The following is a 57671-nucleotide window of genomic DNA, read 5'->3' as shown; positions in this document are numbered from 1 at the left end:
GCTGCGTCACCATTGAGCCGACGGCGCCAGCCGCGCCGTGCGCAAGCACGCTCTGACCCGCCTGAAGGCGACCGTGTTGGAACAGTCCCTGCCAGGCGGTCAGGCCCGAGATCGGCAGGCTCGCGCCCACCGTGAAGTCGACGTCGCCCGGCAACGGCGCGAGATTCCGTGCCTCCACCACAACATATTCCGCGAGCGTGCCATCACGATACCAGTCCGTGAGGCCGAGCACCCGCTGCCCCACCGACAGGCCCGTCGTGCCATAGCCGAGAGCGGTGACCACGCCGGCCAGCTCATGCCCGGGGATCACGGGCGTCCGCTCCCGGCCAAGGCGATCGGTCCAGGTCGAGGGCCACGTCAGTTCGGTCGGAACGAACCCCGACGCATGAACCTCAACGATCACGTCGTTGATCGCGGCCTGCGGCTCGGGCCGCTCCACCAGCGTCATCCCGGCCGCTCCCGCAGCCTGATCCGTCACAACAATTGCCTTCATGTGAGTTCTCTCCTCGATCATGTGTCTCTTTGTTGGAAAAGTCGCAGCGATGGAACACCGGGGCGATGGCTAGTCTCCGAAAGCGAAGGTAGAACCGCACGACCTCGCTTCCGTCGCTGTTCGGTGCCGGGTAGGGGCTTGACCAATGAATCATCGGCATCCGCGACGTTCGCGGTCGCGCCTGCTGGAGCCGCTCCGCTCATCTCGGCGACAGCCAGGCCAAGATTCTTCGATGACTTCATAGGGACTCCGTTGCTACCTGCGCGCGGCTCGGCGGGCCGGCGCACCCGCTTCAATTAATTTCAAGGCGGCTGCGGGTTCAGCCAGCTCAGTCGACCTCAGGATCGGACTCGGTCAGCGGAATGAGAAATTCCCTTTGGACATACTTTCGATAGGCGCTGGGTATCGTCGGCCAATAGCGCTGTGTGCTCCCCCGCCGAGGGGATCTTAAGCCGACTCAAGGCTGGTTTGTCACGAAGCCATTACGCAGCATGAGTCCCGCTCAAAGAACAAGTGGGATATTATCGCAGCCAGGCTGTACTGGGTCAGGGACTTGACGGAGAATCGGTGTCAATAGCCACCCTTGTGGGATGCGGTCAAGTTCTAAGAAGCCGGTGATATGCACTGGGGCATCGCAACCTCTATCGTCAGAGACTCTCGACGAATGGGCCTCGCGAAATGCTTAGCTAGTCAGGGAAGCAGATCGTGTAACCGCCGCTGCGCGCGAAGCTCAGGTAGGGCGCTCGCAGCGTGCATGGCCGTCACGACCTCGGACAGAGGATCACGCAATTCGAACGCCTGGAGACGCCGGCTGGCAGTATCGACGATCAAAGTCCGAAAGATGGCGTCTTGCTGAGGCCTCGCTGAACCCGCCGCTACTTCAACGTAGCAAGATAGGCAATGAGGTCCATCCGATCCGTCGGGTCCTTCAGCCCTGCGTAGGGCATCCTGTTTCCGGGAACCACCTTCTGCGGCGACTCCAGGTACGCATCAAGAATCGCCGAATCCCAGACAAGGCCGGACTTCTTCATCGCGCTACTATAGCTGAAGCCGGGAACCGTACCCGCTTTCCGGCCGATGATTCCCCCCATACCCGGCCCGACACGATTGACATTATCTGTCGCATGGCATGCCGCGCAGGCTTTGAAGATGGTCTTTCCATGCTCGGCGTCCTGTGCGTAGCTGGGAGTCACGGTGGCTCCGCCAAGTATCATCACCACGATAGCCGCGATAATCTGTTCTGCGCTTTTCATTGCGAACGTCCTTTCTAAATCGGGATCAGAGGTGGCGTGGCCGCGCAATGTAATCGTTGAGGTCGTCACCAAGCCGGAGCGCGAGTGCCCCTAGCGGTCCTGTTGGGTTGTAGCCTGCATTAAAGGGGTAGACGGAGGCACCGACAACAAACAGGTTTTGCGCGTCCCAGTGCTGGAGGTGAGGGGAGACGACGCTCGTCGCAGGGTCACTTCCCATGATCGTACCACCAGTGACATGGGTGGTTTGATAGACGCGACTATCGTACGGCCCCTTGCGGGGAGCTGTCGGTGGGGCGATGTCGGCACCCGTCGCTTTGGCAATCTCGTCGATCTTTTTCGACAGATAGACGGACATCTTGCGCTCGTTCTCGCGGATGTCCAGCGTCATTCGCAGGAGTGGCTGACCATAGGCATCGACATAGGTCGGGTCGAGGTCGACATAGTTCTCCCGGTGCGGGTACCAGCTCCCGTGGGCGGATATCGTGAAATTGTGGGCATACCAATCGGCGTTGGCCTTCTTCCAAGTGGAGCCCCATCTCGGAGTTCCGGGTGGGACGGCACGGCTCGTAATCGGGCGCCCATTGGTCACGTTAGCGTAGATGTAGCCCCCACCAAAGAAGCCGAGATCAGTGTGGTCGAAATTGTCGCCGTTGAACTCGTCGATAACCGTTTGAGAGGCACCGGACGCCAGGAACGGGTTGATCCAACGATCCTTGAAAAAGACCCGCGTGCCGGACATCGTCTGATGGCAGAAATTCTTACCCACGACTCCCTGACCAGTTTTCGAATTGTAAGGTGCCCCGATTCCTGCCATCAGCAGAAATCTGGTATTCGACATCGTGAAAGAAGAAAGGACAACAACGTCCGCTGGCTGTTCGTACTCCTCGCCTGTTACGCGATCGATGTAGCGAACGCCGGTGACGCGCTTGGCCTTGCGGTCATAAAGAATATCGAGAACATGCGTGTGCAAACGCAATTCGAAGCTGTTGCGCTTTCTCAGCATCGGATAGAGTAGCAATTCCGGACTCGCCTTGGCGTTGGCTTCGCAGATGAAGCGTTCGCAATGGCCGCAAAACTGGCACTGGCCAAGCTGCATCCCATCGGGATTGGTGTAGGCTTCCGGCGAATTTGCCGCCGGCATCGGAAAAGGTTTGTAGCCTAGCTTCTTGGTCGCTTCGCTGAAAATCATGCCCGCTTCAGTGATCGGCAGAGGCTTTTGCGGAAATTCGTTCCGCCGTGGCGCCTCGAATGGATTGCCGCCCTCCTGCAGCGTGCCATTCAGATTCCCTGCCTTGCCGGCGATCCCGAACAGCTTTTCGAACTGATCGTGATAGGATTCCAACTCGGCATAGGTGACACCCCAATCCTGGATCGCCATCTCGGCTGGAACGGCCTTCTTTCCATATCGGTTCTCAAGGTGGGTTCGCAAAACAGGGTCCGATTCGCTCCAACGCCAAGTCTGCCCGTTCCAGTGATTGGCCGCCCCGCCCATTCCCTCGCCGGGCTTGAAGGCCTGGGGACGGCGTATCGGCAAAGCCGTTTCGCCGTCATTATGGCGAAGCGTGTAGGTCTGGACGGACCAATCCTGAAAGAGATCACCATGCACGTCCCAACGCAGTTCGTCGCGTTGTGACGGCAGGCTTGTTGCGGCCGTATGAGTGTGGTCGATTCCCCGTTCAAGGACGACGACGTCGACGCCCTTGGCGGTCAGTTGGCGCGCCGCCAGCGCCGCCGTGAATCCGCCACCAACGAAGACGACGGTGCGATGTTTCAAGCGTGTAGCCATGATACCCTCTTAGGCGAAGTCGGCGATGGATTTCGGATCGGCGGCGCCCGGGAAGGGCTTGCCACGGAAATCGGTCATGTCCTGGGAATGAACCGCGGGGAGACCTGGATAGCCGATCGCCTTCCAGAACACTTTGTCGACATTGCCGCCATAGATGGGGTCGGCAAAGCAGGCCTGCTCGAATAACGGGTAGACGAGTCCGTTGAACCACGAAGCGAGCGGGACGCGCTCGTCCGTTATTTTGCCGTCTGCGATTTCATGGAGGAAACGGTCGGCGTCAGTCCCGTCCAATTCACTAAAGCCCTTGCCATTGCGTTTGTGGCAGGCCGCATCCGCAGCGGCGAGGCCTGCCTTGAAAAACTGTTCGGGTGTGAGCGGCAGCTGGTAGCCGAGTTCAGGCTTACCTTCGCGCCAGGGTCCGCGCATATAAAGGCGTGCGCCCTTGCCGAAGCTACCCGCCAGTTGTCGGTCGATAAAGGCTGCGAGCCCGCAATCAACACCGCCGGGTGTCAGCGCGTCCGCAGGGCACATCACGTTGAGCATTACTTCGACGAAGCCGGCTTCGTCCGGCCCAAATGACAGATAGCCGGGTACTAGTGACGGCAACTTGGCAGGGGTCGAGCTTGTTGAAGCATCCGCAGATTGGGAGAGCGCCGGTTCGGATGCTTCCGCGTGAGCCGCGGTTGTCGGGGCGGTTCCTAGCAGGACACCGGGAGCCAGCGAAGCAGCACCCGCGGCAGCGGCAACGCCGAGCAAGCCTCGACGGCTCGGAGAGAAGGTTTGGTCGCTTTGGTCATTGGTCATCGGAGTTGCAGTCCACTTTCTTTCTGCGACATAATCGCGTGAACGCTCATGTGCGCGGCGGCCCCGTCTGTGCGGCAGAAGCGTCGGTGGCCTCAGGCGAACCTCAGTCCGCCTGACGCGTGGTCACGGTCGAGCCGGCCGGAGCCGCTCCGCTGATTTACACGATCGCCGTCACTGCGACGGCGAACAGCGACGCGGCGACGGAAAAGCGGAGATTCATGGGTGGTTTCATAGCGGCTCCTTTGGTGCCGGCGCGGGCACGGTCTCTCGGCGCAATGGTATCAATCGTTGTCGAGGCGGCTGCGTGTGATCGGCCGGTCGAGCGTGTTCGAAGATCGGATGGAGCGGACGAATTTAGAAATTCCCTTTGGACATGCATTCGATAGGCGTGAGGTATCGTCACCTAGACGCGTTGTGCGCGTGTGTCCCGCGGGTCTGCGATCAAGCATCGGCGAGCGCCGGATATGAGGTGTCGAGCGGCGTAGAAAGACATCAAGGGTGCACATCGGGGTCATCCTTCTTCTACCCCGTCGCAACGCTTCGAAAATGCCATGCGTTGACCGTGATCCTTACCTTGGCCAGACAGGTCTCGCGGCACCTCCGTATTGGGCATGGAGACGCGGCTTTTGGGAGGTGCTCGCGAGCGCACCTTTGGCGGGGCACTTCCAGCCGAATCATTGCCGGATTGTCCTGGATGAGGCCGCGGCAACCGGGACAAGTCGTGTGTCTGGACGAACGGCGACGTATTGTGGATTCGCGGTGCGGTCCGCGGACCTAGTTATCCGGCGGAGGGTGCGGCCCGCGGCACTCCCCTTTTGGACCATTGAAGGAAATACGCGTCCGATGCTTGATATGCCTGCAACCCGGCTCCTTAGCGATCACAACCGCTTTCGCTCCGACGTCGTCGAGGGACTGTCCCGCGATCAAAAGACGATCCCGTGCCGTTGGCTGTATGACGAACGGGGTTCGGACCTGTTCGAGGAGATCACTCGGCTCGAGGATTACTATCCGACCCGCACGGAGACAGCGATCCTGCGGGCGCGGCAACGCGAGCTGCGACAGTTCACCGGCGCAGGGTCTATCCTGATCGAGTACGGCGCGGGCGCGGGAGTGAAGACCGAACTCGTGCTGGACGCGTTGGCAGAGCCGCAGGGCTATGTCCCTATTGATATCGCACACGAGTACCTGTTTCAAACGGCACACCGTATGGAACGCCGCTTTCGCTCTCTGTGGGTGCGTCCTGTCGAACGCGACTTCATGAGTGCATTCGAGATGCCCACGGACATGCCAGCAGGCCGGCGCGTCGGATTCTTCCCCGGTTCGACGATCGGAAACCTCAACGCCGCGGACGCCGAGGGTTTCCTTTCGCAGATGTTGCGCCACGTTGGACCCGATGGCGCCGCGATTGTCGGCGTGGACCTCGTGAAGGAGGTCGAGACGCTGCTCCGCGCCTACGACGACAGCGAAGGGGTCACGGCGCGGTTCAACCTCAACCTGCTGGCCCGGATAAACCACGAACTCGGGGGCGACTTCCGCCTGGATCGCTTCCAGCACGTCGCGAGATGGAACGACGCCGAAAGATCTGTTGAGATGCACCTGCTCAGCCTCACAGACCAGTGGGCCTCAATCGGCCAACGCCGCTTCCACTTCCATGAGGGCGAGACCATCCACACGGAGAGCTCAAGGAAATATGATCGCGAAGGATTCGGCGCGCTCGCGGAGCGCGCGGGCTGGCGCGTGTCGCGCGCGTGGGAGGACAACAAGCGGATGTTTTGCGTGTTCGGGCTCTCACCTCGGGCCAGGCGGGGTTAGGCTGATATGTAATCTTGCGAGGGAGTGCGCGAGCCCCGTCTTGCGGGGCCTACGCGTGCTTCCTACGGAATTGCGAGATGCGCGGATCATTGCTCTGCGCTCCCGGAGGGCTGTTTCGAGCATCGCATCGTTCTTCCGCCAGCGTGCTGAGCGGTAACCCGCTTCTCCAGCCATGGCTGCATGGGCCTCGTCCCTGCAAGTCTGTCTGAAGGGGAGCCTATGCCAGACATTGAAATAACGTCCGCCGAATAAAGCGGTCCACCGCGGCCGATTTCGATTCCACAAGACGCCTTCTCGATCGTTCCGGTACCAAAAGCGGTCCTCTTGTCCGGTGTGCTCGCCCGATCACGCTGAGCGCCTTCGTCCGTTGCCCCAAAGCGGCGGGTGGACCACGCGCAGCGCCATATAGAAATCCTTCTGCGGCAAGACCAAGTATTGGGCGAAGCGGGACCGGGCGTCCTGGACCGAAGGGGCACGATCGTGAACGTCATCCGCTGTCTCACCGGAGCGACGACACGCACCACATCGTCTGCCAAGGCGTACAGCGGATGCGGGTGCTCGATCCGGCCCCAGCACGCCATTCCTGACCGCTCTACGCCTGAAATCGCTTAACCATCGTTCACGGCGGTTCTCCACCGCCTTTACATGCAGTTCGGCTACCCTGGGGCTTCCCATGATGGGAAGGTCAATCTGGTGTCTTCTACGGTAACCAATTCGGCGGGCGCGCAGCTTGCTCACGCCGTCGTGAGGATCCCCCGCTTTCAATTTCGCGCTTCATGTGAGACTTTCGCCGCATGAAGCCGTGGTTCGTCATCACACGTCTGCTCGTGATTCTCGCGATCGTCGGGATCGTGCTTGCCCCGTTCACCGCCCCCGCGGCGGCTGGCGGAAGGGCCGTGCCCATGGCGATGACGGATACCGGGACGAACATGGCGTTCGTGGACGACATGGCGATGGCGGCGATGCCGTGCTGCCCGCCCGCGAAGCCCGCGGTGCCAGATTGCCAGAAGGCCTGTCCTCTCGCGACCCTGTGCCTGGCCAAGTTCGTCCAAGGCATCCTGCCCGTCGGTGCGGTGTCCGCCCGCCTCAGCATCGCCGTAGCACTGCTCCCGGGCAACGACGCGGCCCCGGACACGCTGGCACCCCTGCCGCCGCCCCGACCACCACGAGTCTGAGATCGACACCGGTCCCCAGGACCGGCTGACACCGCGTGGCTTTTGCCACGCGGTCGACAGGTCGCATCCCGCGACCACCGTTGATCTCAGGAGAACAATAACAATGAAGTCGTTTACGCTTTCGCGCGCCGTCGGGGCCGCGCTGCTCGGCTTTGCCCTCATCGGACCTGCCAAGGCCGACCCCAAGGACTACGAATTCCAACTCGTGCAGAAGGACATGAAGGTAGGGGAGGCTGTCGTCGCGGCCCGCCTCGTCGACAAGCGCTCCGGCAAGCCCGTGCCGGACGCGGTCATCTTCGCCAAGCACATCGACATGGCTCCGGACGGAATGGCGATGATGGATTCGCCCATCGAGCAGGCGCCGTCCACCGAACCCGGCGTCTATCAGTTCAAGACCCGGCTGACGATGGCCGGTAACTGGCAGCTTTCGCTCGGGGCCAAGGTCCAGGGTGAGGAGGGCACGGTTGATACCAAGCTGGTCCTCAAGGCCATGAAATGAGCCGGGCCGCATGGATTGCCGGAACCCTCGCCGCCCTCGCGGCGGGGGGAGGCGGCTATTGGGTGGGCCGGGACGGCCTCAGGCTGCCGGACATCGACATGCGGGCGCTGATGTCGACGGTCCAGACGCAACTGGGTCTGGAGCAGTCGGCGGCTGCCCGGAAGCTCAAACCTGCGCCTGCTTCAACCAGTCCCGAGATCTACTACCGCGATCCGGACGGGAAGCCGTTCTACTCGCTCCAACCGAAGAAGACTGCGGAGGGGCGGGACTACCGTCCGGTCCGGGCCAGCGAGGACGTGAGCTTCGATGACAGCCCGGCGCCCGTTGCGGACGCCACCCAGGACGCGGCCCCGGCGGGCGAGAAGCGCATCCTGTACTACCGCAACCCGATGGGCCTGCCGGACACCTCGCCTGTGCCAAAGAGGGACTCGATGGGGATGGACTACATCCCAGTCTACGAGGGCGAGGATGACGGATCCATGGTCACCGTCTCGCCGGGCAAGCTCCAGCGGACCGGGGTTCGGTCTGAGCCGGTCGAACGGCGGACCCTGACCACGCCGGTGCGGGGCCCGGGAAGCCTGGATGAGGATGAACGCCGGATCTCGGTCGTGTCCGTTCGCTCGGAGTCCTTCATCGAGGCCGTCGAGAACGTGACGACGGGCGACCACGTCCACAAGGGACAGCCCCTGTTCCGGCTCTACTCGCCCGACATCGCTGCCGCGGCGGCGCAATACCTCACCGCGGTCGGTTTCGAAGGGGCCCGGCGTCGTCTCGAGAACCTCGCCGTTCCGGCCGACGTCATCAACGAGATCGAGCGCACCCGCAAGGTGCCTCTGACCATCACCTGGGCGGCTCCGCGCGCCGGAATCGTCTTTGAGCGGAACGTCAGCGACGGCATGCGAGCCATACCTGGCGATGTGCTCTTCCGCATCGTCGACCATTCGGCAATCTGGGTGCTTGCGGACGTCACCGAGCGCGACCTGGCCGGGATCAGGGAAGGCCAGTCCGCCACCGTGCGGGTCCGGGGCTATCCCGGCCGCACGTTCACTGGGACTGTCACGCGAATCTACCCGCACCTGTCCATGGAGACCCGCACGGCCCGCGTCCGCATCGAGCTCGCCAACCCGGAAGGGATCCTGCGCCCGGCCATGTACGCCGACGTGGAGTTCGCGACGGGATCGCAGGCGCCCGTGGTGGCGGTGCCGGACAGCGCCGTGATCGACACCGGCACCCGGCAGGTCGTGATCCTCGACAGGGGCGAGGGCAGGTTCGAGCCGCGCGAGGTCAAGGTGGGCGTGAGGGGATCCGGCTTCACCGAAATCCGGGACGGCATCGCCGAAGGTGACAAGGTGGTGGTGGCGGCCAACTTCCTCATCGATGCCGAGAGCAATTTGAAGGCCGCCCTCCAGGGCATGGCCACCCCGGAGGCGACGCCATGATCGCCCATCTCATTGCCTGGTCAGCCCGCAACCTGCTGCTGGTTCTCATCGGGGCAGCGTTCGCCGTGGCGGTGGGCGTCTACGCCCTGCGCACCCTGCCGTTGGATGCCATCCCCGACCTCTCGGACGTGCAGGTCATCGTCTACACCGACTACCCGGGACAGGCGCCACAGGTCGTCGAGGATCAGGTCACCTATCCGCTGACCACGTCGATGCTGACCGTGCCGAAGTCCAAGGTGATCCGCGGGTTCTCGTTCTTCGGCGTGTCCTTCGTCTACGTGATCTTCGAGGACGGCACGGACCCGTACTGGGCCCGTAGTCGGGTGCTCGAATACCTGAATGCCGCCTCCCGGCGCCTCCCGGCGGGCGTGACCCCGAGCCTGGGGCCGGACGCGACTGGGGTGGGCTGGGTCTACCAGTACGCCGTGGTCGCCAAGGAGATGACCCTGGCGGAGCTTCGCTCGCTCCAAGACTGGGTCGTGCGCTACGCCGCCTCCAAGGCCGAGGGCGTCGCCGAGGTCGCCAGCGTCGGTGGCTTCGTCAAGCAGTACAACGTGGTCGTCGATCCCCGCCGCCTGCGGGCGCAGGGCATTCCGCTCCAGAAGCTCCGCGACGCCATCCGCACCAGCAACATGGACGTCGGCGGACGCACGGTCGAGCTGTCAGAGTTCGAGTTCATGGTCCGCGGCCGCGGCTACCTGAAGAGCATCCAGGACATCGAGGCGATTGTCCTCAAGACCGAGGCGGGCGTTCCCATCCGCGTCGGCGACGTCGCGCGGGTCGAGCTCGGACCCGACGAGCGCCGCGGCATCACCGAGATGAACGGCGAGGGCGAGGTCGCGAGCGGCATCATCCTGCAACGGTTTGGGGCCAACGCCCTCAACGTGATCGACAGCGCCAAGGCGCGCCTGGCGGAGATCGCCTCCAGCCTGCCCAACGGGGCCGAGGTCGTCCCGGTCTACGACCGTTCGCAACTGATCAACGACGCCATCGCCACCCTCAGGCACACGCTGGTCGAGGAGAGCATCGTCGTCGCGCTCGTGTGCATCGTCTTCCTCCTGCACGTCCGGAGCGCGCTCGTCGCGATCCTGATGCTGCCCGTGGGCATCCTGATGGCGTTCGGTGCCATGAGGCTGATGGGGCTCGGCTCCAACATCATGAGCCTGGGCGGCATCGCGATTGCCATCGGGGCAATGATCGACGCCGCCATCGTGATGATCGAGAACGCCCACAAGCACCTGGAACGGGCGCCCAAGGACAAGCTGCGGATCGAGATCCTGATCAAGGCAGCGAGCGAGGTCGGGCCGGCGCTGTTCTTCAGCCTGCTGATCATCACGGTGTCGTTCCTGCCGATCTTTACCCTGGAGAGCCAGGAGGGGCGGCTCTTCGGCCCGCTCGCCTTCACGAAGACGTTCGCCATGGCGGCCGCGGCCCTGCTCTCCGTGACGCTGGTCCCGGCCCTGATGGTGATCTTCGTGCGCGGGCGGATCGTCCCGGAGCACCGCAATCCCATCAACCGTCTGCTGATCTGGATCTACCGACCCGTGATCTGGTGTGTACTCAGGGCCAAGACGCTGACCATCCTGGTCGCCCTCGTGGCCCTGGCGGCCACCGTCTGGCCGGCGCGCCAGCTCGGGTCCGAGTTCATGCCCGATCTCGACGAAGGCACGCTGATGTACATGCCGACGACCCTGCCCGGGCTGTCGGTGACCAAGGCGGCAGAGCTCCTCCAGACACAGGACCGGATCATCAAGTCCTTCCCGGAGGTCGCCTCCGTCTACGGCAAGGCGGGACGGGCGGCGACCGCGACGGACCCCGCACCGACGGAGATGTTCGAGACAATCATCAACCTGAAGCCGAAGAGCGAGTGGCGACCGGGTGTGACGCTGGCAAGCCTCAAGGCCGAAATGGACCAGGCCCTCCAGTTCCCGGGCGTCTCCAATGCCTGGACGATGCCGATCCGGGCTCGCATCGACATGCTCTCGACCGGGATCCGCACGCCGGTCGGCATCAAGGTGTTCGGCACCGACTTGGCCGAGATGGAGAAGGCGGCCCGCCAGGTCGAGGCTGTCGTGAAGGCGGTCCCTGGCACCACGAGTGCCTATGCCGAGCGGGTGATCGGCGGCTACTATCTCGACGTCGTGCCCGACCGGATCGCGCTCGGACGCTACGGCCTGACCATCGGCGACGTGCAGGACGTGATCGCGACCGCCATGGGCGGCGAGGTGGTCACGACCACGGTCGAGGGACGGGAGCGCTATGGGGTCACGATCCGCTACCCGCGCGACCTGCGCTCGGACCCGCGGGCCATCGCGACCGAGGTGCAGGTCCCGCTGCCCACGGGCGGCACCGTGCCGCTCGGCGAGGTGGCCGAGGTCAAGCTCACGCGTGGTGCGACCTCTATCCGGACCGAGAACGGACAGCTCGCGATCTTCATCTTCGTCGACATCGCCGGGCGTGACCTCGGGGGCTACGTCGCCGAGGCCCGGCAAGCGGTCGCGAACGAGGTGAAGCTGCCGCCCGGGACGTACGTCCAGTGGAGCGGGCAGTTCGAGTACCTGGAGCGGGCGGAAGCGCGTCTGAAGATCGTGGTGCCCGTCACGCTCCTGATCATCTTCCTGCTGCTCTACCTCAACTTTCGCCGGATCACCGAGACCCTGATCGTGATGCTGTCGTTGCCCTTCGCGCTGGTCGGCGGCGTATGGCTGATGTGGTGGCTCGGATTCAACCTCTCGGTCGCGGTGGCCGTCGGGTTCATCGCGCTCGCGGGCGTCGCCGCCGAGACGGGGGTGGTGATGCTGATCTACCTCGACCAGGCGCTGGAGCACCTGAAGGCCGAGCGGGCATCCCAAGGGCGTCGGTTCACCCGGGCCGACCTCTACGAGGCGATCATGGTCGGTGCGGTCGAGCGCGTCCGGCCCAAGATGATGACGGTGGTCGCGATCATGGCGGGCCTGCTGCCCATCCTGTGGAGCACAGGCACCGGGTCTGAGGTCATGCAGCGGATCGCTGTGCCGATGATCGGCGGCATGGTCTCGTCGACGCTGCTGACCCTGATCGTGATCCCGGCGATCTACGGCCTCGTCAAGGGACGCGGGCTTCCGGGGAAGGCGGATGCCGAGCGCCCGGCCGACGACGATGCCGGAGAGATCAGGCTTGCCGCCGAGTGATGAGAGGAGGACGCCATGATGCACGACCTGATGGGCGAGGGAATGATGTGGAGCATGGGCCTGTTCGGCCTTGCGGCCGTCATCGTCGTGCCCCTCGTGATCGCGGCGCTCGTCAAATACGTTTTCTTCCGATGAGACGTATCATGTTCACCAATCCTGTTCCCGAAACAAAGGAGAGCGCCATGCGCACCGCGTTTGCATGCAACCGGCAGGCCTTCGTCGCCGGGCTGGCCGGAGCCGCCGTTGCCGGCCCGCTCCGGGCCGCCGAGGGCTTGCCGAAGGTGACGGTCACCAAGGATCCGAGCTGTGGTTGCTGTTCCGGATGGGTGGACCACCTGAAGCAGGCCGGGCTCCCGGTCGCGGTGGTCGAGACCGCCGAGATCAATCGTGTGAAGACGCATCTGGGCGTACCCAAGGCACTCGCGGCCCGCCATACGGGTGAGGTCGCCGGGCACGTCATCGAGGGGCATGTGCCTGCGCCGGCCGTCGGGCGGCTGCTCGTGGGGAAGCCCCAGGCCGCTGGACTGGCCGTTCTAGGTATGCTCGTCGGATCGCCCGGCATGGAGGTTGAGGGCATGGAGCCGGACACTACGACGTGGTCCTGTTTGGGCCATCGGGCCATCGGGTCAGCGCACCTTCGCACGCTATCGGGGCGCCCAGAAGGCCTAACGAACTCTAGGCCTGCCTTGGCGACGCGGGTGAACAGGTATGGGTTTCTACAACGACGTCGTGCTTCGTCACCCTTGAGGCAATTCAGGCATTCCTGCGGGAGTAGCCGCGTGCCGGCGGCACCCGGCCGAGCAGCGGGGGGAAGACCGATCCCCTTGCCTCATTGGGCACTTGCACAACCTGATATTGGTCCTTCTGACCTACACCTGATCCATGAGAGGCGAGTGATGTCACCAGGTGACAAGACCGGAATGTCGCGTTTTGGCCAATTTCGAGAGCGGGAGCAATCGCAGCTGTGCCGACCATAGGGGTTGCGGCGCAGACCGAGGAGTCCGCGGTGGTCGCGCGGCACGCACAGTGATGACACGAGCCTGACTGTCCGACACAGGTGCGTCGCGATCGGTCTGTCGCGAATTCGAATGTGCGATCGAGGCTCATGGATTTCTGTTGAGGCGCGCCGACATGGTTTGGCATGAATTCATAGGATTTTGCTGGTCTTTGAGGCGCTCAGCTGGATTATTCATGTCGCCGCTGAATATATCTAATTCGGACGCAACGACTACTCCTTCAGCCGCAACTGGGTGATTGTTCATCGTCTTCGGTTGAAGGCAACAAAGACCGAACCGATCAAAAGCCCAGATCAGGTTGGAGCGCGGAAGGGCCCTTCCCCAGTCGCGCAGGCTGCCTGCGTGAGACGGCATCGTCCCGGAGCCGAGCTGATGTGGGCCTGAGCAGCAAAGGCTTTTAGACGTGGCAGGCGAGCCCTTCTGGCGTATATCGCGACAAGACCTCGATAAGTTGATGACCACGTTGGAAGTCGCCTTCGTCAGGCTGTCGGAGTGCGCGCTTGCGGCGGGTACCCACGTAGCGGTTGCCCGCGCTACAGCCTCCACCATCCACTACTGCCTTCGAGGCACTGGGTTCATCCTCCTAGACGATGAAGTGCCCATCCGCCTGACGCCGCACACACTGGTAATCGTCCCGCCCGGGCGGGCGATGACGATCGCCGCGACGGAGCACCCGACCACACTACGGAACGCGGGCAAACCCAACAACGGCGGCTTTACACCAGGGGCGTCGCAGCGACACACCGTTGGAGACGGCCAGCCGACACTGGTGCTTGCGTGCGGGTCCTTTCGAGCCAACTACGGTCCGGCACTCGACTTGTTTGCTTCCCTAGCAACGCCCATTGTCGAGAAATTCGACATGCACGACAACCTTGGGCAGGTGATGACCTACGCAATGGCTGAGCTCACGGCCCGGCACGTTGGTGGAGGACCGATGTCGGCGGCACTGCTGAAACTCGTTCTGCTCGCATTGCTTCGGCGCTGCCTAGTGTCGACGAACACGTGGGTAGAGCGGTTCTCGATCTTGAGTGATCCACCGATCGCACGGGCTTTCGCCGAAATGGCCTCGCGCCCGTCGGCGCCACACACCGTCCAGAGCCTGTCGCACGCCGTCGGTCTTAGCCGCTCGGCTTTCATGGCGCGGTTTTCCGCCGCTTTCGGAGAGTCCCCGATGTCATTGCTGCGCCGGCTGAGGATGCGCCAAGCAGCGGACCTGCTCGCAGCCAACGCGCTCTCTGTCGATCAGGTCGCCTTGAATGCTGGCTACCAGAGCCGGAGCAGCTTCACGCGTACTTTCCGCAGGTACTACGGCAGCGATCCATCGGAATACCGTGCCAAGGCGCAGCGCGCCTCGTCCCGCTGCATTCCGCCGGCTGAAGACGCGATTGAGGAATCTGATGCAGCCTGACGCCGGCCTTCACTCGCCGAGAGCGTAGGCGCCGCCGGCGCGAGCGGGACGGCCTGCGCGGGATGCAGCTACAACTCCAGCTCCTCGACCGAGACCGGGACGCTTTGGGACGTTGAGGCGTTCAGGTGGTACATCACGATCATCACGACTTTGCCTTTCCTTTCGGCCGAGGCAACATCGTGGAACTCACTCGAGGCGTTCCGCGATCCTGCGGCGGAGTGTCTTCAGGTCGGTTGCGAACACGCGAATGCCCTCGGCCAGTTTCTCGGTCGCCATCGCGTCCTCGTTCATGCTCCACCGGAAGGTGTTTTCGTCCATTGGGCCCGCCGGGTCCGGGTGTTCTATATCGGCCGCCTCCTCGCCCACGAACCAGCGGCAGATCCCGTCTTCCGCCGTCCGGAGGGACCGTGGCTCCGCGGCGGCCGGCGCCAAAGCGCGTTTGAGTTCGCCCCTCTCGGACGCCAGCGCATCCATAAGGACTGGCGCGATCGTAAGCCGATCGCATCCGGCCAGCGCCACGATCTGGCCAGTGTTGCGAAACGAGGCGCCCATGACGATCGTCTCGATGCCGTTCGACTTGTAGTACTCGTAGATGCCTCGCACAGACCGGACCCCTGGGTCCTCGGCGGCGGAGAAGTCCTTTCCACCAGACTTCTTGTGCCAGTCGTAGATGCGGCCCACAAACGGCGAGATCAGGAAAACGCCAGCTTCAGCGCTGGCGATCGCCTGCGCCCGGTTCAGCAACAGCGTAATGTTGCACTTCACACCCTCGCTCTGGAGGGTCTGTGCAGCGCGTATTCCTTCCCACGTCGATGCGAGTTTGATCAGCACGCGCTCGGGTTCGACGCCGCGCTGTGTGTAGGCGTCGATAATCTGGCGCGCTCTCGCAACCGACGCTCCGATATTGAACGACAGGTTGGCGTCCACTTCGGTGGACACAAAGCCTGGCACGAGCCGCAAGAGCTCGACCCCGACGGAGACTGCGAGCCGGTCGGCAGTCGCGGCAGCGACGCGTGCGGCGTCGCCACTCTGCTTTCGCCCCCACGCCAATGCTTCTTCGACAACGTCCCCGTACGCGGGACTGTCGACCGCACTCAAGACAATCGTGGGATTCGTCGTGCAATCTATCGGCCTGAGACGCGCCACGGCGCCAAGGTCTCCCGTGTCGGCGACCACCGTTGTCATCGCGCGTAGTTGATCCAACTTCGACGCCAAGGCCTTTTCCTCTCGATGTCGGCTCGCCCCGGTGCATGCGGCCATGCATGCGAAACCGACTACTTGTCGTCGGCTCGCTCTTTTGTGTCTTGCGCGCGACTGCGGTCGCCGGGCCCCTCCTTCGTCAGATGGGCTTGCCCGACTGCTCTTCTTCGAACGTTACCGCCACCACCGCGTTTGCCGAGAGGCGAACCCTTTGCCCCTCGACGTCGGCGACCAGCCCGAGGTCAATGAAATGCTTGTGGCCCTTGTGCTGGCCCTCGCCGCTGTCTCGCTTCTTGAGCCTGATGCGCCCGTTCGCGACACCATCGACGGTGCCGATGTGAACGCCGTCCGCGCCTATCACTTCCATGTTTTGTGCAATCTTGTCTTTGATCATCTGTACTCTCCTTGTGAGTTCACCAATTGCGCTGACGCTACACGTCCTCCGCCAAGCGAAGCCCCGCGAATTGCCAGCGGATGTGCGCCGGGAAGAAATTGCGGTAGCTCGCCCGGAGATGTCCTGGCGGGGTCACGCAAGAGCCGCCTCGCAATACGAACTGCCCGGACATGAACTTCCCATTGTACTCGCCGACCGCACCCTCGACCGGGCGAAATCGCGGGTAAGGCGAGAACGGGCTACGCGTCCACTCCCAGACGTCGCCGAACATCTGCTGCACTCCAGCGGTCCGTGGGGACGCGGGCCCGGGCCTGAGGCCATTGAGATTCAGGAAGTTGCCGTGCACGTCGAGTTGTTGCGCCGCCACCTCCCACTCGGCTTCGCATGGCAGTCGCTTCCCGGACCACGTGGCGAACGCGTCAGCCTCGAAGTAGCTGACATGCGTGACCGGCGCGGTTGGATCAACCGGTTGGAAGCCCCTCAGCGTCATTGTCCAGTACTGGCCGTCCCGCGTCTCCCAGTAGAGTGGATGCGACCAGCCTTCAGCGAGGACTTTCGCCCAGCCTTCGGACAACCACAGTAGGGGCTTGGTGTAGCCACCGTCTTCAATGAAATCCATCCATTCCGCATTGGTCACCAAACGGTTGGCGAGACGGAACGGCTCGATCAACACGCGGTGACGCGGCCCTTCGCTATCGAATGCGAAACCCACTCCGCCGTGGCCGATTTCGACAACTCCTCCCTCGAATTCTGTAAAGGAGAGCGCAGGTGGGACCGTACTCTCGACCGACACTGGGGCAGGGTCGCGGTAGACCGGCCGTATCGGATTTTGCGCGAACAGGTGGAGAATGTCCGTGAGCAGGAGCTCTTGATGCTGCTGCTCGTGGTGGCATCCGAGTTCAATCAGCTCAGCGATCGTTGGGGTTGGCCGCTCACCAAGTAGCCTGAAGACTGCTTGATCGACATGCGCTCGGTATGCGTAAACTTCGTCCAAGGTCGGCCGTGTGATCATACCGCGCCGAGGGCGCGGCTGCCGGGCACCGAGTGTCTCGTAGTAGGAATTGAACAGGAACGTGAACCGTTCATCGAAGGTCCTGTAGCCCGTCAGGTGAGGCGACAGAACCATCGCCTCAAAAAACCAGGTCGTGTGCGCGAGGTGCCATTTTGCAGGGCTCGCATCAGGCATCGACTGCACCGTTGCGTCTGCGTCGGAAAGAGGCTCGCCGAGCCTCTCGCTCGTGTGCCGGACCTCGCGGTAGAACCGCTCAAGGTCGCTGGGCGCGAACGCCGACTGGAAAAGATGCGCAGGGGCCATTGCAAGTCCTCGCTGTAAATTCAAACCAGGCCGTCGCAACGAGCATGGTTCCGCGCACGCCAAACGATACGCAATAGTCCAAGATTGAAAGTCTGAAGGCCGTGCTCAGCCCTCTGAACCTCGCCACCTTGTCGCGTCGTGCTCGACTTCACGTGAACGGCGAGGATCCTTGGCAAACGGTTCCCGATGCATACGCAGTCAGGCTGAGCACGCCGGAGGACACTCGGGCCCCGTCGCCATCAAGCGGCGTTTCTCCGCGGCAACTTCCAATCCGGACGGATGAAATGACAGGTGTAGCCGTTCGGATGCCGCTCCAGGTAATCCTGGTGCTCAGGCTCCGCTTCCCAGAAATCGCCAGCGGGCGAGAGCTCGGTCACGACCTTGCCCGGCCACAGCCCTGAGGCCTCGACATCAGCAATGGTGTCCTCGGCGACGCGGCGTTGTTCCTCGCTCGTGTAGAAGATCGCTGACCTGTAGCTCGTGCCTCGGTCGTTTCCCTGCCGGTTAGGGGTCGTCGGGTCATGGATCTGAAAGAAAAACTCCAGCAGGTCGCGGAAGCTCGTCTGGCTCCGATCGAACGTGATCTCGATCGCTTCCGCGTGCGTGCCGTGGTTGCGATATGTGGCGTTCTTGACATCGCCGCCCGAGTAGCCGACCCGGGTCGTGAAGACGCCAGGCAAGCGCCGCACCAGCTGCTGCATTCCCCAAAAGCACCCCCCCGCTAGGATCGCGCGTTCTGTAGTCTCTGCCATGATCAGGCCTCCTGTTTTGCGAAGAGATTTGCGTACTCGCCATACCCCTCGCTCTCCAATTGATCGCGGTGGACGAACCTCAAGGAGGCCGAGTTCATGCAGTACCTCAGCCCACCTTGGTCGCGCGGCCCATCCGGAAAGACATGGCCAAGATGGCTATCGCCGTGCTTGGAGCGGACCTCTGTCCGCGTCATTCCGTGCGAGCGGTCGACGTTCTCGACGACATTCGCAACGACGAGAGGCCGCGTGAAGCTTGGCCATCCCGTCCCGCTGTCGAACTTGTCGAAGGATGCGAAGAGCGGCTCGCCGGAAACCACGTCGACATAGAGACCAGGCTCCTTGTTGTCAAAGTATTCGTTGGCAAACGGACGCTCCGTCCCATCGGTCTGCGTGACGCGATATTGCTCGGGAGTTAACTTCGAGACCGCTTCGGGGCTTTTCCTGTAGGTCGGCATTAGCGATACTCCATTTTGTTCTGGGTTGAAGGTAGGCGCCGGGTCGTCGACCGTCCAATCACCTCCGGCTATCGAAACGATGCCATGGAGATCGACGCTGGAGGTGTTTCAATCTGCCGGGATTCATTCACTCGCCCGGGGGACGGATTTGATATTACTGAAGCGGAACTTTGAATTGGCGCTCGCCGCGATACCGAGCGGCTACGGTAACGGCGTGTACCAAGGGCTGCGGTACGGCGTCACCGTGCGGAGGTCTTACGATGGAAAGCGAACCAGCCTGTTCGCGCGAGCGCTCCCGGACGGCGACGTCGTCAGCTTCAACCTTTACCGGCTGGAGTCGGGCGAGGCGTCTTTGCGTCCCTGTGAAATGCCGGCCGAGAAGGTCGTCGCGTTCGTTCTCGGGTATGCCCCCGACCCACCCCGAACTTAAGCAAGATTGCGTGGTTTAGTGCGGCGCATGCGGCGCTGCCCCATTAGAGGGCGCAGGGTCGGTTCGGCCTGGGATGCTCGGAAAGATTATTCGCCGGGCCAGACAATAGCCCTTAACGCGGCGGCCACAGTGAACGCCGTCGCGGTCCACATTACGCACTGATACGCCTCGACAACCGTCACGAGGCCGAATTGTGCCGAAAGGCGGAACTACCCAGGTCGCTCGGAGCGGCGTCCAAGACCACTGTCGTAAGCGGCGCCATACATGCGACCATGCCGATTCCGGTCGACACCAAGCCAGGCGGCAACCGGGCCGACCCTCGGGCCCCGCGGCGGGGAACGCGAACATGGCCTAGCCCGAGCCGGTCGCTAGGTTGCCAGAAGCCATGATGGCGGAGGGCGGCAGGAACACGGCCCCGGCCGCCGCAGCAGTGTAACCGTACGTGTACATCAGCACGCATGGCAGGAGCAACAACGAGCCGGTCGCGGCAGAGACGCGGCGGCGCTCCCGGATGGCGCGCTCGCCTCGCATGCCACACCAATAGAGTGCCAACCGGAGGCGCAAGCACTACGAACGCCACCGCTCGTGGTGGTCCCCTCAGCCAGGGGCCAAGCGCCATCGTGAGCGCCTCCGTCGCCGCCTAGGTTCCAACCGCGCGCCGTCCTCGCCCGAAAGCACAGTGCCGACCGGGGCGAGGTCCGCTAGGATGAGGAAAGCCCCGGCGCCACCCAGTACGCGGCGTCAGACCAAAAGCGTCCCGTCGCCAGCGCGAGCCCGTAGGCGGTCGACGCAGCAGCGAAACCCTTGAGGCTGAGAATGAACATCCGCCGCTAACCGAACGTGTCACCGACCTTCCCGCGGACAAGACTCCGGCTGGCAAGGGTCGGCAGATATGCATCCTCGGCCCTCCGAGCAGCCTCGAACCAACACGCAATTCTGGCTGCACGTTTCGAAGCGCGAGGTTGACAACGGGACTGTCGATGGACCGGGTGCGGACGTGGTCCGCACCCGTCGCAGGCCGCCTCCCGCGGGGTGAGCCGCTGATGAGATCTCGCAGGATACAATCTAGGAGCCTCCCAACCCGACCCTCCTCACGCCCACGCGCCCCCTACCACCCGCGCCTACGAGGTCTTGGCGCTAGATGGTAGGTTCTTCCGGCGAGGGCGTGGCGGCGACCTGGCGTAGCGTGGCCAAGATTTGCTCCGGATCCTCCCGTATCGTGAAATCCGGCTCGACGAACGCGCTACGGATCCGGCCATGTACGTCGATCACATACGTCGCGGGAATGGGCAGCATCGAAATCGGTGAGCCGTGGCGGGCGCCGAAGTCGAAACCTAGCCCCGAATAGTGCGCTATGGTCTCGTCGGGCACCCGGAACAGCACGCCGTACGATACGGCAACACCGTAGTCGACGTCGGACAGCACCTTCAGGTTCAAGCCCAAGCGTTGCTTGAGCTGCCGCGGGAAGTCCCGCGTCTCGGGCGTTACAACTGCAAGGGTCGCGCCGACGCTCTCGAAGTCGTCCTTCGCGGCCTGGAGGGCGCACAGCTCGGCGACGCAGAACGGACACCAACCGCCTCGGAAAAAACTCAGGACGAGGGGGCCATCGCGGCGCAACTGCTCAGAGGAGTGGAGACGGCCGTCAGCGTCCGGCAGGAGGAAGTCCGGCGCGACGTCTCCGGCCTTCAACGCGTGCGGTGCTACGTCCTTGTCGCGGAGCCAACCTACGAGGTGGTTATATGACTCCCAGTCCGCGGCACTGAAGGTCGCTAACAACTCGGAGCGAAGCTGGGCGAGTGTCTTGTCGGTCTGATTTGGCATCGGTGTGGCGTGGGGCTGCGGATGGATTGGCGGGAAGCGGTTGGCCGCTGGCGTGCGTGTCGTGATCATGCGGGTGCGCTTGCCACCTCCGGGAGCGTTGCCTGCGGCAGGCTCCGACGCAGGACTTCGATCGACCAGTCGCGAAGCCGCGCGATCTTGACGAAAGCGTCCAGCGCCGGTGAATAGCGGCGCCCCTGCACAGCCAGCAACCGTACCTCCCGCGAAACCGGTTCGCCTTCGATCGGAATGGCCTTGAGCGTCGGAAGGCGCGGCATGTGCTCGGGCGCGAGTATTACGCCGAAGCCAGCCGCCGCCATGTACTGCAGGTGCAAGTCATGCCCGCTGCAATGGCCAAGGTGGGGCGGCTCCTCAGGGAAATACGACTGCTGAATCTTTGGGGCGACGTCGCATCCAGCGCGTTCCAGCAAGACGGCCCCACGGAGGTCGGCAATGCCGATCGAGGGACGGTTTGCCAACTGGTGTGTCGGCGCGAGAACCGCGACGTAGCGCTCCTCGAACAGTGACCAGTCGTCGATGCGGGCCGGCATGTCCTGCATGTCCCCGACCATTGCGGCGTTGATCTCCCCCTCAAGCAAGAGGTCGACGAGTTTCTCCGCTGCACCCTCGCGCAGCTCGACGTGAAGTCCGGGCACGACCCTTGCAATCTCCGCGATCGGATCGAGGACGAGCGACGCCGAGATGGAGGGGGCGAGGCCGATCTTAAGTGGCGCAACCTCCTTCCGTTGAAACTCCTGAGCCCTGCGACGCACCGCCTCTGCCGAGGCCAATGTGCGTTCCAACATTGGGAGGACTTCCTTCCCAAGGTCGGTAAGCTGCGTCAACTGGCGCTCACGGTAGATCAATTGGCCGCCGAGTTCGTGCTCGAGCTTCTGCACGCCCTTGGTCAGGGCGGGTTGTGTAACATTGCACTGCTCGGCTGCGCGGGTAAAGTTAAGCGTGGACGCGAGGGCGAGGAAGTAGCGGACTTGATGAAGCTCCATGTGCTGTTCTCCGTCAAGTTGCGGCTGTCGATAATGACGAGCCTCTGCAACCGTCGGCGTGACGCGGCACGCCGTGATCATGGAACATGGATGCCATTTGCAGGCACACGTTGGAATGGCCCGCTTTATTGGTTTGGACGCGCGGACACGCCTTCTGGACCCTGTGAGGGCAGGCTAGTGCGCGGCGAGGTGGGCGAGGACCGAGATCAGTTCGGACGGTTCGCCGCGCCGCGTGTAGTCGACGCTGATGTCTGCGTACTCGATCATCCCGTCGCGCGCCACGACGTATCGGGCTGGCATCGTCAACGTCCAGCTCGGATCGCTGGTGAAAGCCGCCAGGTCCATGCCGCAGTCCTCCTCGACGGCACGCAATTCGTCGGAGACCTTCCAGCGCAGGCCGAAAGCGTGCGCGACTTTGCCTCCCGCGTCGACCAGGCTCGCGAATGAAAGCTCATTGCGCCTCTGCGTCTCCAGGCTGTTGTCAGGCGTCTGCTGCGAGACGGCGACCAGCGAAGCGCCGAGGTTTCGTATGTCGCGGGAGACCAACTCAATCGCGCGGAGGTCTAGGTTGCAGTAGGGGCACCATATCCCCCTGTAGAACACGACCACGATCGGGCCGCGACGCAGCGCCTCGCGCGACGAGAACGCCCGGCCGTAGCCGTCGCACAGCCGAAAGGCCGGGGCTTGCTCCCCGGCCTGCGTAGCCCGCTCGCCCAATCCGGATGCGACAAGCGCCTCCACCGCCCGTTGTCGAACCAGCGTCACTTTTGGCGAGGTGTTAGCGATACAATCGGCTTTAACGGCGTCCAGTTTGTCTTGGAGTAACATTTTCGGCTCGTTCTGGGCGGTTCAGTCTGCCGTTAGAATAGTCGCTCGTCTAGTTCGGTTCAGGTAATCTTGCCGCGAGAGTTTGAATTATTTTTGTTCTGCATAAGTGCTCGTCTGCGAGCGAGTAGCTACTTTTTCATTTCTGCGCTGCTCTTTGGCGCGGACAGCTTGGCCAGGTGGCCGCCAGCGACTTGCGCAATCGATACGCGGCGAACTCCATAAAGCGCCGGAGTTTGAGGGGCAGGATGGCCTGTCCCGCGTGCACCAAGTGCACCGGGATCGGGTCAGGTTCGTAGTTCTCCAGGACGAGCCTGAGCTTCCCCGCAGCCACAGCCCGCGTGACTTGGTAGGAGAGCACGTTCGTCACGCCGACGCCTGCGATCGCTGCGTCGATCGCGGCCTCGGCCGTGTTGATCTTCAGCCGACAGTAGGGGCGCACGCTCTTGGTCGCTTTGCCGCGCGGGTTGAAGATCCATGTCATCTCCGACGCCAGGGCTGGGAATGTCACGCACATGTGATCGGCCAGGTTGCCCGGCATTTTTGGGACGCCGTGGACAGCGATGTAGTCGGGGCTGCCGCACACCACGCGTCTGATCTCGCCTACCCTCGTTGCGACGAGCGTGCTGTCGTGCACAGCGCCTACGCGGACGGCTAGATCGATGTGCTCATCGACAATATTAATCGTGTGGTCGGAGAGCGTCGGGTAAACACTGATCTCGGGGAAGCGCGCCAGGAATTAGTTCGCAGCCGGTACGACGTGGAGGCGTCCGAAGACGATCGGCGCTGTTATCGCCAGCGTCCCCCGCGGGACGGTCTACTCCCCGGAGGCCTGCGATTCCGCCTCGTCGACCTGCTCCAGGATATGCTTGCAGGCCGCCACGTATGCGAGCCCCGCCTCGGTCAGCGACAGTTTCCGCGTCGAGCGGACGAGCAATTGGGTATTAAGATGGGCCTCCAAGTCAGCGACCTTCCGGCTGATGGTTGGTAGCGGAATGCCGAGCTGCCGGCCAGCCGCAGAGAAACTGCCGGCTTCGGCGGCGGCTACCAAAATCGACATTGCTTCCAGCCTGTCCATTTTCTCTCACATTCCGAGAGGCCATTTCTCATGATTACCGACTCATCCCGCCGCTTGAAAGGGGCTATGTCAACGCGGTGAGGGCCAAGCTGGCCAGAGTTCAACGGAGAGGAAAATCCCACGTATCGCCATCCCGGGGCGCGATGACGCGCCCGCCGAGTCCCAGGCAATCCTCGACAACGTCAACAAGATACTCCGCTTGGTGTCGAACCTCCATCGCCTCAGGTCCATCAGCCCAAATGTCCCGGGTGGCTGGGACAGCCTGAGGGGATCGCTCGCGAAGACGCTCGACGTCATGACGAGAGAAGGAATCGCACTGGCGGCGTCGGAGGCGGCCGCTTGCAACTACTGCTTGGCCGCGCACAGCTTCGTCGCAGGCAACATGGCCAAAATCTCGCCGGACGAAATCGCGCGCGACAGGGAAGGCTGCTCGAGCGATCCGAGACGCCAAGCTGCGATCCCCTTCGCGAAAGCGCTCATGGAGACGCACGGCGAAGTTTCCGACGCCCAATTTGCGACGATCAGGGAAACGGGGTGGACAGACGCGAACATCGTCGAGACGATCGCGCTGACTGCCCAGTTCGTGTTGACCAACTTCATGAACAATGCGGTGCAGACCCCAATCGATTTTCCTGACATCAGGCCCGCAAAGGTGAACTAACGCTAGATACCCTCCTTTGACGAGATGAGCATAGAGAGGTGAGAACTTGAGAATCCAACTTCTCGACGGCCCTCGCGGCGTAGTGTCAAGCACGTACATGAGCCCGCCCGAGGCTTCGGGCGGTACGAGGGTGCCCGTTGACCATATTTGGCCGCGGGCTCGCCACGGAGTGCGCGAGCGTCGATCTGTGGCCAAAGAGCATTGCCCCGAGCGCAGGCCCAGTACGTGATTCTATTATGATTCGAACCGCTGGCCCGAGTTTCACAAGCGATAATTCGAGGAACGCCGTGCCAATCCCGCTATTGTCCACTACATGATGGAGGTTATATCGGCCGTCAAAGTCACGCTGCTCTTCCGTGCGCACGACACCCAGCGTAATAACGCTGTCGCGCTCGCCGACTCCCTCGCGGCCCATTAGTCGGGGTCGATATATGGGATCGGAAGCTCGCTTAGGTCGTCGTCATAGCTTGCCGCCAGCCCGACGCTGACAATACCATTCGTGCGGATATCGGCGCTGAAGCCGAGCGTCCGCCCGACGGGGCACATGTTCGCGGCCTGCATCAGCTGAGCGCGGTCGTCGTCGCCAAGGCTTCCCTCAAGCGAGATCGAACGTTCAAAGAAGTCGCGGCCGGCGTGCCCGCCATGGTGGTACGACACGGCGACCGCAACGTGGGAAAGCGGGATCTTACGCCTTCGTGCCTGAAGTCGTATCGTCATCGCCGTGCATGCGGCAAGCGAAGCGCTCAGCAACTCGTAAGGATTCGCCCCCGCCCGGCCGCCCTTGCCATCAAGGCCGCCGACCAAGAACACCGATGCGCCGGCCCGGCCGTTGAGCGTGCCAGCGTCGTCAAGATCGCCTGCCACTTCGGCCTGTGGCCAATGGGCGCCATCCTCGTTCGAATTTGTCATCGTGCTTTCCTTTCAGATGTTGACAGGGCGCTTGGCTTGCCAGTCAGAGCAGGTCGCGGCAGTCGATCAGTTGCACAGTACCTTTGCAGGAGCCTTCGCAACGCCTCGGCGCCTTGCTTGTTCACTAGGGTACTCATTTCGGCCGGGCCCTTATCGTAAGTCGGCGCTGCTGTCCCGCGAGGATGACCCTGACGCCTCCACGGATCACGCCTAGGTGAATGCACGCCCGACCTCGCAGCTGGTCAACGCCTACCGACGGAGCAGTATCAGCCGTGGAGGGGCTCGCGGCCCTTGACGTCCGCGAAGTACTGAGGCGCCTCGCGACGGTCATATTTCCCGTAATCACGTACGATCCGCACTTGCCGGACCCTTGCATCGTCATCCCGCGCCGACACGTCCTCGTACGCCTGCACTGCAGCGGCATCTTTCCAGGATATGAGGAGAATCAGGTCGCCAGGCGTTAGTACGGCATCGAAGATGTCCCAAGACGTGATGTCGGCGGCCCACGGGTTTAGGCCGAGCCACTCAGCGCATTCGTACGGGTTGCTGGTCCGCCGCCACTCCGCGGGGCGTGGCGCGTTGATGAGCGTGACTGCGGTCCCCTCGCCAACTTCCGCCTCGTCAAGGCGTTGCTCCGTGAGCGCGTATCCCGCAGGCACCCGGCTGTCGGCGGTGATCTGGCTGACGCGCAGGTGGTAGTCAGCGATGATTTCGTCGCGACCCTTCTGTTGGAATTCGTGGTGCTGCCCGCGGGTGCGCCACCGGACGAGCGACTTCTCGTCCCGCCAGTTCGAAAGCGAAAGGATCCAGCCCTCGCGGGTCAGACTCTTGTAGCGGACATTGTCGACAAACCCTTCTTCCTGCTCCAATTCAGGGCGCAGCATCTTGGCGCTATCGAGATAGTCATTCCAATTCCCTATATTGGGGAGGACCTCGAAAATCACCGAAAACATCGTTGTATCCTTCTTCTAGAGTGCTGCGGCGCCGTCGATTTCTATGTCGAAGTGCTCCGGCCACGCGGGCACGTTGACGAAGATCCGAGCGCGTGAGTCTTTCGGGAAGGACCGCGCGTAGATCCCGTTCCTGACGCTGGACTCCTCGATCGGTATCCAGAGTCCGCCTTGCAGCAGCAGCGTAGCTCCGGTTTCCACGCGTGCGACGTCTCCCTGCATCCAATGCGACCGCAACTTCCGTTGCGCGAGTGGGCAGTCCGGCGTTCGAGAAACTATCCGCTCACAAAACTACAGAGATGATCCTTAAGCGCCGTAGCGTTCGGTCTTGATCAACCTCGATTCCAGCCCTAATTCCAGCGCCGCGTCCGCCGCAACGTCGACGAAGGCATTCGACCCGCACACGAAGACACCGCCTGGAGAGACAGGCAGCCGCGCCGCGACATTGGCGACCATCGCTGCATCGATCCGCCTGCTAAAGTCGCCGCCGCGCGTCGCCGGTTCGCGGGTCAGCGCCAGGGCGAGTGCGAAGTCGGGCATCGAACTCTCGAGCTTGAGGAGTTCGTCCCTGAACAGCACGTCATCCCAGGTCCTAGAGGAGAGCAGCAGCCCGACGGGTACGCGCTCGGCGCTGGCCCTCCAGTACCGGATCATAGCCATCAGCGGCACGACGCCGGAGCCCGCACCAATCAAGAGCACCGACTTCTCGATCGGTCCCGGCCAGAGGAAGTGCCCACCGAGAGGCCCGCGAAGCTCTATCGTGTCGCCTGGTTGGGCGACGTCGTGAAAAAATGGCGATACTTCACCGCCCTCGAGGCGCTCAATCGCCAGCTCGATCACCCGCGATCCACTCGGCTCCGACGCAATCGAATAGCTGCGCACGGCGGTGTAGCCGTCCGGAGCGGTCAGCCGAACGTCGACGTGTTGGCCTGCCTTGTGCTCGAACGGTTCCGTCAGTTGCAGGAAAAAACTCTTGATGGACGGCGTTCTCGCCGCGATCTCAATGATCGTACAGCTTTGCCAATCCCCGGTCGCGGATGTTGCTTCAGTCATTTGTGTAGCGCTGCTCCCGCCACGGATCGCCATACATGTGGTACCCGCGCAGCTCCCAGAAGCCAGGCTCATCGCGGTCTGTGAATTGAAGCCCGTTCACCCACTTTGCCGATTTCCAGAAATAGAGATGCGGCACAAGTAGGCGCGCCGGCCCCCCGTGATCGCGCGGCAGCGGCTGGCCTTCATAATTGAGCGCAACCATCGCCTTCCCCGTTGCGAGATCCGTGAGCGGGATGTTGGTGGAGTATCCGTCGTAGCAATGTGCGAGCGCAAACGGAGTGGGCGCATCAAGCCCTGCGTCAGCGAGAATGTCGTCGATGGCTACTCCCTCCCATGCGGTGTTGAGTTTCGACCACGCGGTCACGCAGTGGATGTCTCGCGTCATCTTGGTTCGTGGGAGGGCATTGAACTCTGACCAATTCCACACCTTAACCGGACGAGGTCCGACCCTCAGCGTGAAAGTCCAATCGGCGGGCTCGATCCGCGGCGTCGGACCGGCCGTAAGCACCGGGAAGTTGTCGACGAGGTGCTGTCCCGGGGGGATCCGGTCCGATAGTTCCGATCCGGATTGGCGGCCTGTAAAACCACGAGTGACCATGGCGAATTTCCTCCGTTGGCGGATGAAGGGAGCGCCATCCCGCACAATACGCTAAGCGGTCGTGTGCCGGATGAGCAGGGTACCGGGGAAGCATAGAATTTGGCACGGCGCACGGGAAATGACCTCACGCCATCAAGTCGATAGCTGCGGGTTATGGCGATCATTCGCCTTTCTCCCCATCGGCCTTGGACGCCCCTAAGGCCGATCGCTCGAGCAACTCGGACAGCATCCTGACGGCCTCCGTTAGCCTCAGGATTTCGCGCTCACGCAGTAGGTCGATCTTCTCATGAAGCAACTCAATCTCGAGCTCCGCCTTCACATTGATCCGGTAGTCATTCTCCGCGGCTCTGCGATCGATGTCCTGCTGTCGGTTCTGGCTCATCATGATGACTGGCGCGGCGTAGGCCGCCTGGAACGAAAGCGCGAGATTGAGAAGAATGAACGGGTACGGGTCCCAACCCCTGATCGCGCCCATCATATTGGCGGCTATCCAGACAAACAGGATCGCGCTCTGGAGGATAATGAACCTCCACGATCCCATAACGGTGGCGACCGCGTCCGCTATCCTTTGCCCCGGCGTCAAGCGCGCAACCGCTGGGGGCACATCCATGTCCTGAATACGGAGTGAGTGGCGCGCTCGCCTGAGATCGCTGAGCAGGTCTCGTTCGGCTTGTTCCATGCCGTCCTCGTGTTCCGCCTCTGTCTTCACGCCGCCAGCCCCGTTCCACTCGATCGCGCTAGCGTTAGGTTTCAGCGGGGAAGGGGTAAAGATATTGTATCAATAACCGCTGGGAATGCCGCGCTGATACGGCGATGGCCTAGGGCGTGTCTGCAAAGGGCTATAGCCAGAGCATGATCATGCCGATGTTGACCATCGCGAGATAGGTGGCGGCGCGCTTCTCGTAGCGTGTGGCGATACGCCGGAACTGCTTGAGGCGGTTGATCAGGCGCTCAACTTTGTTGCGCTCCCGATATGCCTCACGATCAAAGGTCGGCTGAGAGCGCTGATCCTTGCGCGTCGGGATCACCGGTGAGATCCGGCGCTGGCGCAGCCGGCGCCGAGCGGTTGGACTGGAATAGCCCTTGTCACCGGCCACCCGCCGCGGCCGCAAGCGCGGGCGGCCTCGTCCTGATCGGCGGATGGCCCCGCCATCCAGCAGGCCCTCCAGGGCAATCTGCTCGTGGCGTTCGCCGCCTGTCAGCACCGCGATGATCGGCTTGCCGCCTCCTTCCACGCGCAGGTGCAGCTTGGTCGAGAACCCACCCTGCGAGCGGCCCAGAGCTTCGTCCGGTGCCTCACCCCCCGATAGCGCCGGTCCGGCAAGCGCCGGCGGCGTGCTGATGCGCCCGAACAATGGTGGCATCCACAAAGTGGAGATCCCAGTCGATTTCACCACGGGCATCGGCCCCGGCCTGCAGAGCAGAAAGGAGGCGCTGCCAGAGGCCAGACTGGCACCAGCGATAGAAGCGGCTGGAGACGGTGCCGACTGGGCCATAGCGCTCGGGCAGATCCCGCCAGGGCGCGCCGGTGCGCAGAACCCACAAAATGCCGTTCAAAATGGTGCGGTGATGGTGGTTGGGCCGCCCGGTTGGCGGCCGCTCGGGCGGCAGAAGCGGCTCAAGACGCTGCCACTGCCGGTCCGTCAACTCGTAACGTGTCACACTGTATAAATGGGAACTCCAAGCTCCTCATGGAACCCCTTTGCAGACACGCCCTAGTCAGCGCCGTCCTAAGCATCACGGAGTTCCTTGAGAATGAAGTCGGTAAATGCGCGGGCGGCAGGCTTGATCGTCTTTCCGCCGACGAAGACCGCATTCACCTCCATCGAGCCGAAATCCCAGTCAGGCAGTACCCGCACGAGCTTCCCGGCTTCGAGCTCTGCCCGCGCACTGTTTTCGCTCGACGCAGCGATCCCCAGCCCGGCCACGGCAATTGCCGTAGCGCCTTCGTTGACAGTGATAGCGAGCTGACTGTCAACGCGCACGGAGGTGACGCGGCCGTCCTTGCGGAAGGAGAAAGTAGGCAAGGGATGTGCTGGGCTGATGATCATAAAGTGGTGTGCGAGGTCGGAGGGTATTGTGGGCGTGCCCCGCTCCCGTAGGTAGTCTGGGGAGGCCGTGAGTATCCTCGCCTGGTGAATGAGCTTGCGCACGATCGCGCTCGAGTCGGGAAGGGCGCCGAACTGAAACGACACGTCAAGGCCCTCGGTTACGAGGTCTGGGTAGCGGTCAGTCACCCGGAGGTCGATCTTCAGCGCCGGGTGCTGCTTCATAAACGCGGGAAGCCGCGGGATGACTTCCCTGAGCCCGAAACTTACCGGCGTTCCGACGCGGAGCGATCCGCGCAACTCTCCCGTTCCGCGCGCCTCGTGGTCGGCCTCGTCAAGCGCCGCCAGGATCGCCTCAACGCGCATCAGGTACGTGGCGCCCGCGTCAGTCAGCGTCACAGCTCGCGTGGTGCGGCTAAAGAGTGCCGCGCCGACCTCCTGCTCGAGCGCGCCGATCAACCGCGATGCAGACGGCTGCGACAGCCCGAGTTCGCGGCCAGCACTGGAGAAGTTGCCGACGCGCGCGGCGCGGACAAACAGTCGGAGCGCTGAGAGCCGATCGTTCATCACTTGCTGCGGTCACGGCGAGCTACACGGAGACCGGGGCCACCGTAAAGGCTATCGGGATCCAAGTCGTTGCCGGGGTCATGACGACCCGTCCAGGCTATCAATGAGAGTGTGGCATAGAGGGAGTCCGCTTCCGCTAATTCCCGCAAGGGTTCTGAATGAAGCATACCGGACAACCGAACCTCACAAGGAACGAGGTCAGGCTTGCGCTCACGGATGGACGCACGTGTGAAGGTATCCGGAGAGCGTTTAAACATATAGTCGAGCCTGAAAAGCGCTTCGGCGTCCAGGTTGGCGGCCTCCGCATCCCTTTCTAAGCAGAGAACCCGGCGGTGTCGTGGATGTGCAGGTACTGGTTCGGGCCTCATCACCATTTTCACCAAGTTACGTATCCGTTTTACCGGAGCTAACCGCGCCGTGGCGGCCTATACGCTCTGGATTCAGTTGATTCGGCTTGAAAGCTTTCTTCACCGCGCGAACGTAGAGTAATAAGGAATTCGAGCACTACGACTGTACCGACGTGACTGTTGAGCTTCTTTAACTTCATTTTCAGGCTACGCTAATAGGCACAAACCATTCCATTGTACACAGGTCGATGCTGATGGTTCAACCGTTTGCTCAGTCTATACAAACGTGTGACTTGCTGTTCACACGACTCAAAGGCGGCCGATCCTCTTACTGTTACTCCTTTCTAAGGAACCGGGCAGGATTACCGGGGACGTGAGGCGATGAATGGTGCTCTCGTTTTGGCTGCGCCGGCACGCCGCGTACTGCGCTGTCTCAGAAGCAGCACCCATTGCATGGCTCGGGCTAAGGGTATCCAACTTGCGTACGGTCGATCTCTCGCAGAGCCTTGGCGATCATCTCGGGCCAGCTATCGCAATGCACATGCAGAAGGATGCCCTTGGCGAGCATGGCGTCCACCAAAGGCTGGATCACCCCAAAGCCGTTGATCCTCCTGGCTACCTTCAGAACTAGGCGTTCCCGTGTCCGTTTGCGGCAAGCCGGCTCTACGTCCGCCCCAACTCTGCCGGTCCACGATAGGCGAAGATCTCAACCAGGGCCTCACGCCCCCGCAACCGCATGGCGCCAAGTGGATGCCATTCGCCTGTCGCTATCTCGCCGGCGCACTCTAGCGCTTCGCGCGACGCAATCAGGGGTTCCTCGTGCTGCTTTGCGAGAGCTTCCAACCGTGCGGCAACATTCACCGCGTCTCCGACTACTGTGAATTCCAGCCGGGATTCGTCGCCGACCACACCGCTGAAGCACCTCCCGGCATGGATGCCGACAACGACAGATAGCGGAGACGCTGCGTCCCCGCATTGGTTCCACTCGTTTATCGACCGCACCAAGCACTTCGCGCACGCGAGCGCGCGCTGGCCGTCGTCCGGTCTTGCCTCGGGCGCCCCGAAGACCACGAGAGCGCCGTCACCAGCGAATTTCTCGATCAGCCCGCCATATTCCTCAACCGGTCGCGTGATCCGCTGGCGGAACTGTGTGAGGAAATCCCCGACCCGCTCCGGGGGCATGCGCTCGGTGATGCCCATTGAGTTCCGCAGATCTATGAAGAGCACTGAGCACTCGGAGGTAGTGCCATGGCGCAGGCGCGAATACGGGCGGGTGAGTTCTGTGACGATCTGCGCCGGCAGGAAGCGTGTCAGCATCACCCGCTCGCGTTGTTCCTTAAGGGCCTGCACCAGCAAGCGTCGCCCTCGGTAGACGACGAGGGTCAGGCAGAGGCCGACCAGGATGATGAAACCGAGACGGACCACGTTGGGCTCGAGGTCTGCAAGCCGCCCTGCCTCGGGCAGGGGCGGCGGTGTGTAGACCGTTGTGCCAGCCCAAAGCGCGATGGCCATCCCGGCGGCGATGTACAGTACCGAGGCGGTCGCGACGATCGACGGTCGATAGCGCAACGCGTTGAAGGCAAGAATGAGCGGGCCTGCCCAGGCGGATGTGACGAGGAACAGGTCGTTCCCGGGAAGCTCGCTTCTGAGCACGCCCTCCGCAAGTGATGCGACCGCCACACCGAGATCGAGCAGCGCGAATAGCCAGCCGAGCGATGGCCGATAGAGACCAGACGTTATCAGGGCCAGCGCAGCTGCCGACGTGACGGTGAACCCGACAATGGCAATGATCGAGGTCACGTGGGGGCGGCCGCCCGGATCCGCTAGCCGGATTGGGACTATCGTGCTGCTTGTGATGATCAGTAGCAGGAGCATGACAGCGACGACGAGCCGAAGCACGGCAACGGCCTGCTCGGCGCGAATTTCAGCCTGGTAAATCAGTCGATCCGCGATATCGTCGCCTGTGTCCAAGATCATCGACCGGCTTAGCGCGGAGCGGCGCGGAGGCAGTGTGATCCGGGAAAGCGAACCCAGCCAATACCTTCCAAGGAGCCGTATCATGTCTTCAGAGCCCCTGCCAGAGTCGGCTGGGATGCATCGCGCAGGGGAGCATGAGGTTACGCGGGGCGGTCGATCGACAGGCTGAGATCCGCAAATGGGCAAACCATGGCCGCCAATCGCTCCTCGCTCTGACACAAAGCTCGTTCAATCGGGCAGCGGCACGAGCCGCTCCGCACGTCCTCGTGCTCCCCAGATAAACTGTCCCGCCTCGTCGGCAAGATAGAGGAGGATCGCACCCGATTCGAACAGCGCGAGTGGTCTGCCGCTCGGTCCGTCGGGGTCGTAGAGTGCGGGGATCTTGCCGTTCGGGGTTGAGCGCGAGAAAGGCCGGGTCATGGCTTTCGTCCGCCGTGATGTCGATCCGGTGCGCCTCATAGGCGAGGCCGGTTTCCTCAAGCATGATGCTCACCTTGACCCCATTGGGTGTCGGCAGGGAAAACAGCTGGAGCCGGTCGGGGTACTGCGCCGGCCAGCGCGTGAAAATCGGATGATCGAGGGTCACTTTCTTCCTCCTAGATCAGCGGACCGAGCTGCGCCGGGACATGGCCGAATCTTCCGCCATGGCGGATTTCCTCCGCTGGCGAGTGAAGGGAGCGCCATCCCGCGCCATACGCTAAGCTGTTGTCGCCGGATGAGCAGAGTACCGGAGAAGCATCGAATGTCGCGCGGCGAATGGGAAATGACGTCACGCCATGAAGTCGATTGCCTCGGGTTATGATGGTCATCTGCCTTCCGCATCGGACTCGCATGCACCCGGCGCCGACTGCTCCGGCAGCTCGGTCAGCATCCTGACGGCATCCGTCAGCTTCACGACCTCGCGCTCACGCGATTGGTCAATCTTCTCATGAAGCAACTCAATCTCGAGCTCCGCCTTCACATTGATCCGGTAGTCATTCTCTGCAGCCCTGCGCTCGTCTGAACCGAAAAGGGCGACTGCGGTCTCAAGTGTGGCTTTCCCGGCATTTGTCGGTCTCCTCGGCCGCTCCATGCTCTCCCAAGCGAGGGAAGATAGCACCTTCCGAATTTCAAGATAAATAGACGTTTGTGAGACATTGTCTCTCAAAATCTGAGAATGAATCATTTGCGCCCGCCGGCGCCGGTACCGGGATCCAACCGGGAGGAGGAGGTCAGGGCAGGGTTGGCGTCAGGACGGGCCAGCAGAGGTCTTGCGGCATGTCCGTGGTTTTGCCGCCGCCCGTTGTTGCCGGGACGAACGTATTGGACGCTCGGACACGTATTTCGGAGCTCCGAAGCGACGCAGTTTCATAAACTCCATGGCACGGCCGCTTGTGAAGAAGGGCGCACGCGTCGTGTATCCGTACATGAGCGAGCTGTGGGGAGGCACCATGAACCGAAAGTCGACAGTGATATTTTCCGTGCTGGCGGGTGTTAGCCTGGCGAGCGGCTCGTTCCTGTTTTCGTCCGCAGGTGATGCGCAGTCGATCGCTTCAGGGGAAAGTAGCGAGGCCCGGTACCTGCCGGAATACACGGCGAACGGAGAACTGGTTCTCCCGAAGAACTGGCGCCACTGGGTGTTCGTAGGATCGCCGCTCACGCCGAATGCGCTCAATGACGGCAAGGCGAACTTCCCTGAGTTTCACAATGTATACATCGAGCCGGGCTCGCTTGCGATCTATGAGAAGACGGGAGAATTCCCAGAGGGAACGATCTTCTTCAAGGAACTGCAACTAACGCTGCAAGGAGAGAATCCCGACGGCTCGCGCACCGAGGCCTCCGGGCGAGGCTATTTTCCCGGGCCGTTCAACGGCGCGGATGTAACGGTCAAAGACTCTAAGCGCTATCCCGAGACTGGTGGCTGGGGCTATTACAACTTCAACCATCACGAGCCGAAAGCGATGACAGCATCGGTGCGCCCGAAGGGTGAATGCGCCTATTGCCACATGGCAAGCGCAAAAAAGGACGACGTCTGGACACAATTTTATCCAATGCTGGACAATATTGCGAAGAAATTCGGTGGATAAGTCCGGCGACGCCCTCGCGGAGAGCGGTTGTTGCCTGCGCAGGCGCCGACCGCATCCCCGTCCAGCATGATCGCCTCGAAGATGGAACGCTGGGCTCTCGGACGCTCGTGAGGTTACCGCACGCCGCTTGGGCGCCTCCGTCACGCGGGCGACGCGCTGCAGATACGATCCTTCTGCAGCACCGCCAGCATCATCATCATCATCTCCGCAACCCTATCGCTTGTGACGAGACCGACCAACTTGCCTGTCTCGTCCGTAACGCCGATGGTTGCAGCGGAAGGCTGCTGCATCAGCCTCAGCGCTTGTTCCAAGGTGGCACGACAGCTAACAACGGGCATTTGTTATAGTGTTACCACTTCAGCCGCAGGTACGCCGGGGCCCGCCCGCATGACCGACTGAAGGATGTCGGCGCGATCGGCGACGCCGACGAGATTTTCACTGGCGTCGACCACTGGAAACGTCCCCTGCGACGCTTGCAAAAGGACCCTTACAGCATCGTCGAGATGGGTGCCAGACCGGAGCGTAATGAAGTTACTTATCATCGCTTGGCTCACCGGTACGCCTCGCGAGACGGCGCGCAACGCGACTGAATGCGCTTCTGACGCGGCGGCCAGATAAACGAAAATGGCAACAAAGACGAGGATCGGATTATGAAACAATCCGATAAAGCCGAACACGAAGGCCGTAAGCTGGCCGATCGATGCTGCGCGTTCGGTCGCGCGCACGAATCCTATCCGACTTGCAAGCGCCGCACGCAGCACACGGCCGCCGTCCATCGGAAAGGCGGGAATCAGATTAAAGAGCGCAAGGAAAATGTTCAGCGCGGCTAGTCGGTCCGCTATCGCGATCTGCATGTCATCGACGCCCATCGCGGCGTTCGCGTGCGGGCTCGCATCGCCGAAGACAATCAGCACGGCAGCGATGACCACGTTCACGGCAGGACCTGCAACCGCGATGAGGAACTCCTCCCACGGCTCCTCGGGAATACGCTCGAGCTGCGCGACGCCGCCAATCGGCAGTAACGTCACATACGGTGTTATTACGCCGAAAACCCGCGCAGTGAAAATGTGCCCGAACTCGTGCAGCAGCACGCATACAAACAAGAGAACGATAAAGAGTAGGCTGTCCCAGGCTACGGTCACGCCGCTCGAAAGATAGTTCGAAACAAAGATCCCCGCGAGAAACAGCACGAACGTGATATGCAGGCGTACGACAGTACCTGCTACTTTCCCGACGTTCAGTGACCAGGACACATGAGCCTCACCCCATCCTTCCTTCTGCGTTTGGGGACAGGATGCGTCCCCGGCGAGTAGGCTGTCACCGCAAAGAGGCGCGAGCAACCTATCTCTTGTGGCCGAATAATCAACGAGCAGGGACAGCGCGCAGGCGGGAAGTGGCAGCCATTCCCTCATCGAAGTTGGTGAAGGTGCGCGCGTCGCGCACCGCGCCGGACAGTCCGTCCCGTTTCGGCGATCGCTCGGATAAACCGATCGACGTCGATGGCGATCAATCCTGAAGGACCACTCCGTCAGGGTCAGTGGCAAATATCCAAGGTGTGCAACCGGTGCAGTGGCCCTCCATCATCGTTGGATCAACGCAGAGCGACGAGCGGCCTCACAGCCGAGGGGATCCGGACGCGTTAACCCTGCTGGTTCGACGGTAGTTTGCCGCCTGAATTGACGTAGGCGCCATCAAATGCCGTCTCGACTGCGGCCGCCCCGACGTTCTTGGCACTGAGATCGAGAGCCCACGCCCGGAGAGCTGGAAATCCACGCGAGTGACAGGCGCCGGAGCAATGCTAGAAGATTGGAAGTCTGTACCGTGCCCTGGGCCGCTTCAGAGACAGACGAGCCTCCCTTTCGGGCGACATCAATCCAGCATGGGACCGCGAGTTCGGGGGCAGGTTGTCCTGCGATGATCTGTGACATGGCTTTACTCGCAATTCTGATTGCGGCGGGGTCTACGCCGTTGCTTCGGACTCACGATCGCGCTCGCGACACTAGCCGTATCGCCGTCGGCCCGGTTGGTAAAGCTATGATCTCGATAACCACCTGTAATGCCGCATGCCGGGCTGTGCAATCCCGTGAGGACCTCTTCTCGGGACCCATGCGTGGTCTCCGGCAAAGCATCGCCGAGGGACGCAGCACACACCTTCGAGCAGGGCTGCAGACGCCCTCGGTCATACCGATAACGGCCGGCTATCAACTCCATTGCGAGAGGTGATTTCCCTTCCGACCAACATGGACTCACTGTTCAATCCATCGTCGCCCGCCGCCGTATACGGGTCGAAGTCGACATTCTGTTAAACGATCGCAGCCAGGAGGCCCGACATGCAGATCAAGGAGACAATCGGCCTTTCATTAACCGGGTCTGTCGAAGGTCCGCTGTTGGAGGATGTCGTCGTGCTCGTGGACAGCGCCGGCGTCGCGCTTGGAGTGCAGCGCGCGTGCAACGCAAGAGTGCCTGGCGTCTGCAACGGTGATAGTGGATTCATCGCGTCCAGGTGCGTGGAGATCCCGGTCGTCGGGTCCGACGGCGGGGTCTGTGGGGTAATGTATCACAACGATCTGCCGTCCGACGGGGACGGCGCGGTCGCCTCAGGCGAACGAGAGAGAATAAGGGCGATAGCGGACATGGCACAATTCGCCGTCCACGACATCAACAATCTTCTCACTGTGATCGGCAGTGGACTGCGGCTGCTCGAGTGCCAGAGCGATGCCGGGCGCCAAAAGGCCATCATCGGCAAAATGCAGGAGGCGATAACGAGAGGCGCGTTGCTCATTCGGCAACTCCTCGATGAGGCGCGACCGCAGCCCAAGCCGATTGACGGGGTTGTTGCTGGCAATCGCCTCGTGGCGATAGCGGGAACGCTTGACCGGACGCTGCGTTCAGACATCACGGTCCGCACCGAGATCGCCACTGACTTGTGGACTTTCAATGCCGACCCCGAAGAACTGTACTTTGCTTTGCTGAATCTCTGCCGAAACTCGGCCGATGCTATGCCCGGCGGCGGCGTAATCACCGTCGCAGCCCGGAACGTCGAAGCCTCCTCTGGGGTGACTCGGGGGCTCGTCGAGATTGTTGTCGCCGACCACGGGGAGGGTATGCCCGAGGAGGTCCTCTCGCAGGCCCTCGACCCGTACTTCACGACAAAACCCGCGGGCAGCGGCACCGGCCTCGGGCTCCCCCAGGTCCAGCGCTTCGCCGAAGGACGAGACGGCGCGGTCTGTATAGAAAGCGTGCGAGGTATCGGGACGCTGGTGCGTCTTTTCCTGCCACGCGTGCAAGCGACCGGACTTCCCATCAGCATCGTCGGCACGTAGATCCCGCGCACGCCATCACCCGAGGACGGCATATACAATATTATCAACACGGCGCTGGCTACGCCGGCGTCGTAGCCAGCGCGAACATCTGGAGATTGCTTCAGCGATGCAGCTTATGATCCCGCCTGGCCGCCTCGACCGTCCGGTCGACCACGAGACAGACCATGTGCTCGGGCCCGCCAATGCCGAGATCACCCTCGTCGAGTACGGCAGCTACGCCTGCGCGCACTGTAGGGCTGCCAACGAGCGCATCGCGCAAGCACGCGACCAACTTGGCGACCGCGTCTGCTACGCCTTCCGACACAGGCCGCTCTCCGACAACAGTCTATCGTTCCGAGCCGCAGAGCTCGCGGAGCTTGCTCAGACGCCAGAGGCGTTCTGGTCCGCGCACATCAAGCTGATGACGCGGTCAACGCAGCTCACAGAGGACGACCTCGCCGCGGTGGCCGCCGACCTCGGCGTGGACGCCGACCTCACGCTCGATGACAGCGACGCCGTGCGGCGTGCGAGGGCGAAGGTGGAGGCCGACGTCGCAAGCTCACGCGCAAGCGGCGTGACATTCACGCCGACTTTCTATATCAACCGCCGGCGCTACGATGGCCCTTGGGATGAGAGCTCTTTCGTTGACGCGATGCTTGGCACGCTCGGCCACCGCGTCCGTACGGCAGCCTTGGACTTCGTGAGCTGGGGCCCGTCCGCCGGCATTTTGCTGGTCCTCGCGACCATAACGGCGATCGTCTTGACAAATTCGCCACTCGGGCTGGTATTCGAGGCGCTCTGGGACCAGGAATTCGGCGTGAACTTGGGCAATGCGGTCTTTCGGATGTCCATCATCCATTGGGTCAACGACGGCCTGCTCACTGTGTTCTTCCTCGTCGTGGGATTAGAAGTGAAGCGCGAGATGACAGTCGGCCACCTCGCAAGCCGCCGCTCCGCCGCACTTCCGATTGCGGCCGCACTCGGTGGCATGGCCGTCCCGGCGCTTCTGTTTGCGCTCTTCATCCCTGCGGGGCCGTGGTCGCACGGGTGGGGCGTTCCGATGGCGACCGACACTGCCTTTGCGATTGCCTTGATCGCCGTAATGGGTGCACGCGTCCCGGTTGAGCTGCGCATCTTTCTCGCCGCGGCCGCTATCGTCGACGACATCGGTGCAATCGTCGTCGTCGCCGTGTTCTACTCCGGCGATATCAACTCAGGCTACTTGGTCACGGCCGGCATCGTGGTCGTCGCGCTCGCGTTGCTCAGCCGGTCGAGAATCTATCTTCTCTCACCCTACATCCTGCTGGGCGTTGCGCTGTGGGCATTCGTCTACGCGAGCGGCCTCCACGCGACGCTGGCCGGCGTGGTCCTAGCGCTGTTCATTCCGACGCGCCCACCAGCCGATCTGGCCGCCCTGATGGCGCAGGCGAGCACCATCATTGCCTCGGAGGCCCGACACGAGGGCGAGGTTCTCAGGCATGGCCCCTCCGCACCGGCGCTGCGCGCACTCGATGCAATCTACGACAGACTTGAGTCGCCCGCCGACCGGCTGCTTCGGCACGCCGGCGCGCGGTCCAGTTACGTGGTCCTCCCGATCTTCGCGCTTGCAAATGCGGGTGTGGCGATCAATCCGGAGGTCCTCGCCGGACGTGGTTGGCTCATCGCGGCGATCGTCGCTAGCCTAGCCATCGGAAAGCCGCTCGGCATCTTCCTCGCGGCCGCCGGGGCCGTGCGTACGGGCATAGCCGCTAAGCCGGTAGAGTACACGTGGCGGCAGTTAGCTGGGGCTGGAGCCCTCGCTGGAATCGGTTTCACGATGTCGCTCTTTATCGCCGGGCAGGCGTTTCCAAGCGCGCTTGACTTCTCGGCCGCCAAGATCGCCGTGCTCGCCGCGTCGATGCTTTCGGCCATTGTCGGGACTGCTCTGCTCTGGGGAGCTTGGAACCGAGAGCTTACCGTAGAGGCGGCGCAGAGCGCCAGCACGCAACAATCATAGCCCGCCAAGGTTTATGGGGGCTCGCGAACAGGAGGTCTTTCGATGATTCTACCTATTGGTACGACAGTAGCAGTCGCAGACGGCGAGACGGTTCGGCTGTTCCACAATACGGGCGTAAAACATGGAGTGCACTTGGTCGAGATCACGTCGGCACCACCTGCGGTCACCCGCTCAGGCTCGGGTGCGCGCCATCACACCGGCTCTGCCAACCCTGATGGCCGGCGGCTCGCCGAGGACGACTTCGCAGCAGCGACGGCCGCGTTCCTTAACAAGCTCAGCCTGGATGGAGCCATCGAACACCTGGTCATTGTCTCCGATCCCAGAACCTTGGGGGAGATGCGCAAGCACTTCCACCGCGACCTCAAAGGCAAGATCATCCGCGAACTCGCGAAGGACTTTAGCCGGCGTCCGCTCGCGGACATCGCCTCACTGATCGCCGACTCTTAAGGCACCTCTGGAAAAGGCTGCCGCCGTACACCCCGTCAGTCATAACCTCCGCAAATAACTCATAGTTACCGACGACAACTACTGCTTTCGACCAACTTGAATCATAATTGTACGGGGTCACTGACCACCGGGACTGGGGGGAAAGACCGGGCATGACGAAGAGCGAGAACAAAGCTGCGACGGTTTCCCCTCTAGGGACGAAGCCAAGCAGACGCGACGCTGCCCGTGCGATGCGAAGCGCAACCGAATACCTGATCGCGACACGACAGGCCGAGCGCGCGCTTAAGGCGGGCAACCGGGCGCCGTCCTTTCGACTGCGGGACCAGCGCGGCGTCGAGGTCACGTCGGAAACGCTGCTCAGGAACGGCCCACTGCTCCTTACCTTCTACACTGGTGTGTGGTGCCCGGCGTGCGACCGGGACTTACGGGCGTTCGAATCCCTCCGGCCGTCGGTCGAGGCGCTGAGGGCGTCTGTCGTGAGCATCTCGCTACAGGCGGTCGCCGAGAATGCGAAAACCCACGCGCAATTGAAGCTGGGCTTTCCGATTCTCTCGGACCGCGGCGGCCGGATCGCCCAGCTGTTCGGTGTGCGCTGGTGCATTCCGGAAGTCCTGCGCGACATCCTTAGGAACAGCGGCATCGACCTTCCACGTCTCAATGGCGATGAGAGCTGGACGCTTACGATCCCGGCCCGCTTTATCGTCGATAGGGCAGGAGTCATCGCCTACTCCGAGATTAACCCCGGCCAGTTCGGCCGCTACCCACCGCGTAACGTTTTACCCGTGTTGGATCACCTGCACAACCTGCGCACCGCTTCGCCGCTGGAAGTGACTACGCCAGAAATCCAGCACCACAGCACCAGAAATACGCAGCGATGATTGAATTGTTCACTTGGCCCACCCCCAACGGGACGAAGCCTTCGATAATGCTTGAGGAGGTGGGCGTCCCGTACTCGGTCCACCTTGTAAACCTCGGTTCTGGCGAGCAGCGCGCACCGCAGTTTCTCTCCGTCTCGCCTAACGGAAAAATCCCAGCGGTCATCGATCACAACAGCGTGGGTGGCGCAAAGACGGTCTTCGAGTCCGGCGCGATTCTGGTGTACCTCGCGGCCGGCATGCTGCTGCCGGATGCCGGCGGCCGCCGCGAGCAAGCGATGTCATGGCTCTTCTGGGCGATGAGCGGCGTGGGGCCCACCTTTGGCCAGCTCATGCACTTCATCTCGGCTGAGGATGGGTCATCGCCCGCCGCCCACCGTTTCCTCGGCGAGGCTGTCAGGTTGGTACACGTCTTGGAGCGTAGGCTCGGGGAGGCGGCGTACTTGGCCGACGAGTACTCCATCGCCGACGTCGGGGCATTCACGTGGGTGAACTTCGCCATGCCGACGATCAGGAGCAATTCCCGCGACGCGCTCGGCGCCACGCCAGCGCTCGATCGATGGCTCGGCGATATCAATAGCCGACCGGCGGTCCAGCGAGGGCTGAGAGCGCCGAAGATCGTAATCGGCAGGGCCAAGCCAATCTCCTAGCGCCAAGCACGTTCCGTGTCGCGCTTGTTTGGCAAATTCTCCGTGGAAGGCACTTGTCCCTATGTCGCCTAGAGCCGGTCGCCTACTCCATGACAATCCTTGATGCTCATACGTTAGCCGCCACCTTTGTTCTGCTCTCAGCCGTACTTGGTGTGTTGCTGTTCCTCGCTTGGATCCAGAACCGCAAGGTTCAGGCACTGGCATGGTGGGGAGCCACCTTTTGTCTGCTTCCGATTGGGATCGGCATGGCGAACCTCGGGCATGGGGCAGCAGGCACTCCCAGCTTGCTCATCGCCAATGCTGTCGTGACCTTCGGCTACGGCCTACTGTATGCCGGCTGCAGGAACTTTAATGGTCGCCGGGGTGGAGTTCCAGCAAGCCTCATCGGCCCTGCGAGTTGGATCATTGCTTTCCCGTTCATCGACGGAACGTGCTGTGCCAGGCTTCTACTCCCGTCAGTGATCTCTGCGTCATACGCTGCGCTTTCGGGCTGGGAGCTCTGGAGGCATGCTCCTCAGCCTCTGGCCTCGCAGCGTATGGCCATCATCCTTCTGCCGAGCCTTGCTGCCGTGAATATCTTTCGGGGACTATTTGGACTGCCGCTGGTCTCAATCTTCTGGAATGACGTTCCGGGCAGTCGGTGGTCTGCCGAAATGGCGCTGTTTCTGGTGGTGTATGCCCCTGCGCTCGCCTTCACCTTCCTGTCTATGGCCAAGGAACGCGTTGAGGCCGATCACCGACGGGCGGAACAGGCGCTGCGTGAGAGTGAGGAACACTACCGTTACTCCGTGGAGTTGAACCCGGAGATCCCTTGGACGGCTAACGCCCGAGGCAGCCTTATCATGGTTTCACCCCGGATCTGCGAGGTAACCGGAACCCCCGTTGACGAAGTCTTGGAGAACGGATGGGCCGGGATCTTGCACCCCGATGACGTGGCACCTACTCAGCAGCGATGGCTGGATTCGGTATCAAGCGGAGAACCGTTCGACTCCGAGTACAGGGTGCGCCTGATCGATCAGAACTACCGTTGGTTCCGCGCCCGGGCTGCGGCCCGGCTCAGAGAGGATGGCTCGATCATTCGCTGGTACGGTACGCTTGAAGATATCCATGACAGAAAACTTGCAGAGGAACGTCTGCGCTGGGCGGCGTATCACGATGACTTGACCGGCCTACCCAACCGCAGGCTCCTCCAGGAGCGCTTGCAGCAAGCGCTCGACCAGGCCCGAACGACTGGGCGCGGCGCCGGCCTGTTGGTCATCGATCTCCACGATTTCACGCAGATCAACGAAAGGTATGGTCACGAAGCTGGTGACGAATTCCTAAAAGTGTTTGGCGCAAAGCTGACGCGCCTGGTGCGGACAACAGATACGGTTGCGCGCTTGGGCGGCGACGAGTTCGCCGTCGTGTTGCAAGACATTGGAGCCGAGGATGATGTCACAAGGATAGCTGGATCGCTTCAAACGCGGATAAAGGAAACGCTTCGGCTCAACACCAGGGTGCGGGAGTGCAGCACCAGCATCGGAGGCGCAGTCTCCGCACAGCATAATGCCACCGCGGAAGAGCTTCTGAAGCAGGCCAATCTGGCGCTATACAATGCAAAGGTAGCAGGACGCAGCACGTTCATGATGTTCCGGCCTATCATGCGTGAGGAGGCGCAGGGATTGGCCTCCGCGCTGGAACTCGCCCGTAGCGCACTGGCGCTTGATAGGATTGCGCCATTTTACCAACCAAAGATGGCACTGGCCTCGGGCGGCTTGGCCGGCTTTGAGGCGCTCCTGCGCTGGCATCATCCTGGCTTGGGCATTCAACCTCCCGATGCACTCGCCCCTGCTTTCGATGATCCTGAACTCGGCGTGATGCTCGGCGAGCGCATGCTCTCCCGGGTGATCAGCGATATACGTGGCTGGCGGGAGGCTGGGCTCGACCTGGGCCGGATCGCGGTCAATGCCTCGGCCGTCGAATTCCGCCGCAATGGCTATGCAGAACGTGTTCTAGATCTGCTCCACCAAGCTGGGGTGTCGCCGAGTTGCCTTGAGGTGGAGGTGACCGAAGGTGTGCTCCTCAACCACAATGCGGAGACAATCGAACAGGCACTGCGCACGCTTAGTGTCGCCGGCGTCACGATCGCACTTGACGATTTCGGCACCGGCTACGCCTCACTGGCTCATCTGAAGCGATTTCCGGTCGACGTGGTCAAAATCGACCGCTCATTTGTGAGCGAAATGGAGAGTAACGCAGGCGATGCGGCGATTGTGAGAGCAGTTCTGAACCTTAGCCACAAGCTTGGAATTCAGGTGGTCGCAGAAGGGATTGAGACACTGGCCCAAGCCTCACTTCTTTGGGAGCAGGGTTGCGAATTCGGACAGGGTTATTTCTTCGGCCGGCCTGTGGCCGGCGAGGACGTGCCGCAGCTCATTCGAGCCTGGTCATGCGGGGCGAACTGGCGGACGGGCGGGCGGGTCACCTGGCCCTCGAGTTACGCGCCAGATCGCTGAGTGCGGCAGGCATTTTGTCAAAGCATGGGGAACGAAATGTTCGAGCGAGGCTCTACCAGTACGGATCAACTGAACTGGGACACTCCGGACCAGATTGAGCAACTACTAATCCGCGCCTATGTTCGGCTCGTATACCGGCCGCGGCGGGCCAGCGCTTTTCGCGTCACTGTCGTGGTGGGACACATCGGACCAATTGACGTCCGTCTGACTGAAATGGAGCCGGAGGCCGTTGCCTTGGGTCAGCCGCCGTTCTGGCTTGAGATTTACTCTCATACCAGTGGCTCGACGATCGACAGCTGCGGTTGCTTTGCATTTGACGAAGACGAACTCGGCAGGGCAGTCGAGATGATCCTCGAAGCCACGCGCAATCAAATCATGTAAGGGCTGACGCAGGAGAGGTTTGCGCCCGTCCAGGACGGTAGGTGCAGGTTTAGTGACAATGAGAGAACCCAACATTACCGTGTTCGTCTCATCGTATGACCACCGTTTTCATACCTCAACGGCTAGACGCTCTATAAGCCGATGGCCGAGATGCGCTCGTATCGAATAGGCTGCTTCGCGCTTTCCGCTTGGCAAAGCATTGATTCAGCGAGTGGGAAACGCGGCAGCCGCGATGTTCCTGTCCAACAAGTCATTCACGCGTCTGCTCTTCGTTGACCCGGACATTCAGTTCTCCCCATCCAGGGTGCTTCGGCTACTGAAGTTAAACGATCCGGTGACCTGCGCCGGATGTCCGAAAAAAGGTTTTCGAAATCGCAAACCCATCGGCTTCGTCCCACGCGACATGGCACACATAAAGCGAATGCTGCCTGAGTCTACCGTCAACCTCTATGATCCTTCGGCTGCGGAGGGGTCGAGCAAGCTCCCCCGGATCATCGAAGGCCTCATCTGGGTCCGAGGTGCAGGGACCGGGCTGTTCCTTATAGGGCGGGATGCTCTTGAGCGGATCATCCAGCGTTATCCTGACCTCGGCTACAGGCCAGACGGTGGCTACGACTGGCCCGACGTCATTCGGAGCTGAAATGGGTTTTCAATCCCTGGTCGAGGAAAGTAGGATTGTGGCGGTGGACCTGGCATTCTGCCACCGGTGGAGAGAGGGATGCGTAGGGGAAATCTAGTGTGAAATAGACCCGACGCTTTCGCACCATAGCATTGCGGAGTTTCGTGGAAGCATGCTCGACATCCTGACGAGCCGCCGGAATCTGCGCCAACCTGCAATCTCACATGACGCTCAGTCAGCGTCGGATTCAGTGTGAACACGCCTCCTCCGACTTATTGATCCGGCTCGGGTGATCTTGAAATCTGCGGCCGAGCGATCCAGTTTGTCGGGATGAAACATGTAGACATGCGCAAGCTGCCCGCAGCCGCGCAAGAGGAGCGTCGGCGGCAGGTGATCGGCCTGCGCGAGAGCGGTCTGACCTATGAGGCCATTGCCGCGCAGGTCGGCCTGACCCGGACCGGCGTCTTCGACATCTGCCGCCGCTTCGCCGAGCAGGGCCGGGCGGGGTTGGTCAGCGGGACGCGGGGGCCGGCTCCTGGCACGGGACGGTTTCTCGAGGCCGAGCAGGAAGCGCAGGTGCGCGCTCTGATCAGCCGGCACACGCCCGACCAACTCGGTCTGCCCTTCGCCCTGTGGAGCCGGGCAGCAGTGCGGGAACTCATCGAGCAGTCCTGTGGGGTCCGGTTGGCGGTGCGCACCATCGGCACCTATCTGGCGCGCTGGGGCTTCACGGCCCAGAAGCCGCTCCGACGGGCCTACGAGCAGTCACCGAAGGCGGTGCGGCGCTGGCTGCGGCTGGAGTATCCGGCCATCGTGGCGCAAGCCAGAGCCGAGAAGGGCACGATCTTCTGGGGAGATGAGACCGGCTTGCGCTCCGACGATGTGCGCGGCCGCAGCTTCGCTCCACGCGGCCGCACACCGGTGGTGCGCCCCAGCCACAGGCGCGCGGGGCTGGGCATAATCTCGGCCTTGACCAACAAGGGCGAGTTGCGCTGGATGGTGCTCGATGGCGCCATCAAAGCCCCGAGCCTGATCCGCTTTCTCGCGCGGCTTATCCAGGAGGCTAGCGGCAAGGTGTTCCTGATCTGGGACAACCTGCCGGTCCATCGGGCCCGGGCGGTGCAGGACTGGTTGGCCGGGCACCAAGAGCAGATCGAGGTCTTCTCCCTGCCCTCCTATAGCCCTGAGTTGAACCCGGACGAGGGCCTGAACGCCGACCTGAAGCAAGCCGTAACCCGCAAGCCGCCCGCCCGCAGCAAGCCCGAACTCAAGCGCATCGTCATCAGCCACATGCGCCGGCTCGCCAAGTTGCCCGACCAGATCCGGAGCTACTTTGGGCATCCATCCTTCCGCTATGCCGCGTAGTTCAAGATCACCCAAGCCGGATCAATCATGCCCGATAACAATTGCATCGAACAGGATCACCGCGCCATCAAACGCCGTTTGCAACCCATGCTCGGCTTCAAATCCGTTGCCAGCGCCCGCGTGATCCTGGGCGGTATCGAGCTGATCCATATGATGCGCAATCAGCAGGCGAAATATGCCTGCAATCAGCGGCTGTCACTCGCCGAGCAATTCGAGGGGCTCGCTGCATGAGCGCATAACGAAGACCTGCTATTGTGGCGTCCCTACTCCGGATTCGCGACGGAACCCCGCTGGGTGAGCCTGTCCGGGATGGCGCCAGCAGATCGTGCTCGCGCATCAGCCGCAACACCCGGCGCAGTGAGGTGCGGATGCCCTTCAGGCGCAGGCGCGTCCAGACCTTCCGATGACCCTCGCCATGGAACGGACTGGCGGCCAGGACGGCGCGGATCTCAGTGGTGAGCACTGGATCGAACAGCGGTCCGACCGGACCGCGGCGCGGCCGGTCCGTCTGCGGGTTGCGATGGCGGTAGACGCTCGCCGCGGTCCATCCGGCAGACACGGGCCAGGCCATAAGGCCGGCCGCTGCTCGGCGAGAGGGCCCGGCTCATCGCCTCGACCTCCTCTGGGCTAAAGGGCGGCCGCTCTCCAGCAGGCTGATCTTGGCCTCCAGCAGTTCCCGTTCCAGCAGCATCTCGCCGAGCCGGGCCTTGAGCCGCTCGCTCTCCAGTGCCTCGCCGGTGGCCGGCCGGGTGGCGAGACTGACCTCGCCGGCCGCCAGGAAAGCATCGCGCCAGCCGCTCAGCGTGGCGGCCGTCACGCCCAGGGAGCGGGAGACCGTGTCCAGATCCTCACCGCGCAGCAGCCGCAGAACCGCCTCGCGTTTGCGCTGGCGCGACATGCGCCCACCGCGGCCCGGACCAGCCGCATCCTTCATCGTCTCTGTCATCGTCATCACCCTTCTGCGGATCCCGTCCGCTTACAGGGTGTCTCAGGAAACTGTAGGGCAGAGGAAGCTCTTGCTCCAACCCGTACCTCCTTCGCCCTGCGGGCCGTAAGTATGCCCTGAGCCTCCTGACGTAGCGACCAATCAATTGCCATCCGTTCATGTTTTCATCTCCCGCCTTAGCTCGTCGAGGAAGCGCCAGTCGGTAAATTTCGAGATAACGTCTTTTGGCGTCTTTTTGATCATTCTCACTTCAGACAGCCGCAGGGTGAAGAAACGCACAGTGTCTTCCGGGTTATACTCTCGCCACAAGCCGTAGCGTGCGTCCTTCAGGATCGTCAGCGCACACTCGGGTGAGAAGCCGACATCGGCCATCCGTCGCACCGCCATCTCTGGTTGCGTGTGGCAGATGTCAGTCGCTTTCAAGATAGCACGCAACATACGCTTGGTCGCGACCGGGTTCCTGCTCACAAAATCGGCGTTGGCGGTCACCATGCAGCAGAAATAGTTAGACCAGGGGCGATCATCGGCAGTATTGACGACGACGTGCCCGACGTTGCGCATGCACGGCTGCGAGGGCTCAGGCGGGGCGCCGATGAAGGCATCGATCTCACCGGCGGTGAAGAGGTCGGCCTGGCTCACCGACGAATTTGTCACCCATTTGATGTCCACTCCGGGGTCGACTCCAACATAAGAGGCCATCGCGCTCACCAGCAGATGATCTGCTGCGCCGATGGCGGAGACTCCCACCCGTGTTCCTCGCAAGTCCCCGATGCTCTTGATGCTGTCCTTGGCACGCAGTTCCATGCATCCCACGTGAACCCCGGATAGTATCGTCAAGGGTCTGCCGACATCGACAAGCGGGAGAAAGTCAACGCAGGCCTCAAGGCTGACGTCGATCTCGCCATTCGCCACCATGCCCGCTGAGATAATCGGTGTTGGCACATAGCGGACTTCGGCAAAGCCTTCTCCAAGAAGCAGATCTTTGGCGAGGTATAGTGGCGCCTGGCACGCGGCAGGGATTGCGGGGAGGCGGATGGTGGTCGTTTCCGGGGGCGGCTCAGCCCAAGCTGGTGCCGAGGTGCCGATAAGGCCTGCAGTGCCAGCAGCCGTTAGGCCAGCTAGGAAAGTGCGGCGATCTTGAATGATCTGCATCGGATCGGCCCTCCTGAATTGAAAAACGAGCAAAGAACGTAAGCGCGCCATGTGGAGCGGGAGTCTTGTGTTCTCCAGTCGCTCCGCGCGATCGATCCCCACCAACGATGAAGACAATTATACGCCCTATCTGGGCTGGCAGCGAGGACCCATCGTCTGGTTTGCGCGCCGCTCATTCGGATCATGGCTGCGTTTCACTCCGCTGCCGCGGGTTACACGTAACCGCTCCTCCCTACGACGACCCGATTGCTGCGGAGCTGGCGTAGAATGCACAGTGTTGCATCCGCTTGCATGGCTGCACCGATGGACAGCCCAAGCGTGAAATTCAGTTTTGCAGGCGTGAAGCTGGGCCGTTCTGGAACTCGGACGTGACCCGCCCACCAGACTTCGGCCCCCGGAAATCGGCAAGCTTGTAGCGGAACATCACGAAGCAGGGATTGCCAATAGACCTCGACCGCCTCGCCGCCGCGCTCCGCAGTGGTAAGGGCTGGTGCCGGCGGTATCCCAATCTGAGTAGGAGTTATGCCGCTGAGACTAAGGGGCTGTGTACCTATGAGGTTGACCAGTTTGCGAGTGCCGCCGAGCGGGATTTTCTCGAAATCAGCGGGATCGCCCGATTGGCAAGCGGTAAAGAGCGCCTGCCATGCCACTTGCTCTACTTCGCCGCGTCTGTCGTGCGGCAGGCCCCGTGAATCGGAACCGATCTTGTTCGGGTAGCGCGCCTCATCGCCATTGGTCGGGTGGGGCGCGATGGGAACTTTCTCGTTGTTGCCCGCGCAGACCGCTCGGGCTTCGAAGGCGCGGCGCTTGAACGCCGCGTCGAGCGGTCGTGGGTCCGCGCTCACAGGCTGCGCCGCGGCCGAGGCGATCCCGGGCATGCTCGACGGAGACGCAAGCACGGCGGCGCCAGCTGCGATACCCGCCCCGCCGAGCAGCGAGCGGCGTGTGACCGCGGTGGTGGGCAGGGCCGGCGATTCCAGATCGGAGTTAGTCGAAATGGTGGGGTGGTCAGCCATGGAGATCTCCCCCCTCGCAGGTACCGCTCTGGGACCCGCGATTTTCCCTTTTCAGGCTTCTATCCGGTATTCCCCAGATAGACGGGCAACCAACCAGAGCGTCAAATCGCTCTTGGGGTGAGAAGGCTATCGGCGGGGCGACGCTACCCACTCTGCAGCGTCGGGAAGTCCACTCCCGCGGGGGAGCGACCACTATCATTAGACGCCTCTTCGCTTTCGTAGGGAACTGCGAGCCTGTCCGGGATGTGTGCTGAGACACATCTGGATTATGAAAATTACACGGGAGAGAAATCGCCTGCGGTAGGCATTGAGGAGACGGAAGACCTGCCGGCGGGGGATCCGCAGCAGTTGCGCAGCCTCATTGACGGTGATGTGCCTTGTTGCATGGATAAGCGAGTTGGTAACCGGGATTGGGTAGCGTAGAGGTCTATTCGACTTCTGACCAAAGATTTCTACCGTGCCATTCAAAGACAATGCCGCTCGCCGTCACCATACTCCGAAGCAGCGGCACCGGGTGACGAATTGGGCCGAGTACGATGGGGCTCTGCGCCAGCGGGGAAGCCTCACGGTGTAGTTCACCGAGGAAGCCATCGCCGCTTGGCGGGCTGAGCCGCGCACGACACGAGGCGGTCAGCCGCATTATTCGGCCCTGGCGATCAGGACGGCGTTGATGCTGCGGGCAGGGTTCCGGTTGGCGTTACGCCAGACGGAGGGTTTGATTGGTTCGATCCTTCGGCTGTTGGGCCTCGATCTGACTGTGCCGGGTCACTCAACTCTGAGCCGTCGAGCCGAAACCCTCGAGGTGCCGAGGCCATGTTCGCGCTTCGGAGGGCCGGTTCACCAGCTGGTCGACAGCACTGGGCTGCGGCTGTGTGGGCCCGGCGAGTGGCTGACTGAGAAGCATGACACCCTCAGACGACGATCCTGGCGCAAGCTGCACATTGGCGCCGACCCTGAGGCCGGACAGATCCTCGCCTCGGAGCTGACCGCCCGCGATGGCGAGGATGGCTGGCGGGTTGAGCCCTTGCTTGACCAGATCACAGTTCCACTCGCGTCTCGCGTCGTTGACGGAGCCTACGATCAGGCCAGCATCTACCGCACCGTTGCCAGGCGGGATCCTGAGGCTGACGTGATCGTTCCGCCCCGATCAACGGCGGTGCCGAGCGATGCGCCGGAGACCGGGCGGACTCAGCGCGACCGGCATCTCCAAAGGATCGCGCAGCATGGACGCAGGGGTTGGCAGAAGCGGTCCGGGTACACGCGTCGCGCCCTGGTGGAAGCCGCTATCAGTCGGTTTAAACGAGTGATTGGAGATGCGCTGTGTTTGCGGACCGACTGACGTCATGCGACCGAGGTCGCTGTCGCAGTTCAGGCCTTGAAGCGAATGCTCGGGTTCGGACGCCCGAAGTCCGTCCGCATCGCCTAAGCAAAGGCATGGAGTGGGCTCCGTGTGCTCACCAACCGATCCATGCAACACGCTCTATCCCTTCAACTCCTTCCGTAGTTCGTTGAAGAAGCGCCAGTCGGTGCCCTGGGCCAGGAGCTTCTGGGGGGTGCTCTTGAGCATCCCGACCTCGTGGAGGCGCAGGGCGTAAAAGCGCAGAGTGTCCTCAGCGCTATACTCACGCCACTGACCATAGGGGAGCGCCTTCATGACCTGGAGGGCATGGTCATAGCGCTGAGTATAGCCCTGATCCACCATGAACTGCGCGGACTGCTCGGGCTCACTGGCGCAGAAATCCGCCGCTTTCAAGATAGCACGGAGGGCGCGTTTGGTGGCCACCGGAGACGTGCGGACGAACTCCCGATTTCCGGCCAGCATGCAGCAGAAGTATTGCGACCAGGGCCGGTTCACGGTGCTGCTAATCACCACATGGCCGATCCGCTGCTCCCGCATCTCCTGCGGTTCGGGGGGAAATCCCAGGTAAGCATCGATCTTCCCCTCCTTTAGGAGCCGGATGGACTCGGGCCCCGGATGCGTGACGAGTTGTATGTCCTGACGGATGTCTAGGCCCACGTAGGCAGCTATACTAGCGAGAAAGACGTATCGGCTGGAATCTAGCGTCGGCACGGCCACGGTCTTCCCCTTGAGGTCACGGATCGTCTGGACGCGATCGGTCCCGAACAGCTCAAAGCAGCCGACGTGGAGTCCTGCCAGGATGACGATGGGATCCCCGACCTCTAAGCGCAGAAGGAGCGGGGCGGCGAAATGCCCATTGAGGTCGGCTTCACCGGAGGCAAGGGCCGCCTCGATATCTGCGGTCCCTTCTTTTTGCAGGAAATGCACCTCGGTGAACCCTTCGCTGCGTAGCAGTTCTTCGGCTACATATTGGGGGGCTTGGCAGATGCTGGGGATCCGGACGAGCCGGATCCGCGTCGTCTCCGGTGGTGGTTCGGCAGCCGCTTGCCCGGGGTGCCAGCCCAGGAGCCCCGCTGTCCCCGCCAGCGTTATCCCACGCAGGAACCTCCGGCGGCTGAATGGTCCAGCGTATAGGGTATGCATGGGAACCTCCCTTCCAACTGCTGGCCTGTATTACAGGCTGCAAAGCGATACCTGTCGAACCGCTTGGCAGACAAAGATCCTTCTCGCCTCCTGTCAGTCCGACGCTTACCAGACTTACATCTGGCACGAGCCTCAATGGCGGCTCGGTGCGTCAGAAGAACCGTCCGGAGACACTCCGGCACTGGAGTGCAAAGACCACTCGCTCATGTCTTCAACTCACGCTTGATCTCATTGAGAAAGCGCCAATCGGTGCCGCTGGCGATGATCTTCTGTGGGCTCGACTTGATCATTCCCCCTTCACGGAGGCGCAACGAGAAGAACCGGATCGTGTCCTCCGGATCGATCTCTCGCCATTTAGCATAGGGAATTTCCCTCAGCGACTGGAGTGCTGAGGTATAGCGCGGGGTATACCCGTCGTTGACCAAAAGCTTGGCCACACCCTCCGGATCCGAGACGCATAGATCATTGGCCTTGAGCATAGCGCGGACCACCCTCTTGGTGGCTCCCGGATATCTCGCGGCATAAGATGCATTGGTCGCCAGCATGCAGCAGTAATACTGCGACCAGGGACGGTCCTGGATGCTATTGACGATGACATGGCCAAGCTTGCGGGTACGCAGTTCCTGGGGCTCGGGTGGAAACGCAAGGAAGGCATCAACCTTGTGCTGTGTGAACAGCTCCATAGGCTCGACATCGCTAGTCACCCAACGAATGTCCTTGAGGGGGTCAAGCCCGACATGGGTCGCCATCGCACTCACGAAGAGGTGCGGATCTGATCCCAAGGAGTTTCCCACACCAACACTTCTTCCCTTCAGGTCGAGAACACTGTTGATGCCCTCATGAACAAACAACTCGTAGCAGCCCACATGCGTGCCGCTGAGCACCTTAATGGGTTCTCCCCGGTCAATTAGAATGGCAAGGGCGATGCTGAACTCAACGCTGAAGTCCACCTCGCCCCGCGCCAGCAGCGTTGTCGAGGACAGGCCGCCTGGTGTGTCCACATAGCGGAAATCCGAGAGTCCGTCAGCACGGATCAAGTCTTCGGCCACATATTGCGGTGCCAGACAGATTCCCGGAGTACGCGCGAAGCGGACAGAGATCGTCTCAAGCGGTGCCTCTTCGGCAAGAGCCTCCCGGTGACCGAACAAAGGAGCAAGTCCCATTGCGGTAAGGCCGGCCAGTATGTTACGGCGTGTCTGAATCGTATCCATGGAGCGCCTCCTCCTGTTGATCTTGGATCGGCCAGAGCAAACCTTCTGTTTGGACAGGAACCTGCCGCAGTGCGCTAGCTTTCTCCTTCGACGACAATGGTCCGCGATTTGGAGGTATATTTCTCAATGACAGCGTATATTTGAGCCGGGAGCGAAGTCGCTTTGGTTCCCTCAAAGCACGTCTCCTTGCTCGGCTTCTTGACCCGTTGCCGCGGATATCGGCTCGCCACATGGACCACGCCATGAAACAAGCTCAAAGGCTGGGACCGGCTTGCGGAACCCCTTCAGCGTCAGATCGCCAACCGGACTGACGTCGATCTTGCCGTGAACAGAAGAGAGAACCTTCTGACTTAGCAGGATTTGGCCCGGCTTCGCCTCGCCGCATAGCCGGCTTGCGAGGTTGGGAACCGTGCCGATGACCGAGTATTCCTGCCGATGCTCGAAGCCGACACTGCCCAACGTCGCGTATCCTCGGGCTACGCCAACGCCGAAGCCAAGGTTATGCCCTCGCTTCCGCCAGCCCTCGGCCAGGGCACGAATGCGCTCGCGCATATGGAGTGCCAGCCTCACCGCACGCTCGGCATGATCCTGTTGTGGCAGCGGATCGTTGAACAGCACCAGCACGCCGTCGCCGACAAAGCGCTCCAGGGTCCCCTCGAACTGCAGCACGAGCTGCCCGATCGCAGTGTGATACTCCCGGAGAACGGTTATCACTTCCTCTGGCTCAGCCGTCTCGGCAAAGCCCGTAAAGCCACGCAGATCCCCGAATACGACCGTGACGTCGCGCCGGTGACTCTCCAGGGGATCCGTGCCTCCCCGCCCTGCGACCACAAGATCCGCCACTTGAGGCGGCAGGAACCGGCGCAGGCGCTCCATTCGCCCGATCTGCTCAACCTGCTCAGTGACGCGCTGCTCGAGACGCTGGTTCCAGGCAGCCAGTTCTCGGGCCTGATCTTGGACAGTGTCGTGCAGCGCCTTGATCCGGAGCATAGACCGGACCCGCGCCAGCAACGCGGCATGGTCAATCGGTTTGGTCAGGTAATCGTCGCCACCAGCGTCGAGGCCATCCACCACGTCCCGTGGGTCCGACTTGGCGGTGACCAGAATGACCGGGATGTGCCGGTGGGCGGCATCAGCCTTGAGTCGGCGGACGGTCTCAATCCCGTCGAGCCTGGGCATCATGATGTCCAGGAGAACCAGATCGGGTTCAAGCTCCGCGACCCGGGTGAGCGCCTCCTCCCCGTCGACGGCCGTCGCAACTTCGTAACCTTGGCTCCGGAGCCGGCGCGTCATCAGGTCGAGGTTCTGCGGCGTGTCGTCGACCGCGAGAATGAGAGGCACGTCACGCATGGCCGTGTGTCCACTTCATGCGAGATACTCCTGAACCTTCGCCAGCAGCTTGCGCGGACTGAACGGCTTGGCGACATAGCCGTCGCAGCCGGCCTCACGCGTCTTCGCCTCGTCGCCCGCGAGGGCATAGGAGGTGACAGCGATGATCGGAATGTCGTGCAGGGCCGGGTTGCTCTTGATGCGCCGAGTGGCGTCATAACCATCCACCAGCGGCAATTGGATATCCATTAGGATCAGGTCGGGCCGGTGTTGCTCAGCTTGGGCTATACCCTCCTCGCCATTGACTGCCTCCAGCACATCGAAGCCTGCCCGCGTGAGCAGATCGCGCAGCATCTTGCGGTTGTGCCAGGTGTCCTCCACCACCAGGATGCGCTTCATCATGCCGCCTCCATGACTTCGCCCGCCTGAAGCGGGATTCTGATCCGGAAGGTGGAACCCTGCCCCGGGGTGGATTCGACAGAGATCGTCCCGCCATGCATCTGAACGATGTGCCGTGAGATCGCGAGCCCCAAACCGGTACCGCCCTTTTGCCGGGTTGAGGAATTGTCAACCTGCTGGAAGGCATCGAAGATCCGCTCCTGGTCGGCCGGAGCGATGCCTGGACCTGTGTCGGTCACGGCCAGCTCCAGCAGGTCACCGATCGCCGTTGCGGCAATAGTGACCCAGCCGGCGTCAGTGAACTTGATGGCGTTTCCGACGAGGTTGAGGAGGGCCTGGGTGAGCCGCCGTTCATCACCCCGCCCAAGCGGGAGATCCTCCGCGATATTGACCTGCACATCGAGGCCCTTGGCCTGAGCGAGCGGCTGAGCGACGGAGACCACGGCCTCAATGACCCCCTGAACGGCATACTCATCAAGCACAAGCGCAAGCTGCCCGGCCTCAATCTTCGACAGGTCGAGCACGTCGTTGATGAGCGCCAGCAGGTGCTGGCCGTTTGCCTGAACGTACTCCAGGATCTCATGGGCCTCACCAGTGACACCCCCATAGACGCCGTCGAGCAGCATCTCCGTATAGCCGAGGACCGCATTCAGAGGAGTGCGCAGTTCGTGGCTCATGTTGGCCAGGAACTGCGACTTGTGCTGGCTGGCAATCTCGAGCTGATGGCTCTTGTCCTCGATTTCGCGGAACAGCCGCGCGTTCTGGATGGCGAGCACCGACTGGTTCGCGAAGGTCTGCATCAGGTCCACGGTTCGCCTGGGAAACTCCGCTTGCTCCCGCCGCATCAGCACGAGCGTCCCGAAGACCCGTTCCGCCCGGACGAGCGGAACGACAAGAACGCTCCGGATACCGGCCTCGACAGCGGCATCGCGCAGCGGCCAGTTCGGCAGTTCCATGATATCACTGACAGCGACAGGGACATGCTGCCGGATTGCACTCCCCATGACCGTCTCAACCTCGAGAATCCGAATGTGGCGGATCCGCTCCGAAAAGACTTGGTCAAGGCCGCTCGCCCGCCATAGAACGAAGGCGCGGTTCGTTCTATCATAACGGAAGAGCCCGCAGGCATCCGCTTGCCCTAGCAGCATCGCCCTGCTTGAGACCAGATCGAGGACCTGGGTCAGGTCAAGGGGTAGAGTCGAGGATGGGCGCGGTAGCTTGGACCATGCGGCAACGCCCCGTTTCCCATCCCCGCTCATCGAACCGGACGTGCGGCGCTACCGCATCCGGCTCTCCGACCAGCTTCATCGCAAGGCCCACGGCGAGGCAGGTCGGGGCAAGCGTTCCAGAGCCAGCACACCGCGTTCACCATGGATCACGTCGTAGGTGAACTGTCGGGTGCCGCGCCCATGCACCTTATGCCGTCGGGCGAGGAAGGCACGCACGCGCTCAGTGACGTACTGGTCCATCCCGCGAAAGGCCGGACGAGATGTTCCATAGGCGAAGTAGTTCGACCAGCCGCACAGGGACCTGTTCAGCGTGTCGCGCACTTCTTCCCATGGTCCAGTGTGGCCGGGCGTCAGCAGGTTGGCGACCTTCGTCTTGAGCCGTTGCACGCTCTTCTTGGACGGGCTCGCGCCCAGATACCGTCGGCCGTTCGCCTTGTAATAGTGAGGCCCGAAC

General features: G+C 62.2%; 51 protein-coding genes and 6 pseudogenes (1 of these 57 running past the window's edge). 22 read left to right on the top strand and 35 right to left on the bottom strand.

Going from position 1 to position 57671, the window contains the following annotated elements:
* The 4 genes from NF876_RS14310 to NF876_RS14295 all read right to left on the bottom strand — a co-directional run.
* A protein-coding gene (locus tag NF876_RS14310) for an NADP-dependent oxidoreductase (RefSeq protein WP_262269463.1) crosses the window boundary here: on the bottom strand, positions 1 to 493 show its 5' portion. 425 nt of this gene lie to the left of the window's left edge; only the first 493 of its 918 coding nucleotides appear in the window; its start codon is at positions 491 to 493; the stop codon falls past the left edge of the window.
* An 875-nt stretch (positions 494 to 1368) separates the two neighbouring features.
* Positions 1369 to 1746, bottom strand: coding sequence for a c-type cytochrome (locus NF876_RS14305; RefSeq protein WP_262269462.1), 378 nt, complete (start codon positions 1744 to 1746; stop codon positions 1369 to 1371).
* 25 nt (positions 1747 to 1771) lie between these two features.
* Positions 1772 to 3532 carry a GMC family oxidoreductase gene (locus tag NF876_RS14300; protein ID WP_262269461.1) on the bottom strand — a complete coding sequence of 587 codons (1761 nt, stop codon included), beginning with the start codon at positions 3530 to 3532 and terminating at the stop codon, positions 1772 to 1774.
* A 9-nt stretch (positions 3533 to 3541) separates the two neighbouring features.
* Positions 3542 to 4336: a gluconate 2-dehydrogenase subunit 3 family protein gene (locus NF876_RS14295; protein ID WP_262269460.1), complete on the bottom strand. Its 795-nt coding sequence runs from the start codon at positions 4334 to 4336 to the stop codon at positions 3542 to 3544.
* 843 nt (positions 4337 to 5179) lie between these two features.
* Between NF876_RS14295 and egtD the strand changes: the two genes are divergently transcribed.
* The 7 genes from egtD (at position 5180) to NF876_RS14260 (ending at position 14855) form a co-directional block, all read left to right on the top strand.
* A complete protein-coding gene (gene egtD, locus NF876_RS14290) occupies positions 5180 to 6148 on the top strand; it encodes an L-histidine N(alpha)-methyltransferase (RefSeq protein ID WP_262269459.1) in 969 nt (322 codons plus the stop codon).
* Between the two features lie 794 nt (positions 6149 to 6942).
* Entirely contained in the window at positions 6943 to 7323 is a 381-nt protein-coding gene (locus tag NF876_RS14285; RefSeq protein WP_262269458.1) for a hypothetical protein, read from the top strand.
* Positions 7324 to 7426: 103 nt separating this feature from the next.
* Positions 7427 to 7822, top strand: a complete 396-nt coding sequence (locus tag NF876_RS14280; RefSeq protein WP_262269457.1) for a FixH family protein — start codon at positions 7427 to 7429, stop codon at positions 7820 to 7822.
* Positions 7819 to 9261: an efflux RND transporter periplasmic adaptor subunit gene (locus NF876_RS14275; RefSeq protein WP_262269456.1), complete on the top strand. Its 1443-nt coding sequence runs from the start codon at positions 7819 to 7821 to the stop codon at positions 9259 to 9261. The genes NF876_RS14280 and NF876_RS14275 overlap by 4 nt, the downstream gene beginning before the upstream one ends.
* Positions 9258 to 12431, top strand: a complete 3174-nt coding sequence (locus NF876_RS14270; RefSeq protein ID WP_262269455.1) for an efflux RND transporter permease subunit — start codon at positions 9258 to 9260, stop codon at positions 12429 to 12431. The genes NF876_RS14275 and NF876_RS14270 overlap by 4 nt, the downstream gene beginning before the upstream one ends.
* Positions 12432 to 12562: 131 nt before the next feature.
* Positions 12563 to 13408: a DUF411 domain-containing protein gene (locus NF876_RS14265; RefSeq protein WP_315975039.1), complete on the top strand. Its 846-nt coding sequence runs from the start codon at positions 12563 to 12565 to the stop codon at positions 13406 to 13408.
* A gap of 493 nt (positions 13409 to 13901) precedes the next feature.
* Positions 13902 to 14855: an AraC family transcriptional regulator gene (locus NF876_RS14260; RefSeq protein WP_262269453.1), complete on the top strand. Its 954-nt coding sequence runs from the start codon at positions 13902 to 13904 to the stop codon at positions 14853 to 14855.
* A 186-nt stretch (positions 14856 to 15041) separates the two neighbouring features.
* Here NF876_RS14260 and tal read toward each other — a convergent pair whose 3' ends face one another.
* The 5 genes from tal to msrB form a co-directional block, all read right to left on the bottom strand.
* Positions 15042 to 16070, bottom strand: coding sequence for a transaldolase (gene tal / locus NF876_RS14255; RefSeq protein ID WP_262269452.1), 1029 nt, complete (start codon positions 16068 to 16070; stop codon positions 15042 to 15044).
* A 124-nt stretch (positions 16071 to 16194) separates the two neighbouring features.
* Positions 16195 to 16449: a DUF2171 domain-containing protein gene (locus NF876_RS14250; RefSeq protein ID WP_262269451.1), complete on the bottom strand. Its 255-nt coding sequence runs from the start codon at positions 16447 to 16449 to the stop codon at positions 16195 to 16197.
* A 37-nt stretch (positions 16450 to 16486) separates the two neighbouring features.
* Entirely contained in the window at positions 16487 to 17764 is a 1278-nt protein-coding gene (gene egtB / locus NF876_RS14245) for an ergothioneine biosynthesis protein EgtB (RefSeq protein WP_262269450.1), read from the bottom strand.
* Between the two features lie 239 nt (positions 17765 to 18003).
* A complete protein-coding gene (gene msrA, locus NF876_RS14240; protein ID WP_262269449.1) occupies positions 18004 to 18516 on the bottom strand; it encodes a peptide-methionine (S)-S-oxide reductase MsrA in 513 nt (170 codons plus the stop codon).
* Positions 18517 to 18518: 2 nt separating this feature from the next.
* A complete protein-coding gene (gene msrB / locus NF876_RS14235) occupies positions 18519 to 18971 on the bottom strand; it encodes a peptide-methionine (R)-S-oxide reductase MsrB (protein ID WP_262269448.1) in 453 nt (150 codons plus the stop codon).
* Positions 18972 to 19119: 148 nt separating this feature from the next.
* Between msrB and NF876_RS14230 the strand changes: the two genes are divergently transcribed.
* A complete protein-coding gene (locus NF876_RS14230) occupies positions 19120 to 19401 on the top strand; it encodes a hypothetical protein (protein WP_262269447.1) in 282 nt (93 codons plus the stop codon).
* A 1137-nt stretch (positions 19402 to 20538) separates the two neighbouring features.
* Here the strand turns inward: NF876_RS14230 and NF876_RS14225 are convergent.
* The 4 genes and pseudogenes from NF876_RS14225 to NF876_RS14210 all read right to left on the bottom strand — a co-directional run bounded on the left by NF876_RS14225 (position 20539) and on the right by NF876_RS14210 (position 24126).
* A complete protein-coding gene (locus NF876_RS14225; RefSeq protein WP_262269446.1) occupies positions 20539 to 21291 on the bottom strand; it encodes a peroxiredoxin-like family protein in 753 nt (250 codons plus the stop codon).
* Positions 21288 to 22223, bottom strand: a complete 936-nt coding sequence (locus tag NF876_RS14220) for a LysR family transcriptional regulator (protein WP_262269445.1) — start codon at positions 22221 to 22223, stop codon at positions 21288 to 21290. The genes NF876_RS14225 and NF876_RS14220 overlap by 4 nt, the downstream gene beginning before the upstream one ends.
* 174 nt (positions 22224 to 22397) lie before the next feature.
* Entirely contained in the window at positions 22398 to 23051 is a 654-nt protein-coding gene (locus NF876_RS14215; protein ID WP_262269444.1) for a peroxiredoxin-like family protein, read from the bottom strand.
* 136 nt (positions 23052 to 23187) lie between these two features.
* Positions 23188 to 24126: pseudogene (locus NF876_RS14210) on the bottom strand (LysR family transcriptional regulator).
* A 202-nt stretch (positions 24127 to 24328) separates the two neighbouring features.
* Here NF876_RS14210 and NF876_RS14205 point away from each other — a divergent pair.
* The gene (locus tag NF876_RS14205) at positions 24329 to 24787 is read left to right on the top strand and encodes a carboxymuconolactone decarboxylase family protein (RefSeq protein ID WP_262269484.1); all 459 of its coding nucleotides are present in this window, start codon (positions 24329 to 24331) and stop codon (positions 24785 to 24787) included.
* A gap of 414 nt (positions 24788 to 25201) precedes the next feature.
* On the opposite strand, the gene NF876_RS14200 is transcribed toward NF876_RS14205, so the two are convergent.
* From NF876_RS14200 to NF876_RS14150, 11 genes and pseudogenes are all read right to left on the bottom strand, one after another.
* On the bottom strand, positions 25202 to 25696 hold the full coding sequence (locus tag NF876_RS14200) for an OsmC family protein (RefSeq protein ID WP_262269443.1): 495 nt from the start codon (positions 25694 to 25696) through the stop codon (positions 25202 to 25204).
* Positions 25697 to 25962: 266 nt separating this feature from the next.
* Positions 25963 to 26649, bottom strand: coding sequence for an antibiotic biosynthesis monooxygenase family protein (locus NF876_RS14195; protein ID WP_262269442.1), 687 nt, complete (start codon positions 26647 to 26649; stop codon positions 25963 to 25965).
* A gap of 15 nt (positions 26650 to 26664) precedes the next feature.
* Complete coding sequence (locus tag NF876_RS14190) at positions 26665 to 26847, bottom strand: hypothetical protein (protein ID WP_262269441.1); 183 nt, start codon at positions 26845 to 26847, stop codon at positions 26665 to 26667.
* A gap of 105 nt (positions 26848 to 26952) precedes the next feature.
* Complete coding sequence (locus NF876_RS14185; RefSeq protein WP_262269440.1) at positions 26953 to 27699, bottom strand: ferredoxin reductase; 747 nt, start codon at positions 27697 to 27699, stop codon at positions 26953 to 26955.
* Positions 27692 to 28297: a sulfite oxidase-like oxidoreductase gene (locus tag NF876_RS14180; RefSeq protein ID WP_262269439.1), complete on the bottom strand. Its 606-nt coding sequence runs from the start codon at positions 28295 to 28297 to the stop codon at positions 27692 to 27694. The genes NF876_RS14185 and NF876_RS14180 overlap by 8 nt, the downstream gene beginning before the upstream one ends.
* Positions 28298 to 28457: 160 nt before the next feature.
* On the bottom strand, positions 28458 to 28976 hold the full coding sequence (locus NF876_RS14175) for a DUF1003 domain-containing protein (RefSeq protein WP_262269438.1): 519 nt from the start codon (positions 28974 to 28976) through the stop codon (positions 28458 to 28460).
* A gap of 160 nt (positions 28977 to 29136) precedes the next feature.
* A pseudogene (locus tag NF876_RS14170) lies at positions 29137 to 29959 on the bottom strand (IS5 family transposase).
* Positions 29960 to 30027: 68 nt separating this feature from the next.
* Positions 30028 to 30912 carry a LysR family transcriptional regulator gene (locus NF876_RS14165; RefSeq protein WP_262269437.1) on the bottom strand — a complete coding sequence of 295 codons (885 nt, stop codon included), beginning with the start codon at positions 30910 to 30912 and terminating at the stop codon, positions 30028 to 30030.
* A 1010-nt stretch (positions 30913 to 31922) separates the two neighbouring features.
* Positions 31923 to 33236: an adenylate/guanylate cyclase domain-containing protein gene (locus NF876_RS14160; protein WP_262269436.1), complete on the bottom strand. Its 1314-nt coding sequence runs from the start codon at positions 33234 to 33236 to the stop codon at positions 31923 to 31925.
* 276 nt (positions 33237 to 33512) lie between these two features.
* Positions 33513 to 33822: pseudogene (locus NF876_RS14155) on the bottom strand (glutathione S-transferase N-terminal domain-containing protein); the annotation flags it as partial.
* Between the two features lie 219 nt (positions 33823 to 34041).
* Complete coding sequence (locus NF876_RS14150; protein WP_262269435.1) at positions 34042 to 34401, bottom strand: DUF1003 domain-containing protein; 360 nt, start codon at positions 34399 to 34401, stop codon at positions 34042 to 34044.
* 265 nt (positions 34402 to 34666) lie between these two features.
* On the opposite strand from NF876_RS14150, the gene NF876_RS14145 reads away from it, so the two are divergent.
* A complete protein-coding gene (locus NF876_RS14145) occupies positions 34667 to 35302 on the top strand; it encodes a cytochrome P460 family protein (protein ID WP_262269434.1) in 636 nt (211 codons plus the stop codon).
* 140 nt (positions 35303 to 35442) lie between these two features.
* On the opposite strand, the gene NF876_RS14140 is transcribed toward NF876_RS14145, so the two are convergent.
* Both NF876_RS14140 and NF876_RS14135 read right to left on the bottom strand, forming a co-directional pair.
* Positions 35443 to 35640, bottom strand: a complete 198-nt coding sequence (locus tag NF876_RS14140) for a CBS domain-containing protein (protein WP_315975038.1) — start codon at positions 35638 to 35640, stop codon at positions 35443 to 35445.
* Positions 35641 to 35643: 3 nt separating this feature from the next.
* Positions 35644 to 36555: a site-2 protease family protein gene (locus NF876_RS14135; RefSeq protein WP_262269432.1), complete on the bottom strand. Its 912-nt coding sequence runs from the start codon at positions 36553 to 36555 to the stop codon at positions 35644 to 35646.
* Positions 36556 to 36695: 140 nt separating this feature from the next.
* On the opposite strand from NF876_RS14135, the gene NF876_RS14130 reads away from it, so the two are divergent.
* From NF876_RS14130 to NF876_RS14080, 11 genes and pseudogenes are all read left to right on the top strand, one after another.
* Positions 36696 to 36818 carry a hypothetical protein gene (locus NF876_RS14130; protein WP_262269431.1) on the top strand — a complete coding sequence of 41 codons (123 nt, stop codon included), beginning with the start codon at positions 36696 to 36698 and terminating at the stop codon, positions 36816 to 36818.
* Between the two features lie 814 nt (positions 36819 to 37632).
* A complete protein-coding gene (locus NF876_RS14125; protein ID WP_262269430.1) occupies positions 37633 to 38625 on the top strand; it encodes an ATP-binding protein in 993 nt (330 codons plus the stop codon).
* 106 nt (positions 38626 to 38731) lie between these two features.
* Positions 38732 to 40600, top strand: coding sequence for a Na+/H+ antiporter NhaA (gene nhaA, locus NF876_RS14120; RefSeq protein WP_262269429.1), 1869 nt, complete (start codon positions 38732 to 38734; stop codon positions 40598 to 40600).
* Positions 40601 to 40642: 42 nt separating this feature from the next.
* Complete coding sequence (locus tag NF876_RS14115) at positions 40643 to 41047, top strand: baeRF12 domain-containing protein (protein WP_262269428.1); 405 nt, start codon at positions 40643 to 40645, stop codon at positions 41045 to 41047.
* A 152-nt stretch (positions 41048 to 41199) separates the two neighbouring features.
* Positions 41200 to 41925 (top strand): peroxiredoxin-like family protein, encoded by a 726-nt coding sequence (locus tag NF876_RS14110; protein WP_262269427.1) that lies wholly within the window; start codon positions 41200 to 41202, stop codon positions 41923 to 41925.
* Positions 41922 to 42572, top strand: coding sequence for a glutathione S-transferase family protein (locus tag NF876_RS14105; RefSeq protein WP_262269426.1), 651 nt, complete (start codon positions 41922 to 41924; stop codon positions 42570 to 42572). The genes NF876_RS14110 and NF876_RS14105 overlap by 4 nt, the downstream gene beginning before the upstream one ends.
* Positions 42573 to 42661: 89 nt before the next feature.
* Positions 42662 to 45067: a putative bifunctional diguanylate cyclase/phosphodiesterase gene (locus NF876_RS14100; RefSeq protein ID WP_262269425.1), complete on the top strand. Its 2406-nt coding sequence runs from the start codon at positions 42662 to 42664 to the stop codon at positions 45065 to 45067.
* A gap of 36 nt (positions 45068 to 45103) precedes the next feature.
* A complete protein-coding gene (locus NF876_RS14095; RefSeq protein WP_262269424.1) occupies positions 45104 to 45448 on the top strand; it encodes a hypothetical protein in 345 nt (114 codons plus the stop codon).
* A 232-nt stretch (positions 45449 to 45680) separates the two neighbouring features.
* Positions 45681 to 46088, top strand: coding sequence for a hypothetical protein (locus tag NF876_RS14090; protein WP_262269423.1), 408 nt, complete (start codon positions 45681 to 45683; stop codon positions 46086 to 46088).
* Positions 46089 to 46397: 309 nt separating this feature from the next.
* On the top strand, positions 46398 to 47432 hold the full coding sequence (locus NF876_RS14085) for an IS630 family transposase (RefSeq protein WP_262269422.1): 1035 nt from the start codon (positions 46398 to 46400) through the stop codon (positions 47430 to 47432).
* 36 nt (positions 47433 to 47468) lie between these two features.
* Positions 47469 to 47663, top strand: a pseudogene (locus tag NF876_RS14080) (DDE-type integrase/transposase/recombinase); the annotation flags it as partial.
* A 19-nt stretch (positions 47664 to 47682) separates the two neighbouring features.
* Here NF876_RS14080 and NF876_RS14075 read toward each other — a convergent pair.
* From NF876_RS14075 to NF876_RS14065, 3 genes and pseudogenes are all read right to left on the bottom strand, one after another.
* Positions 47683 to 48387 (bottom strand): annotated as a pseudogene (locus tag NF876_RS14075) (IS3 family transposase); the annotation flags it as partial.
* A gap of 147 nt (positions 48388 to 48534) precedes the next feature.
* Positions 48535 to 49530, bottom strand: coding sequence for an ABC transporter substrate-binding protein (locus NF876_RS14070; RefSeq protein WP_262269421.1), 996 nt, complete (start codon positions 49528 to 49530; stop codon positions 48535 to 48537).
* A gap of 212 nt (positions 49531 to 49742) precedes the next feature.
* Positions 49743 to 50546, bottom strand: a complete 804-nt coding sequence (locus tag NF876_RS14065) for a twin-arginine translocation signal domain-containing protein (protein WP_262269420.1) — start codon at positions 50544 to 50546, stop codon at positions 49743 to 49745.
* A gap of 457 nt (positions 50547 to 51003) precedes the next feature.
* Between NF876_RS14065 and NF876_RS14060 the strand changes: the two are divergent.
* Positions 51004 to 51972, top strand: a pseudogene (locus tag NF876_RS14060) (IS5 family transposase).
* 54 nt (positions 51973 to 52026) lie between these two features.
* Here the strand turns inward: NF876_RS14060 and NF876_RS14055 are convergent.
* The 6 genes from NF876_RS14055 to NF876_RS14030 all read right to left on the bottom strand — a co-directional run.
* Positions 52027 to 53049 carry an ABC transporter substrate-binding protein gene (locus NF876_RS14055; protein ID WP_262269419.1) on the bottom strand — a complete coding sequence of 341 codons (1023 nt, stop codon included), beginning with the start codon at positions 53047 to 53049 and terminating at the stop codon, positions 52027 to 52029.
* A 203-nt stretch (positions 53050 to 53252) separates the two neighbouring features.
* Positions 53253 to 54260 carry an ABC transporter substrate-binding protein gene (locus NF876_RS14050; protein ID WP_262269418.1) on the bottom strand — a complete coding sequence of 336 codons (1008 nt, stop codon included), beginning with the start codon at positions 54258 to 54260 and terminating at the stop codon, positions 53253 to 53255.
* A gap of 171 nt (positions 54261 to 54431) precedes the next feature.
* Positions 54432 to 55610, bottom strand: a complete 1179-nt coding sequence (locus NF876_RS14045) for an adenylate/guanylate cyclase domain-containing protein (protein ID WP_262269417.1) — start codon at positions 55608 to 55610, stop codon at positions 54432 to 54434.
* Between the two features lie 15 nt (positions 55611 to 55625).
* Entirely contained in the window at positions 55626 to 55991 is a 366-nt protein-coding gene (locus NF876_RS14040; RefSeq protein WP_315975037.1) for a response regulator, read from the bottom strand.
* On the bottom strand, positions 55988 to 57247 hold the full coding sequence (locus tag NF876_RS14035) for a sensor histidine kinase (protein ID WP_262269416.1): 1260 nt from the start codon (positions 57245 to 57247) through the stop codon (positions 55988 to 55990). Before NF876_RS14035 ends, NF876_RS14040 begins: the two co-directional genes overlap by 4 nt.
* A 45-nt stretch (positions 57248 to 57292) precedes the next feature.
* Positions 57293 to 57671 (bottom strand): group II intron maturase-specific domain-containing protein (locus NF876_RS14030; protein ID WP_315975036.1); only part of this gene is annotated, 379 nt, incomplete at its 5' end.

This window comes from Microvirga yunnanensis (assembly GCF_025460875.1).
Note: the sequence above shows the minus strand (reverse complement) of the source record. Positions and strands in the feature narration are given on the sequence as shown.

Bases quoted from the DNA above. Each gene is read 5' to 3' on its own strand.
- NF876_RS14150 (WP_262269435.1), bottom strand. From the start codon at position 34,401: ATGATTCATTCTCAGATTTTGAGAGACAATGTCTCACAAACGTCTATT.
- NF876_RS14165 (WP_262269437.1), bottom strand. From the start codon at position 30,912: ATGAACGATCGGCTCTCAGCGCTCCGACTGTTTGTCCGCGCCGCGCGC.
- NF876_RS14095 (WP_262269424.1), top strand. From the start codon at position 45,104: ATGTTCGAGCGAGGCTCTACCAGTACGGATCAACTGAACTGGGACACT.
- NF876_RS14185 (WP_262269440.1), bottom strand. From the start codon at position 27,699: ATGACTGAAGCAACATCCGCGACCGGGGATTGGCAAAGCTGTACGATC.
- NF876_RS14110 (WP_262269427.1), top strand. From the start codon at position 41,200: ATGACGAAGAGCGAGAACAAAGCTGCGACGGTTTCCCCTCTAGGGACG.
- NF876_RS14215 (WP_262269444.1), bottom strand. From the start codon at position 23,051: ATGTTACTCCAAGACAAACTGGACGCCGTTAAAGCCGATTGTATCGCT.
- NF876_RS14125 (WP_262269430.1), top strand. From the start codon at position 37,633: ATGCAGATCAAGGAGACAATCGGCCTTTCATTAACCGGGTCTGTCGAA.
- NF876_RS14065 (WP_262269420.1), bottom strand. From the start codon at position 50,546: ATGGCTGACCACCCCACCATTTCGACTAACTCCGATCTGGAATCGCCG.
- NF876_RS14220 (WP_262269445.1), bottom strand. From the start codon at position 22,223: ATGGAGCTTCATCAAGTCCGCTACTTCCTCGCCCTCGCGTCCACGCTT.
- NF876_RS14050 (WP_262269418.1), bottom strand. From the start codon at position 54,260: ATGGATACGATTCAGACACGCCGTAACATACTGGCCGGCCTTACCGCA.
- NF876_RS14180 (WP_262269439.1), bottom strand. From the start codon at position 28,297: ATGGTCACTCGTGGTTTTACAGGCCGCCAATCCGGATCGGAACTATCG.
- NF876_RS14250 (WP_262269451.1), bottom strand. From the start codon at position 16,449: ATGATCAAAGACAAGATTGCACAAAACATGGAAGTGATAGGCGCGGAC.
- NF876_RS14145 (WP_262269434.1), top strand. From the start codon at position 34,667: ATGAACCGAAAGTCGACAGTGATATTTTCCGTGCTGGCGGGTGTTAGC.
- msrB (WP_262269448.1), bottom strand. From the start codon at position 18,971: ATGCCGACCTACAGGAAAAGCCCCGAAGCGGTCTCGAAGTTAACTCCC.
- NF876_RS14195 (WP_262269442.1), bottom strand. From the start codon at position 26,649: ATGTTTTCGGTGATTTTCGAGGTCCTCCCCAATATAGGGAATTGGAAT.
- egtD (WP_262269459.1), top strand. From the start codon at position 5,180: ATGCTTGATATGCCTGCAACCCGGCTCCTTAGCGATCACAACCGCTTT.
- NF876_RS14275 (WP_262269456.1), top strand. From the start codon at position 7,819: ATGAGCCGGGCCGCATGGATTGCCGGAACCCTCGCCGCCCTCGCGGCG.
- NF876_RS14265 (WP_315975039.1), top strand. From the start codon at position 12,563: ATGAGACGTATCATGTTCACCAATCCTGTTCCCGAAACAAAGGAGAGC.
- NF876_RS14270 (WP_262269455.1), top strand. From the start codon at position 9,258: ATGATCGCCCATCTCATTGCCTGGTCAGCCCGCAACCTGCTGCTGGTT.
- NF876_RS14280 (WP_262269457.1), top strand. From the start codon at position 7,427: ATGAAGTCGTTTACGCTTTCGCGCGCCGTCGGGGCCGCGCTGCTCGGC.
- NF876_RS14200 (WP_262269443.1), bottom strand. From the start codon at position 25,696: ATGACAAATTCGAACGAGGATGGCGCCCATTGGCCACAGGCCGAAGTG.
- NF876_RS14105 (WP_262269426.1), top strand. From the start codon at position 41,922: ATGATTGAATTGTTCACTTGGCCCACCCCCAACGGGACGAAGCCTTCG.
- NF876_RS14260 (WP_262269453.1), top strand. From the start codon at position 13,902: ATGACCACGTTGGAAGTCGCCTTCGTCAGGCTGTCGGAGTGCGCGCTT.
- NF876_RS14085 (WP_262269422.1), top strand. From the start codon at position 46,398: ATGAAACATGTAGACATGCGCAAGCTGCCCGCAGCCGCGCAAGAGGAG.
- NF876_RS14300 (WP_262269461.1), bottom strand. From the start codon at position 3,532: ATGGCTACACGCTTGAAACATCGCACCGTCGTCTTCGTTGGTGGCGGA.
- NF876_RS14040 (WP_315975037.1), bottom strand. From the start codon at position 55,991: ATGATGAAGCGCATCCTGGTGGTGGAGGACACCTGGCACAACCGCAAG.
- NF876_RS14100 (WP_262269425.1), top strand. From the start codon at position 42,662: ATGACAATCCTTGATGCTCATACGTTAGCCGCCACCTTTGTTCTGCTC.
- NF876_RS14160 (WP_262269436.1), bottom strand. From the start codon at position 33,236: ATGATCTTGGACACAGGCGACGATATCGCGGATCGACTGATTTACCAG.
- NF876_RS14225 (WP_262269446.1), bottom strand. From the start codon at position 21,291: ATGATCACGACACGCACGCCAGCGGCCAACCGCTTCCCGCCAATCCAT.
- NF876_RS14295 (WP_262269460.1), bottom strand. From the start codon at position 4,336: ATGACCAATGACCAAAGCGACCAAACCTTCTCTCCGAGCCGTCGAGGC.
- msrA (WP_262269449.1), bottom strand. From the start codon at position 18,516: ATGGCAGAGACTACAGAACGCGCGATCCTAGCGGGGGGGTGCTTTTGG.
- NF876_RS14045 (WP_262269417.1), bottom strand. From the start codon at position 55,610: ATGCGTGACGTGCCTCTCATTCTCGCGGTCGACGACACGCCGCAGAAC.
- egtB (WP_262269450.1), bottom strand. From the start codon at position 17,764: ATGGCCCCTGCGCATCTTTTCCAGTCGGCGTTCGCGCCCAGCGACCTT.
- NF876_RS14305 (WP_262269462.1), bottom strand. From the start codon at position 1,746: ATGAAAAGCGCAGAACAGATTATCGCGGCTATCGTGGTGATGATACTT.
- NF876_RS14285 (WP_262269458.1), top strand. From the start codon at position 6,943: ATGAAGCCGTGGTTCGTCATCACACGTCTGCTCGTGATTCTCGCGATC.
- nhaA (WP_262269429.1), top strand. From the start codon at position 38,732: ATGCAGCTTATGATCCCGCCTGGCCGCCTCGACCGTCCGGTCGACCAC.
- NF876_RS14090 (WP_262269423.1), top strand. From the start codon at position 45,681: ATGTTCCTGTCCAACAAGTCATTCACGCGTCTGCTCTTCGTTGACCCG.
- NF876_RS14055 (WP_262269419.1), bottom strand. From the start codon at position 53,049: ATGCATACCCTATACGCTGGACCATTCAGCCGCCGGAGGTTCCTGCGT.
- NF876_RS14070 (WP_262269421.1), bottom strand. From the start codon at position 49,530: ATGCAGATCATTCAAGATCGCCGCACTTTCCTAGCTGGCCTAACGGCT.
- NF876_RS14175 (WP_262269438.1), bottom strand. From the start codon at position 28,976: ATGGAACAAGCCGAACGAGACCTGCTCAGCGATCTCAGGCGAGCGCGC.
- NF876_RS14115 (WP_262269428.1), top strand. From the start codon at position 40,643: ATGATTCTACCTATTGGTACGACAGTAGCAGTCGCAGACGGCGAGACG.
- NF876_RS14035 (WP_262269416.1), bottom strand. From the start codon at position 57,247: ATGAGCGGGGATGGGAAACGGGGCGTTGCCGCATGGTCCAAGCTACCG.
- NF876_RS14140 (WP_315975038.1), bottom strand. From the start codon at position 35,640: ATGCCCGTTGTTAGCTGTCGTGCCACCTTGGAACAAGCGCTGAGGCTG.